Below are 57,671 nucleotides of genomic sequence, written 5' to 3' on the forward strand. Positions count from 1 at the left end.
ACAGGCGCCTCTGGAACGCAAGCAGTAATATCGACTTTTTTACTGCCTGCTTAAACTTCGTGCGAAACGCTGTTTTTTAACCCTGTTTAATGCGTGCTGGCAGCGCTTTCAGGCTATCCAGTACCCAATCCGCCGCCATCTCACCTTCAGGCGTCACCGGCTTACCGCTGCGAACCAGCACCTTTTTCCCTACTCCGGCGGCTAAAGCAGCCTGCATATCCTCAATTTTATCGCCAACCATATAAGAAGCGGCCATATCAATGTTCAGATCCTGTCGGGCCGTCAGCAGCATTCCCGGCTGGGGTTTGCGGCAGTCACAGGACTGTCGGAACGCTTCAACTATTGCATCCGGATGGTGCGGGCAAAAATAGATGCCATCCAGATCCACTTCGCGGTCAGCCAGTGACCAGTCCATCCACTCGGTGAGATGCATAAACTGATCTTCGGTGAACATGCCGCGCGCAATGCCGGACTGGTTAGTGACCAGTACCAGCGCGAAGCCCATTTCCTTCAGTTCACGCAGGGCATCAATCACGCCGTCGATAAACTCAAAGTTGTCACTTTCAAAAACGTAACCGTGATCCACATTAATAGTGCCATCACGATCGAGGAAAATTGCGGGGACTTTCTCAGTCACGTAGGAACTCCTGCTTCAAAATTTGCCGTAGTGTATCGCATCATTGCGTTAAAAGAGAGAATGCCCGTTTGAATGACTTCGATTGATTTAGACGTCTGGATGCCCTACCATCCATTCAGTCCCGGTAATCAGGGATACCGTTTTTATTGAACGCCACGGATAACTCCCATCACGATAATAAATAAATCAATGATTAAACTTTCAAATATCACCAAAGTATTCCAGCAAGGGTCACGCAGCATTACCGCCCTGTCCGATGTCAGTCTGCATGTGCCTGCCGGACAAATTTATGGCGTGATCGGCGCTTCCGGTGCGGGTAAAAGCACCCTGATCCGCTGCGTCAATTTACTGGAGCGCCCTACGTCCGGCAGCGTGCTGGTTGATAACCAGGATCTCACTACGCTGTCCGAAGGGCAGCTCACCCTGGCGCGCCGCCAGATTGGCATGATTTTCCAGCACTTTAATCTGCTGAACTCGCGCACCGTTGCCGGTAATGTGGCGCTCCCGTTGGAACTGGGTAACCTGTCGAAGGCCGAGATCAAACATCGCGTGACCGAGCTGCTGGATCTGGTCGGCCTGTCCGACAAGCATGATTCATGGCCTGCCAACCTTTCCGGCGGGCAGAAACAGCGTGTGGCAATCGCCCGTGCGCTGGCCAGCAACCCGAAAGTGCTGCTGTGCGATGAAGCCACCAGCGCGCTGGATCCAGCCACTACCCGCTCCATCCTGGAGCTGTTGAAGGATATTAACCGCCGTCTGGGGATCACCATTCTATTAATCACCCATGAGATGGATGTCGTAAAACGTATCTGTGACTGTGTGGCGGTTATCAGTAACGGTCAGTTGATCGAGCAGGATACGGTGAGCGAAGTCTTCTCTCATCCGAAGACGCCGCTGGCACAACAGTTTATCCAGTCAACACTGCATCTGGACATCCCTGAAGATTATCTCAAGCGTCTGACGCCGGAAGCCAGCGCCACAACCGTTCCTTTATTACGGCTGGAGTTTACCGGCCAGTCGGTCGATGCGCCGCTGTTGTCTGAGTCAGCCCGCCGCTTCAATGTGAATAACAATATTATCAGCGCGCAGATGGATTATGCCGGTGGCGTGAAGTTCGGCATTATGCTGGCTGAGATCCACGGTGACGCAGCCGACACCCAGGCTGCTATCGCGTTCCTGCAAGAGCAACATGTCAAGGTAGAGGTATTAGGTTATGTCTGAGGCGATGATGTGGTTAATGGGCCGCGGCATCTGGGAAACCCTGATGATGACCTTTGTCTCCGGCTTTTTTGGTTTTGTGCTTGGCCTGCCGGTCGGCGTTCTTCTTTATGTGACCCGACCGGGCCAGATCGTGGCGAACGCGAAGCTTTACCGCGTGCTGTCAGCGGCGGTCAACATCTTCCGTTCTATCCCGTTCATTATCCTGCTGGTCTGGATGATCCCCTTCACCCGTATTATTGTCGGCACCTCGATTGGCCTGCAGGCAGCGATTGTTCCGCTTACCGTTGGCGCCGCACCTTTTATTGCGCGTATGGTAGAGAACGCCCTGCTTGAACTGCCTACGGGTTTAATCGAGGCTTCACGCGCCATGGGGGCTACTCCGTTACAGATTATCCGCAAGGTTCTGTTACCGGAAGCACTCCCTGGTCTGGTGAATGCCGCTACTATTACTCTGATTACCCTGGTCGGCTATTCTGCAATGGGTGGTGCTGTCGGTGCAGGTGGTCTGGGTCAGATTGGCTATCAGTATGGCTATATCGGTTATAACGCGACGGTGATGAACACGGTATTAATCCTGCTGGTCGTTTTGGTGTATTTGATTCAGTTCTGCGGCGATCGCATCGTTCGTGCGGTCAGCCACAAGTAAACACAACAGTAATTTCTCTCTATTTAAGGAAGGGATATGTCTTTTAATGTTAAAACGCTTGCCGCTGTCGGCGCGCTTATCGGTACCCTGGCACTGGCTGGCTGTGACCAGAAAGAGAAAGATCCAAACCACATCAAAGTGGGCGTGATCGTCGGAAGCGAACAGCAGGTTGCCGAAGTGGCTGCGAAAGTCGCTAAAGATAAATATGGTCTGGACGTTGAGCTGGTGACCTTCAACGATTATGTGCTGCCTAACGAAGCGTTGAGCAAAGGCGACATTGATGCAAATGCCTTCCAGCACAAACCTTATCTCGATCAGCAGATCAAAGACCGTGGCTACAAGCTGGTGTCTGTCGGCAGCACGTTTGTCTACCCCATTGCCGGTTACTCTAAGAAGATCAAATCACTGGATGAACTGCAGAACGGCGCTCAGGTCGCAATCCCTAACGATCCGACCAACCTGGGCCGTTCTCTGCTGCTGCTGCAGAAAGTGGGCCTGATCAAGCTGAAAGACGGCGTTGGCCTGCTGCCAACCTCGCTGGATGTGGTTGAGAACCCGAAAAACCTGAAGTTGGTTGAGCTGGAAGCACCGCAACTGCCACGTTCCCTGGACGATCAGCAGATCGCGCTGGCGGTCATTAACACCACCTATGCCAGCCAGATTAACCTGACGCCGGCGAAAGACGGCATCTTCGTGGAAGATAAAGACTCCCCGTACGTGAACCTGATCGTCGCCCGTGAAGATAACAAAGACGCGGAAAACGTGAAGAAATTCGTCCAGGCTTATCAATCTGATGAAGTGAATGACGCCGCGAACAAAGTGTTCAACGGTGGTGCAGTGAAAGGCTGGTAAGCATCAACTGCGGGTGGCGCCTGCCACCCGCAACCTCATTTCTCATTATTATACGTGCTTTAGTGCGCGCTCCCCGCTTGTTATTTCTGCTCTGGCTTGGTTCAATAACGCCACTTTTACCGAACGTGAGGAATTTCACATGCGTGTTTTACCGCTCTGTCTGTTAGCACTGTCGCTGACAGGGTGTTCGTTGCTGCCGAAGCCCTATGAACCCGTTAAACCTTTTCCGCAGTCAACGCAAAACGACTCATCTCACTCTAAACCCGCAGCCCGCCCTGCTCCGGTAAAACTGTATACAAATGCGGCCGATTTGGTCAGCAAACCCTTCCGCGATCTGGGTGAGGTGTATGGTGATGACTGCCAGAGCAACGCACAGGATTCGCCACCTAATCTGGCGACCGCACGCAAACGTATGCAGATTCGAGCGTCCGGAATGAAAGCGAATGCGGTACTCGTTCATAAATGTGAAATTGTCAGTGGCGCTCAGGGTTGCCTGCGTCAGGCCGTGTGCCAGGGTTCTGCCCTGAAAGTCTCCAGCCAGTAATAACACTCTTTATCTGTACCGGGGGCAGTTCCTACCCCTGGTCCTGAATACGTCCCAACCTGTCATCGGTGAAAGACGTCCATCGCCTCAATCAATGAGACAATCCCTATATTTACGTGACTATTCAACCTGTTATTTGATAATAAAAACGATAGTGATAAACTCACGACTCAAATAACACGATACAAAGGAATTGTATAATGCGTAAATTGGCCTTTATTTTGGTATCATTAGCCCTCACTGGTTGTGCACACACCGCAGACCAAAATGCTCAAAAAAACACCCCATTAAAACCCGAGGCAAAAAGCACTATGTCGGTAGTGACCTCTCACTCCCCAGTTAAACTGCTGAGTCATCCTGATGAACTTTCGGGCAAATCTTTCCTGCCGTTAGGCCGGGTTACCGGTTCAGCCTGCCAGGTCAGAGCAGCAGATTTACCGACTGACATGAACATTGTGCGTCATCAGTTGCAGACCAATGCGGCTCCGCTTCACGCCAATGCTGTGCTGCTGAATAATTGCGAAATCACGGCCAGTATCCAGGGCTGCTATCGTCAGACCCTTTGCCAGGGCTCAGCCCTGAGAGTCGCCCAGTAATGACCACTTTTTCCTTCCAGCAAATAGGCCAGATTCATTCCCCGTGGAAGGAAAAGTTTGCTGTTCCCCGCCAGCCTGGCTTAATTCAGGATGGCGGCGGAGAGCTCCATTTCGATGCGCCTTATAATCACCCGGATGCGGTGCGCGGTCTGGAAGCATTCAGCCATCTGTGGCTGCTGTTTATTTTCCACCAGACGATGGAAGGCGGCTGGCGTCCGACGGTACGCCCCCCGCGTTTAGGCGGTAATGCGCGCATGGGTGTCTTTGCCACTCGTTCAACCTTCCGCCCTAATCCGGTCGGGATGTCTCTGGTGGAGCTGAAAGGAATTCGCTATGAGCGGCAGCAGGTCATCCTTGAATTAGGCAGCCTTGACCTGGTTGACGGAACTCCTGTCGTTGATATCAAACCCTATCTGCCGTTTGCCGAAGCATTACCTGACGCACGCGCCGGGTTTGCCCAGCAAGCCCCCGTTGCGGATATGCCGGTGAGCTTTACTCCCCAGGCACGGCTGCAGCTGATGCAGCATCAGCAGCGTTTTCCTCATCTTGAACGTTTTATTCATCAGGTTCTCGCCCAGGATCCGCGCCCTGCTTATCGCAAAGGCGAAGAACCCGATCGTGAATATGCGGCATGGCTGCTGGATTTCAACGTCCGCTGGCGTGTTATTCACTCAGGGACAGAAGTTATCGCCATCGACCCGCGTTAATTTCTCCCGGCACCTTTTGACTCTCCTGTCACACTGATACACTAGCGTCCACGTTTTTTTGGCTCTCTTTCCGTTCATATGGAATCGTAACTCATGCGTACTACTCAATATCTGCTCTCCACTCTGAAGGAGACACCTGCCGATGCCGAAGTGATCAGCCACCAGCTGATGCTGCGCGCTGGCATGATCCGTAAACTGGCATCCGGTCTTTATACCTGGCTGCCAACCGGTTTACGCGTGCTCAAAAAAGTTGAAAACATCGTGCGCGAAGAGATGAACAACGCCGGTGCGATTGAGATTTCCATGCCGGTTGTTCAGCCGGCAGATTTGTGGCAAGAGAGTGGCCGCTGGGAGCAGTACGGGCCGGAACTGCTGCGCTTCGTTGACCGTGGTGAGCGCCCTTTTGTTCTGGGTCCAACGCATGAAGAGGTGATCACTGACCTGATCCGTAACGAACTCAGCTCCTATAAGCAGCTGCCGATAAATCTGTTCCAGATCCAGACCAAATTCCGTGATGAAGTCCGTCCGCGTTTCGGCGTCATGCGCTCGCGTGAATTCATCATGAAAGATGCCTACTCGTTCCACACCACCCAGGAATCGCTGCAGGAAACCTATGAGGCGATGTATCGCGCCTACAGCCAGAGTTTCACCCGTATGGGCCTCGACTTCCGCGCTGTTGATGCGGATACCGGCTCTATCGGTGGCAGTGCCTCGCATGAGTTCCAGGTCCTGGCACAGAGTGGTGAAGATGATGTGGTGTTCTCTACCGAGTCTGACTACGCCGCTAATATTGAAAAAGCGGAAGCGGTCGCACCGGCCGGTGGGCGTGCTGCTGCCACACAACCTATGGAGCAGTTCGCAACACCTGATGCGAAAACCATTGCTGAACTGGTCGAACAGTATGGCCTGCCCATCGACAAAACCGTGAAAACCCTGATGGTCCACGCGACCAAAGAGAGCGGACATGCGCTGGTCGCCCTGCTGGTACGTGGCGATCACGAGCTGAACGAAATCAAAGCAGAGCATCTTGATATCGTTGCTTCGCCGCTCACTTTTGCGACCGAAGACGAGATCCGCACGCTGGTGAATGCCGGTCCTGGCTCTCTCGGCCCGGTCGGGCTGAATATGCCCGTCATCGCAGACCGCAGCGTTGCAGCGATGAATGACTTTAGCGCCGGTGCCAATATTGACGGGCAGCATCTTAAAGGCATTAACTGGGAGCGCGATCTGCCGCTGCCGCGCGTCGCGGATATCCGCAACGTGGTCGAAGGCGATGCCAGCCCGGATGGAAAAGGCACGCTGCTGATCAAGCGCGGTATTGAAGTGGGTCATATCTTCCAGCTCGGCACCAAATACTCTGAAGCGATGAAAGCGTCCGTACAGGGTGAAGATGGCCGTAATCAGATTATGACCATGGGCTGCTACGGCATTGGCATTACCCGTATCGTGGCGGCTGCGATTGAGCAGAACCATGACGAGCGCGGGATTATCTGGTCCCCTGCACTGGCTCCTTTCCAGGTAGCGATTCTGCCAATGAATATGCAGAAATCGTTCCGCGTGAAAGAACTGGCAGAAGAGCTGTATGCCACCCTGCGCGCCAGAGGCATTGACGTTATTCTCGACGATCGTAAAGAGCGCCCGGGTGTCATGTTTGCAGATATGGAACTGATTGGCGTGCCGCACAGCATCGTGATCGGCGACCGTAATCTGGACAGCGAAGAAGTGGAATACAAATCGCGTCGTACCGGTGAGAAACGGATGATCAAAACCAACGAAATCGTTGATTTCCTGGTGAGTGAACTGGCGATTTAACCTGTCGCAGGCCAGGAAGACGGCCTGACGTTACCGTTCCGATCAAAAAAAGCCACCGCATTTGCGGTGGCTTTTTTCATTTTAGGATTGAACGACGTTTGACTGCTCTTGCTCCTGCAGCGCCCGCACCGTCTGGTGCCGCTGCCAGTAGTAACCCAGGGTGTATTTAAACCCTTCAATGTCCTTATTCAGGCCCGGTAGCGGGATCTCACTGCGCTTTTTACCCTGTGCGTTGGGTTGAACATGTTGCAGATACAGCACTTCTTTCGTGAACCGCTTAATCACGTTGATATTCTTAATATTATCCCACGGCAGCAGTTCAGCCGTCTGCGGTTTAATAATACCCAGATAGGTCAGTTCTATCGCACTGCCATCTTTCAGCGTCCACGAAACCGGCGGGAAGTATTTCAGAACCAGCGCCGTCTCCTCTTCCCCTTCAGGCTGATAGCGCCATGCCAGGCTCTCTTCATGCGCTGAGGAAAAATCACGCTCGTATTTCTGCCACAGTTGCTGTTCTATTTCCGCTGCCACTGGCATCAGATCGACCCAGCTCTCTGCCGGTAACTCCGCTGCGATGGCTGCATAACCGGTTTCATCAACGGTATAGCCCACGTTATGCATACGATCGGCCAGCGGTGGATGTGAATCAAATGGGTGCGGCACGTTTGACTGACGCATCATGCCAATAAAGTCCGGCGAACTGACATGCTGCGGCAGGCCCTGGGCAATGGCTTTACTGATCCCCAGCTCATTTTCATGCAGGGTTTTATTATCAAACAACGTTTGCTCAACTTCGCTGCGATAGCTGGCATAAGCAGAAATTTTAATCAGTGACTCAACAATTGCTTCAGGAGTAATCAGGGTGGCAGCATTGCGGTCTGCAACGAACTCACGCTCACGACTGTTACGCTGCCATGCCAGTTCAAACAACATGCGATACAGGCAAAGAGGATAGTAAACCATCACTGTCGAGATATCTTTTCTCATCAAATGAATGTACTGGTCGAAGCGGTACAGTTTTGGCCCCAGTAAGGCGCCCGACGCGGTATCGCCTTCATGCAGGTGCGTTAACTCATGCACCATCACCCCATCAGCCTGGGAAGTGGTTAGCTGACGCAGCAAGGGGATACTGACGTAGAGCTTGCGGCCCTTCAGCAACTGCTGGTTGACGCTTAACGGTGCTTCGGTTACATAAAAGTTAGTATCGATACCCGCAATAATATGGTCGGGGGGTGCCGTCCCTACCCGGGAAGCCAGCGCATCAATACGCGACCACAGCGCGGGTGCCGCGTCACGGGTTACGACTTCACCTTCAACATCGTCTTCAGGCGGCAGCTTTTTGAAGATGCCTTTGATCATATAAAACATTGCGGCCAGTACCAGCAGCCCCATGGCCATGACCAGCTTCGGATAATAGGTTTGGGTAAAGAATGCCGTTCCCCAGAAAGAGAGCCAGACCAGCATTCCGCCCTGAACCAGCACTTCCAGCGCGCTCGTCAGCATCAGGAAAGGACGGGCCAGCTTCAGGCTTTGCAGCTGTCCCTGACGGTTTTTAAAGGCCAGCATGGTGAACAGGACGATCATCAGCAGAATGACAACGCCACCAGCCAGGGTCCAGAAAGCGACTTTGTCCATCATCCAGAACTGCCAGAGTTCTGACTTTTCTGCACAGACCGCATTCTGATAGTCGCGGAGATCGTCCGGCACCGCACCACAAACGCTGGAAGGCGGGTTCTGTTGCAGGAATTCCGTCAGTTTATTCACATCCTGACTCTGACTGCGCGCATCATCAATAAAGATTTGACTATATTCCTGATCGAGCTGACGCGTGCCGTATTCAGCAAATACCAGCGTAATAGCGGGGATCAGGAAAAGCGTCACTAAAACCCATAGGAATACTTTCGCATACCCTTTTTTCAATGCCATTAATTCGTTCAAAATAATTAACCCGCAAACTGTGTGTGAGAAGACAAAGCTGCTTATATCAGGCAATACCTAAAGGGGAATCTACCGACATTAATGGAAATGGCGTGAGATCCGTCTCTGGCGTGCGTCAGCTATAGAGTGTTAATAAGGTGGTAATACAGGCGTATAAGACGATATTTCAACAAAGTGAACAAGAGGTTAACGGCTTTTTAGGATTATTTACCTGGCTTATTCTCTTTTTTCCCGTTGCGGAGATAAATATATTCTGTAATAACCGGTTTAATTTGACTTAATTCCAAAAAAGCCCCTTAAAGGGGCTTTTTTATTATTTCAGCGTCTTGTTAAGTGCCCGTCTTATTTGCCGTCAGACGCCAGCCGTGCGCATTGCTCACCGCCATTCCGCGCCCGGCAATCGCTTCAAGACCATTATTAATCGGGCGAAATCGTAGTTTCTCGCCGTTCATGGCGACCAGGGTCAGCGTATCTGCGGTGCGGGCCCACTGGCCATACTGCGCGCTGCGCAGGGTATGCTCCCCTGTCGCACGCTGCTCCAGGACATAGCTACCATCGGTGGCCAAAAACAGCGAGGACTCACTGTCCTCACAGGCGGGTCCACACGGCAGCAGGCCGGTGTAACTCTGCTGCATCGGCTCCAGCGGTGGGGGTTGCTGCGCGTTCTGCCGGTTATGGCAGCCCAACAGCCCTCCCAAAGCCAGAGTGGCAAATAATGTGAGAACAACTGCTTTCATGGTCGCTCCTGCATAAAAAGATAACGATTCAGTCGCCGCGAACTTTTCCACGCAGCGATTTCGTTGAGGCTTTGCGGGCTTTGCCTTCCAGCCGGCGTTTTTTTGAAGCCATCGTCGGACGCGTAGCGCGGCGGGTTTTCTCCACAACAGTTAACTCCTGAATCAGGTTTTCCAACCGTTTCAGTGCCGCTTCTCGGTTCATCTCCTGGCTACGATACTCCTGCGCCTTGATAATCACGATACCTTCCGGGGTAATCAGATGATGGCTGACCGCCATCATTCGCTCCTGATAAAACACCGGCAGGCTGGACGCGCGAATATCAAAACGCAAATGGATTGCCGTCGAACTTTTATTCACGTTCTGGCCACCGTTACCCTGCGCTCTGATCGCGGTGATTTCGATTTCGGCATCTGGAATAGTGACGCTACGTGACAATACAATCATACCCTTTTTCCTGCCTCCAGCCATGAATCAAACTGAATTTCCAGATGACTGCTGTCATCAGACAGCCAGATGGTGCCGTCCTGAATGGTGGCCTGCAACGTCATGGATCGTGAAGCCAGCTTAATCAGGGCACTGAGCTGTTCATCATTCAGGTAACGTATCGTCAGGTTATCATGCTGAGACAGCTTGCTCTGATGTTGCTGCCACCATGGCTGTGCGGCTCGCCAGTTATAGGTATACAACCAGACGTGCTGAGAACGGCTACAGGCTTTCTTGATCCTGCGCTCATCCGGCAAACCGAGGTCAATCCACACGTCAATACCGCCGTGATCGTTCAGTTGCCAGATTTCAGGCTCATCTTCCGCACTCAGCCCCCGGGTAAAGGTCAGACGCTCATTTGCGTGAACCAGCCAGGCGAGCAGACGCAGCATCATCCGCTCTTCCGTTTCCGAAGGGTGACGGGCCAGCGTCAGCGTCTGGTCAATAAACACGTTGCGGTCCATGTCTGCGACGTTAACCGTGGCTTTATAAATTGTTGCTTTCAGTGCCATAAGGATCCTTATCTCAGTTGCCCGCTATTGTAACCTGATGATGCAGCAAATCACCTGCTCACAGGCTGATTTCCCGTAAATGGCTGTGCTATAGTCGCATTATCGCCAGAGAGAACTCTGAAGGGGGGTGCATGTGCAAAAGTATTGTGAATTAGTTCGCCGGAAATATGCTGAAATTGGCAGTGGCGATCTGGGATACGTGCCTGACGCACTCGCGTGCGTGTTGAAAGCACTTGATGAGGTAGCGGGCAATCCTGAGCTACACTCTTCCATCAGGGAAAAGGCAGCCTTTGCTGCCGCCAACTTATTGGTGAGCGACTATGTTGACGAAAGATGAAGCCTACAGACCGATCAACTGCGATGACTATGACAACCTGGAACTCGCCTGCCAGAATAACTGGATGCTGACACTGGCGTTAAAAGACGGTGAGCAGCTTAAGGCAAAAGCCAAAGATATGCTGTCGCGTAAGAACGTAGAGTACCTGAGCATTGAGATTGCCGGGGAAAATCGCCAACTGCGCCTTGACCATATCGCCAGCTTCAGCCACCCGGATCTCGGCACCGTGGTGGTCAGCGAGTCAGACTAGTCACTTCCTGCCAGGCGGATCGCCGATCCGCCTTCCCTCTCAGGGTTTCAGACCCGCATAGTATGCCGCCAGATCCTCGATGTCCTGATCGCTCAGCCCCGCCACAAAAGCTTTCATCACCTCTGCCTGCCCGCCGCTGCGCCCGCCGCTTTTGTACGCCTGTAGCGCCTGCGCCAGATAGGGTTCATGCTGCCCGGCAAGATTGGGGTAGACTGGGGCTGCGGCTTTTCCTTCCGCGCCGTGGCAGGCCAGACAGCGGGCAGATTTCTCCTGTCCGGCACTGCTGTTGCCCGCTGCCAGCGCAGGCGCACAGCCGATCAGCAGCAAAGCCGCTATTATTCTGACGTTGTTCATTGCACTCTCTCGTCTTCTTTTATCGACACCAGTCAACTGACCAGCCGCTATCGGGACGGTCCGGGACACCTTCACGGGTGACAAAAACCCCTGCGGCCGCCATCAGGCGCTCGCCATAAAATATCAGCGGCGTGCGCTCACGCTCCCAGGGGGGAACGGCCAGTTCATGCCACAATTTTTTTAACGGCCGGCTGCCTGCCCGGCCGACAATATGAAACGATCCCTGCGCTTTAAAGCGCACGCTGACTGGTTCGTCCGGCTGCGGCAGGCGCAGTGTTACCGCCTCGCTGTCCGGCCGCAGCTGCCCAAGGCCTTCCGGCAAAATCAGCGGGCGTGAGATATCTGTCCACATCAGCCGGACAGCGGCCAGCGACGGCCTCAGCGGCAGCCAGTACAGGCGGTGGCGATAGCGACGCACCTCATGCCCGCCCAGCCGGAGGCGCGGTTCGGCATCCTCACGGCTACAGGCCACTTCCTGCCACAGGCGGCGCAGGGCATCACGCGACGGCATACTGCCCTGATAGCAGGCGATCCAGCGCCGCAGCAGCGCGCTGCGCCGGGCTTCACTCATCTCAAACAACGGAGCAACTGGCAACGTACCGGCAGAATCCATCAGCGATGACAGTGACTCCGCCAGCAGTTCGTCCAGTAGCTGCTCCTGCTCACCGCACAGCGAGGCGCTGCGGGCAACGGCGTGGGAAAAATGTGGCCAGCGGGCATTCAGTAACGGCATGACTTGCAGGCGCAAAAAATTGCGGTCATAGCGCGGATCGGCGTTACTTTCATCCTCAATCCACGTCAGACAGTGTTCCTGTGCCCAGTCTTCCAGCTGCAGGCGACCGAACGCCAGCAGCGGCCGCAGGTGACGATGCTGGCCCATCTGGCGATGTGCTGGCATGGCGGCCAGACCCGCCGGGCCGCTACCCCGCTTCAGTGCCAGCAACAGGGTTTCACTCTGGTCATCCTGGTGCTGGGCAGTTAACAGCGTTTCCCCCGCCTGAAGCTGTTGACTGAAAACCTGATAGCGTGCGCCGCGTGCCGCGGCCTCAATCCCGCCGTGGCGTGCATCGACCGTAACATGGCAGACCACCAGCGGCACCTGCCACTGCAGGCACTGTTGCCGGCAGTGAGCCACCCAGTCATCCGCACGCGGGCTGAGTCCGTGATGGATATGCACTGCCCGCAGCTGCAAGGCAGGACGCTGGCGGCGTAACAGCACCAGCTGATGCAACAGCACGCTGGAGTCCAGCCCGCCACTGTAAGCCAGCAGCACGCTGTGCTCGTTAACCAGTTGGGCTTCAAGATGGGCAATCGATGACATGGTCATTCCAGAATACAGGGGACGCTATTATAACCCCATCAATCCTGATATATCTCCAGCGGCAGTCCATCCGGATCGTTAAAGAAGGTAAAAAGTTTGCCAGTGAGCGGATCGATACGCACCGCTTCACAACGCACGCCCTGGTCTTCCAGAGACTGCTTCGCGGCCTCAACATCATCGACACTGAAGGCAAGATGGCGTAAACCGCAGGCTTCCGGCTGGGTCGGACGCGCCGGTGGCAGGGGAAATGAGAACAGCTCAATCACATACTCACCGTTTAGCGTCAGATCGCCCTTCCAAGAATCACGCTCGGCACGATACACCTCCCCCATCAGGCCGAAGCCCAGAATATCGCAGTAAAACGCCTTACTCAGCGCATAGTCGCGGGCGATGATCGCTACGTGATGGATTTTTTTTAACTGTAATGCTGGCATATCGGCTCCTGATTAATCAATGCCTGACGACCCTACCCGTCAGGCACCAGAGCAGCAAGGTTAAAATTCTGGATCTCCGGCTACATTCCGACGTCGTTTTTCAGCACACGCACGCGATACTGGCCTTCGTCCGTCAGCGTGGTGCCGTGAATATCGGTTTCGAACCCAGGATAATGCTTACCAATAGCACACAACATCAGCAGAAAATCGAGCACCGCCCGGCTCTCTTCGGTGATCATCTCTCCGGGCATCACCACCGGCACACCGGGAGGGTACGGCAGGATCATATTGGCGGAGATGCGCCCGACCAGCGCAGAGATATCCACCGTTTCGATATTGCCTTTTACCTGCTGCTGGAACATCTGGTGCGGCGTCAGTTTCATCTCCGGTAGCGTGGAAAACGCCTTCAGCATCAGACGCGGCAGATCGTGCTGACGGATCAGCGTGTGGATCCCCTGGGCCAGATCCTGAATGCGCATATTGCGATAGAAGTCAGGATCTTCCGCATACAGATCCGGCAGCATGTTTTTGACCCGCAGATTAAGATCATAGGATCGTTTAAATTCGGTCAGACCGCGCAGTACGCTCATCGCTTTGGTTTTATCAATGCCGATGCTGAACAGGAACAGCAGGTTGTAGGGCCCGGTTTTCTCCACCACCACACCGCGCTCATCGAGGAATTTCGCCACCAGCGCCGCCGGGATCCCCTCTTCGGCCATGTCGCCCAGCTCACTCATCCCCGGCGTCAGGATGGTCACTTTGATCGGATCAAGATACATATGATCGGCATCCGCATCGCGGAAGCCGTGCCACTCCTCTTCACCGGGCTGGATCGGCCAGCATTCCGGCTCATCCACGCCTTCCGGCTGCCAGATGTCAAAGAACCAGCCCTCTGACTCTTCGCGCAGGCGCTGGACTTCGCGACGAAAATGCAGAGCCCGCTCGACCGAACGGTTAATCAGGCGCTTACCCGGATTACCGCGCAGCATCGCCGCCGCCGTTTCGATGGAAGCGACGATGGCATAGTTGGGCGACGTGGTGGTGTGCATCATATAGGCTTCATTAAAGGTCTGTTCGTCGTAATCCCCTTTAATATGGATCAGTGAGGCCTGGGAAAATGCCGCCAGCAGTTTATGGGTAGACTGGGTTTCATAGATGACCTTGCCCGGCGTTCGCTCCCCGCTCATGCCGCTCAGCCCCTGATAGATAGGGTGGAAGTTGGTATAGGGTACCCAGGCAGAGTCAAAGTGAATGGACGGCACGTCCAGTGTCTCTTTGATATAGCGGGTGTTGTACAGCAGCCCGTCATAGGTGGAATTAGTGATTACGGCATGAACAGGCCAGCTGGCACGCGGGGTTTGTGCCACCTTCAGCGCAATACTCTCTTTCGTAAATTCGCGCTTCGGGATGCCGCCGAGAATACCGAGTGCATTCCGCGTGGGTTTCAACCAGATGGGGATGATATCGCTCATCATCAGCAGATGAGTTAATGACTTATGGCAGTTGCGATCCACCAGCACCGTGCTGCCTGACGGGGCGGCATACATCCCGACGATCTTATTCGACGTGGAGGTGCCGTTGGTGACCATATAACTCTGCTCGGCACCAAAGGTGCGCGCCACATACTCTTCTGCTTCAAGATGCGGGCCGGTATGGTCCAGCAGCGACCCCAGTTCAGTGACAGATATCGAAATATCGGCCTTCAGGGTATTGGCACCAAAAAAATCATAAAACAGACTGCCCACCGGGCTTTTCTGGAAGGCGGTGCCCGCCATATGACCGGGCGTACAGAAGGTATACTTTCCCTCTTTGACATAGGTAAACAGCGCTTTCGTCAACGGGGGCGTGATGGTATCGATATATTCATCGGTATAATGACGGATGCGCTGGGCGATCTCTTCCGCTGCGTTCAGGGCGTATTCGAAGAACCAGATGGTCATGCGCATTTCATTAATGCTGACATCCATCGTTGAGTGGGTGTTGATAAAGGCATAAAGCGGAAGATATTCGTTTAACTGGTTAATTTCACAACACAGCTCCAGACTGTGTTCATCCCAGTCAAACACTACGCCGCAGATACGCGGATTGTGTTCAATCAGCTTCAGCAGGTCATTGGCGTCATGCGGGTAGATAGTCTGAAAGCCCTGGTTTTTTAAGGTAGTGTCCAGCTCACGGATGGGTTCATCTTTATAAAAGGCGTTATGCGGTCCCATGATCGCGATAATATTCAATGTTGTCTCCTGGTCTGTTTGCTCCAGTGTGTAAGCATAGTGGACGCAAAACAAAAAGGGCCAGACGATGTCTGACCCTTTGGGTAACGAATGGTGAACAATCAGGCGTAGCCGTAGCTCATCAGACGCTGATAGCGGCGATCGAGCAGCTCTTCTTTAGAAAGCGTATCCAGATCGGCCAGATCGGCCAGCAGCTGGGCTTTCATCGATACGCCGATTGCCAGCGGATTACGATGCGCGCCGCCCAGAGGTTCCGGGATGACGGTATCAATCAACTTAAGCTCTTTCAGACGCGGTGCAATAATGCCCATCGCTTCGGCGGCCAGCGGCGCTTTGTCGGCGCTTTTCCACAGAATTGACGCACAACCTTCTGGTGAGATCACCGAGTAGGTACTGTACTGCAGCATATTCACTTTATCGCCAACGCCGATAGCCAGTGCACCACCGGAGCCACCTTCACCAATCACGGTGCAGATAACCGGCACGGTCAGGCCAGACATCTCACGCAGGTTACGGGCGATAGCTTCAGACTGACCGCGCTCTTCCGCACCCACGCCAGGATAAGCTCCAGGGGTATCAATGAAGGTGATGATCGGCATATTAAAACGCTCGGCCATCTCCATCAGGCGCAGTGCTTTACGATAGCCTTCAGGCGCGGGCATACCGAAGTTACGACGGATTTTCTCTTTGGTTTCGCGCCCTTTCTGATGACCAATAATCATCACCGGACGACCATCCAGACGCGCGGTGCCACCGACAATGGCTTTATCGTCGGCATAGGCACGGTCGCCCGCCAACTCGTCAAAGTCCGTGAACACATTGCGAACATAGTCCAGCGTATACGGGCGCAGCGGATGACGCGCAAGCTGCGCAATCTGCCAGGCACCTAAATCTGAGAAGATTTTACGGGTCAGCTCAACGCTTTTATCGCGCAGACGCTGAATCTCTTCATCCAGATTAATATCCAGTTTTTCATCCTGACGGCCAACCGACTTAAGCGAATCAATCTTCGCTTCAAGTTCTGCGATTGGCTGTTCGAAATCCAGGTAATTAAGACTCATAATAATCCTGTTTTAGTCAAACTCCAGTTCCACCTGCTCCGATCCTATCAACGATCGCAGATCGTTCAGCAAACGATCGCTCGGCGACACGCGCCAGGTTGCACCAAAGCGCAACTTCGCCCGCGCATCCTCTCTCTGATAGTAGAGATGTACCGGAATTGTCCCCGAACGATGGGGTTCCAGGGATTGACGGAGACGGTTCAAAAGCTGGTCATCAATTTGCCTGTCCGTCAGCGAGATAGCAAGCCCGCGTGCATATTTTTCACGTGCTTCATCGATGTCCATCATATCGCGGGCCATCATTTTAAGCCCGCCGTTGAAGTCATCGAAGCTGACCTGCCCACTGACGATCAGGATACGGTCCTTCTCCAGCATATGCTGGAACTTATCTAACGCATCTGTAAACAACATCACTTCCAGACGACCAGAACGGTCATCCAGCGTGCAGATGCCAATACGGTTACCGCGTTTTGTTACCATCACACGGGCCGCCACCACCAGACCGGCAGCCGTGGTCATCTTACCACGCTCGGTCGGGTGCATGTCTTTCAGGCGCAGTCCACCGACATAGCGCTCAATTTCTTTCAGGTACTGGTTGATTGGGTGACCCGTTAAGTAAAGCCCTAACGTTTCCCTTTCGCCATCCAGCTGGATCTGTTCCGGCCAGGGAGTGACATCCGAGTAAGACTTCTCAACCTGTTCCGGGGCTTCGGCCAGCACGCCAAACATGTCGGCCTGGCCGATGGCTTCCGCTTTCGCATGCTGATCGGCCGCTTTCAGTGCATCCGGTAGCGCACTCATCAGTGCCGCGCGGTGCGGGCCGAGGCGATCAAAGGCACCGGACATAATCAGCTTTTCCAGCACCCGCTTATTCAGCTTCTTCGTATCAGTGCGGGCGCACAGGTCAAACAGTTCGCGGAAATAGCCACCTTCGTTACGGGCTTCAATGATCGCTTCGATCGGACCTTCACCCACACCTTTGATCGCGCCAATACCGTAAACGATTTCACCCGCATCGTTAACGTGGAACTGATACTGTCCGGAGTTAATATCCGGCGGCAGCACCTTCAGCCCCATCCGCCAGCACTCATCAACCAGGCCAACCACTTTCTCAGTATTATCCATATCAGCGGTCATGACCGCCGCCATAAATTCAGCCGGATAGTGCGCCTTCAGCCACAGCGTCTGGTAGGAAACCAGCGCATAGGCGGCGGAGTGAGACTTGTTAAACCCGTAGCCGGCGAATTTCTCCACCAGGTCAAAAATTTTAATCGCCAGCTCACCGTCGATGCCGCGCGATTTCGCACCGTCTTCAAAGCCGCCGCGTTGCTTGGCCATCTCGACCGGGTTCTTTTTACCCATTGCACGACGCAGCATATCGGCACCGCCGAGGCTGTATCCCGCCAGCACCTGGGCTATCTGCATCACCTGTTCCTGATAGAGGATGATGCCATAGGTCGGTTCCAGCACAGGCTTCAGGGACTCATGCTGCCACTGAATATCCGGATAGGAGATCTCTTCACGCCCGTGTTTACGGTCAATAAAGTTATCCACCATGCCGGACTGCAGCGGGCCGGGGCGGAACAGGGCGACCAGTGCAATCATATCCTCAAAGCAGTCTGGCTTCAGGCGTTTGATCAGGTCTTTCATGCCGCGTGATTCAAGCTGGAAGACCGCAGTAGTCTCCGAGCGTTGCAGCATATCGAAACTTTTTTTATCTTCAAGCGGAATTGCCGCGATATCGATCGGCGGCTCACCCTGCTTTTCGCGGCGGGCGTTAATCATCGCCAGCGCCCAGTCAATGATCGTCAGGGTGCGCAGGCCCAGGAAGTCAAACTTCACCAGGCCGGCATATTCCACGTCGTTCTTATCAAACTGCGTAACCGGATGGTTGCCATTCTCGTCGCAGTACAGCGGCGCGAAGTCGGTAATTTTGGTCGGCGCGATGACCACGCCCCCGGCGTGTTTACCGGCATTACGCGTCACCCCTTCCAGGATGCGCGCCATATCAATCAGTGCCTTAACTTCTTCATCTGCTTCATAAATTTCAGGCAGCTGAGGTTCGGCGGCAAAGGCCTTTTCCAGCGTCATCCCCGGGTCGGGCGGCACCAGTTTAGAGATGCGATCGACAAAACCATAAGGATGGCCAAGCACGCGCCCTACGTCGCGGATCACCGCTTTGGCGGCCATCGTACCGAAGGTAATGATCTGCGATACGGCCTGACGCCCGTACATTTCTGCCACGTGCTCAATCACCAGGTCGCGTTTTTCCATGCAGAAATCGACATCAAAGTCAGGCATTGAAACACGTTCAGGGTTGAGGAATCGTTCAAACAGCAGATCGAATTCCAGCGGGTCGAGGTCAGTGATTTTCAGCGCATAGGCCACCAGCGAGCCCGCACCCGATCCACGTCCCGGGCCCACCGGGACATCGTTATCCTTCGACCACTGGATGAATTCCATGACGATCAGGAAGTAACCAGGGAACCCCATCTGGTTAATCACCGTCAGTTCAATGTCCAGACGTTCGTCATATTCACCGCGGCGCTCGGCGCGAACCTTCTCATCCGGGAACAGGAACGCCAGACGTTCCTCAAGCCCTTCTTTTGATTTTGCCACCAGAAAATCTTCTGTGGTCATCTCACCGGTGGGGAACTGAGGCAGGAAATACTCACCCAGACGGATGGTGACGTTGCAACGACGGGCAATTTCCACGCTATTTTCCAGCGCTTCCGGAATGTCCAAGAACAGCTCGCACATCTCCTCTTCACTACGCATGTACTGCTGCGGGCTGTAGTTGCGGGGACGTTTAGGATCGTCGAGGGTAAAGCCGTCGTGAATGGCCACGCGAATTTCATGAGCATCAAATTCCGCTTCCGTCAGGAAACAGACTTCGTTAGTCGCCACCACCGGCACGCCCTGCGCGATCGCCAGCTCTACCGCCGCGTGGAGATACGTCTCTTCATCCTGACGGCCCGTACGGATCAGTTCCAGATAATAGCGGTCGGGAAAATGGTACTGATAAAAGGCCAGACACTCGGTCACCTGTGCCGTATTACCGCGCAGCAACATTTTGCCGACATCACCACGGCGCCCACCGGACAGCAGGATGATGCCCTGCTGATGTTCTACCAGCCAGTCACGATCGATTGTCGGGCCTGCGGGACCATAACCCCGTTGGTAAGCGCGGGAAATCAGCAGCGTCAGGTTCTGATAGCCTTCATTATCAGCCGCCAGTACGGTGATTTGAGACAGCTCGTCCCCCATGGCTTCGCTGCTGACGTTGAAATCGGCACCGATAATGGGCTTGATACCCTGGCTGTGAGCGGTACCGTAGAATTTCACCAGCCCGCACAGGTTCGTGAAGTCAGTGATGCCGATGGCCGGCATCCCCATTTTTGCCGCGTTTTTCACCAACGGGCCAGTTTTCGCTAGCCCATCGATCATGGAGTAGTCACTGTGAACGCGTAAATGAATAAAACGAGGTTCGGCCATCTGAGATTCCGTTAAAACCAGGGATAAAAATTACAGCGTACGGACAACCGTTGCGCTGACGTCGGCATCCAGCAGCGCGTTACGCACAGGAGCAAAACTGCGGCGGTGCAGTGGCGTCGCGCCAAACCGCGCCAGTTTTTCCATATGCAGAGCGGTCGGGTAACCTTTGTGCTGGGCAAAGCCATATTCAGGGTAAAGCCGGTCCAGCTCGGTCATTTCACGGTCGCGCGTCACTTTCGCAACGATCGACGCGGCGCTGATCTCGCGCACCAGGCTATCGCCTTTAACCACGGCCTGACTGGGCATGGTCAGGACCGGGCAGCGGTTGCCATCTATCAGCACAAAGTCCGGCGTCAGATGCAGTCCTGCCACGGCACGCTGCATCGCCAGCATGGTGGCATGAAGGATATTAAGCTGGTCGATTTCTTCCGGTTCAGCGCGTCCCAGGCTCCAGCTTAACGCTTTCTCGGTGATCTCATCAAACAATGCCAGACGGCGTTTTTCCGACAGCTTTTTAGAGTCGGCAAGGCCGGCAATCGGCCGGGCCGGATCGAGGATCACCGCTGCTGTAACCACCGCGCCCACCAGGGGGCCACGCCCCACTTCATCAACACCGGCAATCAGCGTGGCGTTGGGATAGATAAATTCATTCATGGGCACAGCTCCAGTACAGCCGCAGCAGCCTGCTCATCGGCGTTCCAGCGGATCTGATGATGCAGTTCAGCAAAGGTCGCCAGCAGCGTATCGCGGGTTTCACCTGCAGCCAGCAACGGCTCCAGCGCGGCGGCAAGCCGCTCAGGCTGACACTCATCCTGCAGCAGCTCTTTCACCAGCTCACGTCCCGCCAGCAGGTTAGGCAGCGAGACATACTCCGTTTTCACCAGGCGCTTCGCCAGCCAGAAGGTGAACGGCTTCATTCGGTAGCCAACCACCATAGGACATTTTGCCAGCATACACTCCAGCGCGGCGGTGCCGGACGCCAGCAGTGCCGCATCGCTGGCCACCATGGCGGCCCGCCCTTTTCCATCCAGCAGGTGCATAATTAAATCAGGAGCCACTTCGGCTTTGATTTTCTCAAACTGTTCGCGACGACGCGGGTTTACCAGCGGCACGACAATTTCCAGTGCCGGGTATTTAGCCCGCAGTAGTACCGCTGTTCGCAGGAAATCGGCACTCAGCATTTCCACTTCGGCCCCGCGACTGCCGGGCAGCAGCGCCAGACACAGCGCATCCGGGGCAATACCGAGCTCACGCCGGGCGGCCTGTTTATCCGGTTCAATCGGCATGGCATCGGCCATCGTATGACCAATAAAGCGGCACGGCACGTTGAAACGATCGTAAAACGCTTTTTCAAACGGCAGGAAGGCCAGCACCAGGTCTGTCGAGCGGCCAATCTTAAACACGCGGTTCTGCCGCCAGGCCCAGACAGAGGGGCTGACGTAGTGGATCGTGCGGATGCCCTGCTGTTTCAGCTTACCTTCAAGGGTGATATTAAAATCTGGCGCATCAATACCGACAAAGACATCGGGCCTGAGCGTAGTAAAGCGGCGGGTGAGGTCACGGCGGATATGCAACAGGCGACGCAAACGGCCCAGCACCTCAACAATGCCCATCACCGCCAGTTCTTCCATCTCATACCAGGCTTCACAGCCTTCGGCCTGCATCAGCGGTCCCGCCACGCCGACAAAACGGGCGTCAGGATGCTTTTCTTTCAGCGCACGGATAAGACCGGCACCAAGAATATCGCCGGAGGTTTCTCCGGCGACAAGGGCAATCGTTAAGGGATGCTTTGGCATGAGTTAACGAATCAGACCCCTTGTAGAGCGGGAAAAGAAGTCGTAAAACGGCTGCACTTCCGGATGCGCCTGGGCGATCTCAGCGATCTCCGGCTTCACTTCATCCAGCGTTTTTCCACTGCGGTACAACAGCTTGTACGCAGCGGTAATCGCATGCAGCGCATCTTTGCTGAAACCACGACGCTTCAGCCCCACCAGGTTAATCCCAAACGGTGTCGCATGGTTACCCTGAGCAATCACGTAAGGAGGAACATCCTGCGCAACACCGGAGCATCCGCCCACCATGACATGAGCACCGATAATACAGAACTGATGCACCGCCGTCATACCACCAATTATGGCATGGTCGTCAACCGTCACGTGGCCGGCCAGAGTGGCGTTATTCGCGAGAATGCAGTGACTTCCCACAACACAGTCGTGCGCAACATGGGCGTTGACCATCAGAAGATTGTCATCACCCACTTTCGTCAAGCCACCGGACTGCGCCGTACCACGATGGATAGTGACGCTTTCACGGATACGGTTACGGTCGCCGATCTCAACTCGTGTCGGTTCACCCGCGTATTTCAGATCCTGGTTCGCTTCACCAATCGAAGCGAACTGGTAGATAGTATTGTCTTTACCAATAACGGTATGACCATTGACCACTACGTGAGACTTCAGAACCGTGCCTTCGCCAATCGAAACGTTCGCACCGACCGTGCAAAACGGGCCAATCTGGACACCAGCGCCAATCACGGCGCCTTCTTCTACGATCGAGCTGGGGTGAATTACGGCGGTGCTATCAATCACGAATTAAGCCTCCCGGCTGCGAGCACACATCATCGTTGCTTCGCAGACAATTTTACCGTCTACGGTGGCCACACCTTTAAAGCGCGTCACACCACGGCGGGTTTTCTCGAAAGTGACTTCCATGATCATTTGGTCGCCAGGCACAACGGGGCGCTTGAAGCGCGCGTCGTCGATGCCGGCAAAGTAGTACAGTTCGCCCGGCTCAAGTTTCCCAACGCTTTTAAACGCCAGAATACCCGTAGCCTGTGCCATTGCTTCCAGAATCAGCACACCGGGGAAAATCGGTTTACCAGGGAAGTGGCCCTGGAAAAACGGTTCGTTAACCGAGACGTTTTTTACCGCACGCAGAAACTTGTTTTCTTCAAACTCAATCACGCGGTCAACCAGCAAGAACGGGTAACGGTGCGGTAAAAGTTCAATAATCTCTTCAATCTTCAGAGTATGAGTTTCAGTAGTCAAAATACTCTTCCTGTCCTAAAAATTCTGATGGCATCAATGACACGGCCCGCAACGATCATCCAATCGTCTGCAGGCCGCAAATTATATCTGTACGCTTACGCTTTCGCCTATTCTATTTATGAAAGCGGCGCAGCTTGGTGTTAACGTGCTTAGTCGTCTTTACCGACCTTGCGTTCGATGGCTTTTAAGCGTTTGCTTATTTCATCGATGTTCATCACCAGGGCTGCCGTTTTGCGCCAGGTTTTATTGGGCTGTAGCGGAATCCCGGAGGAGTATACTCCAGGTTCAGTGATTGGCCTCATCACCATTCCCATCCCTGTGACGGTAACTTTGTCACAAATTTCCATATGACCATTAATCACGCTGGCGCCACCAATCATACAGTAGCGACCAATTTTCAGACTACCAGCCATGATAACACCACCAGCCACTGCGGTATTGTCGCCAATCACCACATTGTGTGCAATCTGGCATTGGTTATCTATGATAACACCATTCCCTATTTGGGTGTTATCGAGAGCACCGCGATCAATGGTGGTACAAGCACCAATCTCTACACGATCGCCAATAATCACCGTGCCCAACTGCGGGATTTTCACCCAGTTGCCGCGATCATTAGCGTAACCGAAGCCATCAGAACCAATTACCGTACCGGACTGAATCAGACAGTCAGAACCGATTTCGACTTCGTGATAGACAGAAACATTGGCCCAAAGACGTGTCCCGGCACCAATTTTGGTTTTTTTACCGATGAAACATCCCGCGCCGATGACCACATTATCACCGAGGATCACGTCAGATTCGATCACTGCATTCGCACCGATCGAAACGTGTTGACCTAGCTGTGCGCTGGGATCAATTACCGCGCCGGGAGCAATATGGTTAGCCGGTTGCGGTGTGGTATCCAGCAACTGGGCCATACGGGCGTAGGTCAGATACGGGTTTTTAACCACCAGCGCAGCGCCAGGGAAAAATTCCAGATCCGCTTCAGTGAGCACCACGGCTGAAGCCTGACAGGCTGCGAGCTGCTCGCGGTAACGGCTGTTTGATAGAAACGTGATCTGACCATGTTGGGCGGATTGCATAGAAGCAATGCCGGAGATGGCGATATCGCCATCTCCGTGCAATTCTGCATCCAACTGCTGGGCTAAATCAGCCAGTCGAATTGAAGACATGACTTATTTAACCTGTTTCAGAACATCAGCGGTGATGTCTTTAGATTTAGCAGCGTAGGCAACCGCATTCTGGTCGATAACGACGTCGTAACCTTCGCTATCTGCCACTTTCTGCACGGCATCCTGAATGCGGCTCAGGATTTTGTTACGCTCTTCCATCTGACGACGGCGATTGTCCTGCTCGAAAGCCTGCGCTTTGGTTGAAAACGCTTCACGCTGCGCCATCACGTCTTTTTCCATGCGGCTACGTTCAGACGCCTTCATGGTAGAGCCGTCACGCTGCAGACGCTGCATTTTAGTTTGCAGATCGCGTTCCATACCCTGCAACTCAGTTGCACGGCCTTTGAACTCGTTCTCCAGTTGTTTCGCAACGGTCGCACGCGCTGGTAACTGTTGGAAAATGCTGGAAACGTTCACCACTGCAATTTTATCAGCAGCCTGAGCACCAGCGGAAACCGCCAGAGCAATACCCAGACCTGCGGCACACAACAACTTTTTCACTATAAAACTCCTTACCATCAACGTTTGTGTCACGGACACATAGGTTGCGCTTACATTGGTGTCTCAGACATCGCAGTAAGCGCGATACTCTCTTGCTGTGCTTCCATGCAGGTCCGAATTACCAGGTTTTACCAATGTTAAATTGGAACTGTTCGGCCTTATCTCCATCATACTTTTTGAACGGCTGGGCGTAGGAGAACACCAGCGGCCCCAGAGGTGACATCCACTGCAGTGCCAGACCGGCTGACATGCGGATGTTGCTTGGATCGCTATAGTCTGGAATACCTGCCGCACGCGTTGCTGCCGTATTTTCCCACTTGGTATCCCACACCGTACCTGCATCCACAAACAGCGACGTACGTACTGAGTTCGCATACTTCTCACTCAGGAACGGCGTCGGGGTGATCAGCTCTGCACTGGCAACAGCCATGGCGTTACCACCGATAGCATCATCAGAATTACAGACACGATTCACATCACTTCCTGAACAATCAGAAGAACCGTTGTTCAGGTAGGCGGCTTTAGGACCAATGTTATTGGAACGGAAACCACGAACGGTACTGGAGCCACCGGCATAGAAGTTCTCATAGAACGGCATCTCTTTGCCGCTCAGCCCATCACCATAGCCTACGCGTCCACGACCCAGGAGTACCCAGGTGCGATCCTGATTCAGCGGCAGATACTGCTGCGTATCCAGCGTCGCTTTATAGAAGGCGTTATCAGAACCCGGGATGGTCACCTTACCGTTCAGGTTGGTACGGTTACCCGAGGTTGGGAAGAACCCACGGTCAAGGGTGTTGTACGTCCAGCCATAGTTAAAGGTGAAATCATCTGCAGAGTAATCTTCGTCACCGGAAAGGCTCGGATTCTGCCCGACAGATCGCAGGTAACGCCACATGGCGATCTGCGGCTGCATGTTAGACAGGCTGTTATGTACATAGCCCAGTCCCACGCGCAGCGTGTTGTTCTCATTCACCGGGAAGCCCAGCGTGCCGTCTACACCATAACTTTTGTTGGTGTAGTCAGACAGGTCGGCATCATCCGCTTTAAAGTCGTTGTAGAAAACGCGCCCGCCCAGGCTGACACCGTCGACCGTGAAGTACGGATCGGTCAGTGAGAACTCAGCATAGGTCTGGTAGTCATTCTTGGTGCCGCTGATGCCAACGGTGTTACCGGTACCCAGCCAGTTATCCTGAGTCACCCCCACCTGGAAGCTGACCCCACTTTCGGTGCCGTAACCGACGCCAAAGTTCAGCGTACCGGTGTTACGTTCTTTCACCTTATAGACGACGTCAACCTGGTCCGGTGAGCCCGGAACACGCTGAGTTTCTGTATCGACGGTTTCAAAATAACCCAGACGGTTCAGACGCTCTTTGCCCTGCTCAACCAAATCGCTGCCCAGCCATGCCCCTTCCATCTGACGCATTTCGCGGCGCAGAACGGAATCTTTCGAGGTGTCATTCCCTTCGAAACGGACTTTGCGCACGTAGAAACGGTTACCCGCATCAACGTTAATACGCAGTTTAACGGTTTTGTTAGCGTCATCGATTTCAGGCTGCGTCTGCACGCGTGGGTACGCATAGCCATAACGGCCCAGCAGCTTCTTGATATCATCTTCAATGCGGGTCACTTTGGAACCGTTATACAGTTCGCCCGGCGTGACTTTGCTCAGGGTTTCAATTTCCGCTGAGTGTCCAGCAAGATTTCCGCTGACCGCCACACCAGAAAGCTTGTATTGATCGCCTTCGTTAATGTTAACGGTGATGTAGATACCTTTTTTATCCGGCGTCAGGCTGACCTGAGTCGAATCGATATTGAATCTTGCATAACCGCGGTCCAGATAGAAGCTGCGCAGGGTTTCAAGGTCACCGGCCAGTTTCTGTTTCTGGTATTTACGGTCGCCCACCACGTTCCACCATGGCACTTCATCACGCAACTGGAAGCGCGAGATCAGTTCATCGGAGCTGTACGCTTTGTTACCCACGATGTTGATCTGCTGGATCTTAGCGGACACGCCCTCGGTGAAGACCAGCTTCAGGTCAACACGGTTACGTGGCAGTGGCGTGACCACCGCTTTCACACTGGCGCTGTATTTACCGACGCTGTAGTAAAAGTCTTCCAGCCCTTTCTCAATCGAGGAGATGGTGGTGCGATCCAGTGCTTCGCCTACGCGCACGCCAGAGGCTTCCAGGTTCTGCTTCAGCATATCCTCTTTCACCGCTTTGTTACCGGAGAAAGTGATGCTGGCAATCGTCGGACGTTCTTTCACCTGGACGATCAGCGTATTGCCGTCGCGCAGGACCTGAACATCTTCGAAATTCCCGGTCGCAAACAGTGCACGAATGGTGTTACTGAGATCTTCATCAGAGACAGTGTCTCCAACGCGAACAGGCATACTGAGCAATGCCGCACCGACGGCGACTCGCTGCAGGCCTTCGAAATGAATATCATTCACTACGAATCCGTCTGCACCGTATACGGTTACGCTGCTAAACAGCAGCGACGCTATGAGCAACTTTTTCATCGCCATCGTTTTTATGCATTCTTCCTAACTGGTTCTCACGAACAGCTTGCCGACTGGCAAACTATAGCCTTGAGAAATCATTGAATAGCGCAAGCCCCATTAACAGCACCAGCACAATCGAGCCGATACGATAACTGAAGTCCTGAACTCGCTCGGAAACCTGCCCTCCTTTGATCTTCTCAATCAACAGGAACAGCAGATGACCACCATCTAACACCGGCAGTGGGAACAGGTTGATTATCCCAAGGTTCACGCTAATCAGAGCGAGGAACATCAGGTAGTAGATCAAACCATATTCCGCTGACATCCCAGCACCCTGGGCGATAGAAATCGGCCCGCTGAGATTGTTCAACTTCACATCACCGACAATCAGTTTGCCTAACATACTTACCGTCAGCTTCATCAGTTGCCAGGTTTTCGCACTGGCCTCGCCGATTGCCGCAAACGGGCCATACTGGCGCACCGTTCTGTACTCTTCAGGTAGCGGAATAATGCGCGGTATGATGCCCGCAAACCCTTCCGCCTTGTTGTGTGGATTAACGTCTGGCGTCAGCGTCAAATCGACCGTGCTGCCCTGCCTTTCCACCTCAATTGCTATTTGGTTGCCTGGGTTTTCACGAACAGTCGCCACAAAATTTTGCCACTGTTCCAAAGGCTGGCCATCGACTTTAACGATCCTGTCGCCTGCTTGCAAACCCGCTCGACTTGCTGCGGAGTCTTTTTGCACCTGCGCCAGTACCGATTCGATCTGAGGACCCCGGGGCTGAATGCCCAATGATGTGACCGGATCCTGCTTATCGGGCTCAAACTGCCAGCCCTGTAAATTCACCGTCTTATCACTGGTTTTTTCACTGCCAAAGGGCGCCACCGTGAAGATGGTGTTTTTATCGCCAATCTTCGCTACCAGTGCCATTCGCACAGCATCCCAATCAGGCGTTTCGATACCGTCAACGGCTTTAAGTTCCGTACCTGGGGTAATTTGAGCTTCAGCGGCGGGTGAACCGCTCACTATTTCGCCAACAACGGGGCGAACACCGGGAACGCCGATGATAAAGACCAGCCAGTAAGCAAAAATAGCGAAGATGAAATTCGCGACAGGGCCGGCACTGACAATCGCGGCACGTTGCAGAACCGTTTTGTTGTTAAAGGACTGATGACGAAGTTCAGGCGGTACGCTTTCGACGCGTTCGTCGAGCATCTTGACGTAACCGCCCAGCGGGATGAGCGCGATAACATACTCTGTGCCCTGCTTGTCACGGCGTCGCCACAGTGCTTTACCAAAACCAATAGAGAAGCGCTCGACTTTCACACCGCAGCGGCGGGCGACCCAAAAATGGCCGAATTCATGCACGGTGATTAAAATCCCCAGCGCAACGATAAAGGCAGCAAAACTCCAGAGTATGCTCAACATAATGTTTCCCTACAGCGTCCCAAAGACCAGCAATAACAGGCAGGCAAACACCGGAACGGCGGCCGTGAGGCTGTCAATACGGTCAAGAATACCGCCGTGACCAGGGATTAAGCTGCCGCTGTCTTTAATGCCGGCTTCGCGTTTGAACATGCTTTCGGTTAAATCCCCCAGCACCGACGCCAGAGCAGCGATAATGGAGCAAATCAGCAGTGTCGATAGCGGTACCTGCAGCGGAGCAATCACGCTGAACAGCCAGGAAATTAACGCCGAGGTGACCAACCCACCAAAGAAACCTTCCCAGGTCTTGCCCGGTGAAACCTTCGGCGCCAGCTTATGCTTGCCAAACAGTTTACCGAACATATAAGCCCCGGAATCGGCTCCCCAGACGAGGAACATCACGTACAGCAGCCACCAGGCACCGGCATAGTGGTCAACGTCATAGTGATACTGACGCAGGGCCAGCATTCCCCAGAAGAACGGGACAATGGTCAGCAAACCAAAGATCAGACGTAGTACGCGTGAATGGCGCCAGAATGTGGCAGAACCGGGATAGGAAAGAACCAGAAGCAGTGCCACCATCCACCACCCCAGCGATACCCAAAGGGCACCGCCAATCTGAGGCAGATGCACAGAATGCTGGTAAGCCGGGAGCGTAAACAGCATAAAGGCCAGCAGCAGGCCGCAGAGCAAAGCCAGCCAGACGCGCTGTGAGCGCGCAGCAAAGCCAGCAAACTGGCCCCATTCCCATGCGGCCAGCATGCAGATCGCTAAAATAGTGATGGCAAACCCTAGCGGCGGCAGCAAAAAGAGGGCTGCAATGACGATAGGTATCAATATAAACGCGGTAATCAGGCGAGACTTCAGCAAAGATTACCCCCAGTGCGCTCAGGCGCCGCCGGGTGCTGCGCCGCCAAACCGACGCTCTCGTTGTGCAAACGCATTCAGTGCACCTTCAAAAACTTGTTCATCAAAATCAGGCCAAAGAGTATCGGTAAACCAAAACTCTGCATAGGCAACTTGCCAAAGCAGGAAGTTACTAATCCGATGCTCTCCCCCGGTCCTTATTACGAGATCCACAGGTGCCAGTTCATTCAGGCAGAGATAAGGATGAAGCGTCTCTTCTTCGATCTGGTCCGGACGAAGAAGCCCCTCTTGTACCTGTTCTGCTATTTTTCTGACTCCATGGATAATATCCCAACGTCCGCCATAATTCGCAGCAATGTTGAGTGTTAGTCCATTATTTTGTTGAGTAAGTTCCTCAGCACGGCGAATACGCTCCTGGAGACGGGAGTTAAATCGACTGATATCACCGATAATTTTCAACCGGACATTATGCTTGTGCAGACTTTTTACTTCACTGTCGAGTGCCCAGACGAACAATTCCATCAGCGCCAGAACTTCCTGATGAGGACGATTCCAGTTTTCACTACTAAAGGCATAAAGCGTGAGCGCATCAAGTTTATTACTGACCGCGAAACTTACGGCGCGCCGTACGGATTTCACTCCCGCTTTATGACCAGAAATACGCAGCTTGCCCTGGTTTTTAGCCCAGCGGCCGTTGCCATCCATAATGATGGCCACATGGCGGGGGCCTGTCCCCTGCTGGTCATCGGTTTGTAATTTATTTTCGGACGACATAATGCGTAACTATTTCCTTATTCAGAAATATACCCTTCATATTTGAAGCTGCTACCGCAGCGGCTGCCGCATTCACCCCGGCCACTTAACTGCTTAAGCATCCGAACGTTCCTGCACCTGCCGCCTGACTTCAGCACCAACGACTTTGGGTATGCAACGGCTTCTGAAATATCTCACCTGCCCGGCGTATATAGCGTGCGATTGCGCAAGTTTAACCGCTAAATCACCCCGTGATACCGGAACGGTGGGGCAAGACTATACCACCTCCGCCCAGCGCTCACAAATGGCGACGCGTTAAATCGCGCTGACCCGACCCGCGGCAAAACGGGGCAGTAAAGCGCGTGCAGCGGCACGGGCTTCATGGTCAACAGCAATAACCTCGTCAACGCTCTGAGGCTCCTGACAAGATAACGTCTCCAGTACTGCAACATTTAATGCCGCAATATCGGTGAAGCGGATCGCTGAACCGAGGAACGCCTCGACGGCGATTTCATTTGCCGCATTCAGCGTCGTGGTCGCCGCCTGCCCCGCAATACTGGCATCAATGGCCAGCTTCAGGCAGGGGTAGCGCGCAAAGTCAGGTTCAGCAAAGGTCAGGGCCGACATGCGCGTGAAATCAAGCGGTTGAGCACCTGAGGTCACTCGCTGCGGCCACGCCATTGCATGCGCGATGGGGGTCCGCATATCCGGCGAACCCAGTTGAGCAATCACGCTGCCATCCCGATAGCGCACCATCGAATGGATCACAGACTGAGGATGCAGAACCACTTCCATCTGCGCATCGGTCGCATTAAACAGCCAGCGGGCTTCGATATATTCCAGGCCTTTATTCATCATGGTGGCCGAGTCGACAGAGATTTTTCTCCCCATCGACCAGTTCGGATGTGCACACGCCTGATCCGGCGTCATAAGACTTAATTCTGCCAGTGGTGTGTCACGGAACGGGCCACCCGACCCCGTAAGGATAATGCTGTCAATGCCATTATCTTCGAGAGAAGCGTACCCTAACTGCTGCTGGAGGGAAGCAGGCAAACTCTGAAAAATGGCGTTGTGCTCGCTGTCGATAGGTAACAGCTGCGCTTTCGAGGCGCTGACGGCCTCCAGGAAAAGGCGGCCGCAAGTGACAAGCGACTCTTTATTCGCCAGTAAGACCTGTTTTCCTGCGCGAATTGCGGCCAGGGTAGGTAATAATCCTGCCGCACCCACAATCGCCGCCATGACCTGATCCACATCGTCCAGAGCAGCAAGGTCACAAGCCGCCTGATCTCCGCTGAGTACCTCGGTGTCCACCTGCAGATCTTTCAGACGAAGACGCAGCGCGTCGGCCGCCTGAGGGTCGGACATGGCGGCATAGGCTGGGCGGAATTCCAGACACTGCTCAACCATCAGTTCGACGTTACGCCCGGCAACCAGGGCTTTAATGGCGAACAGATGGGGATTAGCACGCACCACGCCCAGCGTGCTGGTGCCGATGGATCCGGTCGATCCGAGGATGGTCAATTGCTTCATGAGATTGCTCTGCGTAAACCCGCTCAGAAGAAAAACAGCGACTGCCGGGAAAGTTAACAAACGCAAAACGCCGCCAGATCAGCCCTTCATTTGAACGGCTGATCTGTGCGGCGTTTACCAGGATGAAGATGGATCAGAAATCCATCAGCTCCGCTTCTTTCTCAGCCAGCGCGCTATCAATTTTCTTGATAAACACGTCGGTCATTTTCTGCACGTCTTCCTGAGAGCGACGATCGTCGTCTTCGCTGATCTCTTTGTCTTTCAGCAGCGCTTTTACCTTGTCGTTAGCGTCACGACGAACGTTACGCACAGACACACGGCCCTGCTCGGCTTCACCGCGCACGATTTTGATCAGGTCTTTACGACGCTCTTCAGTCAGTGCGGGGAGCGGAACGCGAATATCAGTGCCCGCTGACATAGGGTTCAGACCCAGGTCAGAAGACATAATCGCTTTCTCAACGGCTGCGCTGATTGAACGGTCAAAAACGTTGATTTTCAGCGTACGGGAATCTTCCACCGTCACGCTGGCCAACTGACGCAGCGGGGTCGCTGAACCGTAATAATCCACCATGATGCCGTCGAGAATGCTCGGCGACGCACGGCCAGTGCGGATTTTGCTGATATGGTTTTTGAATGCCTCGACGCATTTATCCATGCGCGTTTCTGCATCTTTCTTGATGTCGTTAATCACGTGGGAACCCTTGGAATCTGTTTGATCCACCAGCCTCTGGCATCGCCAGAAGCCGTTCAAATACATGTAAAGATAATCCTGACAGACAGAATATACCTTATTTTAACCCTTTTAACCGCAGACTGATATTAATGCGTAATCAGCGTGCCTTCTTTTTCGCCCATCACTACGCGGCGCAGTGCGCCCGGCTTGTTCATATTGAACACACGGATAGGCAGTGAATGGTCACGCGCCAGGGTAAAGGCGGCCAGGTCCATCACTTTCAGTTCTTTATCCAGCACTTCAGTATAGGTCAGCTGATCGTGCAGGACAGCATCCGGATTCTTCACCGGATCGGAAGAGTACACACCGTCCACTTTGGTGGCTTTCAGCACCACGTCGGCTTCGATTTCGATGCCGCGCAGGCAGGCTGCGGAGTCAGTGGTAAAGAACGGGTTACCGGTACCGGCAGAGAAAATCACCACGCGGTTGTTACGCAGCAGACTAATGGCCTCTGCCCAGCTGTAATTATCACACACGCCATTCAGTGGAATAGCTGACATCAGACGGGCGTTGACATAAGCACGATGCAGCGCATCACGCATCGCCAGGCCATTCATCACGGTCGCCAGCATCCCCATATGGTCGCCAACAACGCGATTCATCCCGGCCTGAGCCAGGCCCGCACCACGGAACAAATTCCCCCCGCCGATGACCACACCTACCTGAATGCCCAGCTCTACCAGTTCTTTCACTTCCTGAGCCATACGATCCAGCACGCTGGCATCGATACCGAAGCCTTCAGCACCTTGCAGTGCTTCGCCACTCAGTTTAAGCAGGATACGTTGATATACGGGTTTTGCATTGGTCGCCATGGTATTTTTCCTGGAAGATATCGTCGAAAAGGGGTGTTAACTGTGTGCGGTATCATCCTAAAAGCATCAGAGAAATACTATTGGGATGAGACTGAAAATGCGCTGTCGAAAGACAGGCAAAAAAGAACCGCCATCAGGCGGTTCTTCTTAAGCAATTAAGACTGCTTGGACATCGCTGCAACTTCTGCCGCGAAATCTGTCTCAGCTTTCTCAATGCCTTCGCCCACTTCAAAGCGGATGAAGTTGGTCACGTCTGCATTTTTTTCTTTCAGCAGCTGGCCCACAGTTTTGCTTGGGTCAATAACGAAAGGCTGACCAGTCAGAGAAACTTCACCGGTGAATTTCTTCATACGGCCTTCAACCATTTTCTCTGCGATTTCTTTCGGCTTGCCAGACTGCATGGCGATGTCCAGCTGAACCTGGTACTCTTTCTCTACCACTTCAGCAGACACATCTTCAGGCTTAACAAATTCTGGCTTGCTGGCAGCAACGTGCATTGCCAGCTGCTTAACCAGCTCTTCGTCAGCGCTTTTAGCCGCGATCAGAACACCGATACGCGCACCGTGCAGGTATGAACCCAGCACGTCGCCTTCCAGAGAAGACACACGACGGATGTTGATGTTTTCACCGATTTTAGCAACCAGTGCAACGCGCTCTTCTTCGAACTGTGCTTTCAGCACATCAACGTCAGTGATTTTGCCGGCAACAGCCGCGTCCAGCACTTTGTCAGCGAAGGCCTGGAAACCAGAGTCTTTAGCAACGAAGTCAGTCTGGCAGTTTACTTCCAGAATCACACCGTAGTTGCCGTCGATTTTGGTTTTGATCACGCCATCAGCAGCAACGTTGCCTGCTTTTTTAGCGGCTTTGATCGCGCCAGATTTACGCATGTTCTCGATCGCCAGCTCGATGTCGCCATTGGCTTCGGTCAGTGCTTTTTTACAATCCATCATGCCAGCGCCAGTGCGCTCGCGCAGTTCTTTTACCAGAGCAGCGGTAATATCAGCCATTCTCTAATCCTCGGTTAGCGTGCATCTGTCAGTGGGCCAGTAATGGCGTTCGCTACAGATGCCAGGTCTCGGGAGAAACATTCTGCCCCGCTGAATTTTCCTTCATCTTCCAGGCCGCAGATACGCTGGCTGTCTTCGGTCCCGCCAGTCACTAACGGATGTCAGCGTCTGAACGGCCCTCAGTGGCCCTCTTTCCTGCAACGTGAAAGCTAGCGGATAAATATGACATTCAGCAAAGCGAAGTCGAAAAAATAAAGGGGCCAATCAAGGCCCCTTCCTTACAGATTCACATCTGATGTACAAGGGCTCTCTAAAGAGCAAACCTTATTACTCAGCTTCAGCGAAGGTTTCTTCTGCCTGCTGAGCCAGGTCCTGCGAGCGACCTTCACGTACAGTGGTAGCCACTGCAGTCAGGTACAGGCTAACAGCACGGATTGCATCGTCATTACCTGGGATAATGAAGTCTACGCCGTCTGGATCAGAGTTGGTATCAACGATAGAAAACACTGGGATACCCAGGTTGTTTGCTTCTTTGATAGCGATGTGTTCGTGATCTGCATCAACAACAAACAGTGCGTCTGGCAGGCCGCCCATGTCTTTGATACCACCCAGGCTGTTTTCCAGCTTGGCCAGTTCACGAGCGCGCATCAGTGCTTCTTTCTTGGTCAGTTTGTCGAAAGTGCCGTCCTGAGACTGGATTTCCAGGTCTTTCAGACGTTTGATTGACTGACGAACAGTTTTCCAGTTAGTCAGCATACCACCCAACCAGCGGTGATTAACGAAGAACTGGTCGCAGCTCAGAGCGTGCTCTTTTACCGCTTCGCTTGCAGCGCGCTTGGTACCAACGAACAGGATCTTACCTTTACGGGAAGAGATCTTGCTCAACTCAGCCAGGGCTTCGTTGAACATTGGTACAGTTTTCTCAAGGTTGATGATGTGAACTTTGTTACGTGCGCCGAAGATGAATGGCTTCATTTTCGGGTTCCAGTAACGGGTCTGGTGACCGAAGTGTACACCGGCCTTGAGCATGTCGCGCATGGAAACAGTTGCCATGATTACCTCTATAGATATAGTTTGGGGTTAAGCCTCCACGTATCCCGTACAACCGACCCATCGACTCTTTCGAACCAGCAAGGCACCCCGGCGTAGGTGTCGATACGTGTGTGTTATTTACACATAGTGAGATTTATGCGTTTCTGAGCCTGGCGATGAAACTCACCGAACAGAGAATCGTCGGCGCGCTTTATACCATAAACCAGCCAGGGTAGCCAATATTTGTTACCTTTTTAGTGCGAACAGGAAAGCGGCTCCCCCCTCCCCGGTCGGGTGACGCCACAAACTGCATTGGCAGCATCCGGGCAGGCTGATACCATTACAGCACTTTCTTTATTATTGTCGAACATGACGACAAATTCGGACCTGATGAATGGCTATTTCAATTAAAACCCCTGAAGAAATCGAAAAAATGCGTGTGGCTGGCCGTCTGGCTGCTGAAGTGCTTGAGATGATCGAAGAACACGTTAAGCCCGGCATCAGTACGGGTGAGCTGGATCGCCTGTGCCACGACCATATCGTGAATAAGCAGCACGCCGTCTCCGCCAGCCTGGGCTATCACGGTTTCCCTAAGTCGGTATGTATCTCCGTTAACGAAGTGGTGTGTCACGGTATCCCGAGCGATGACAAAATCCTTAAAGACGGCGATATCGTCAATATTGACGTTACCGTGATCAAAGATGAGTATCACGGCGACACGTCCACCATGTTTATGGTCGGTAAGCCGACCATTCAGGGTGAGCGTCTGTGCCGCGTCACGCAGGAGAGCCTCTATCTGGCCCTGCGTATGGTGAAGCCAGGCATTCGTCTGCGCACCCTCGGTCGTGAGATCCAGAAATTTGTTGAGGCGCAGGACTTCTCCGTGGTTCGTGAATACTGCGGCCACGGCATCGGCAAAGGCTTCCATGAAGAGCCGCAGGTGCTGCATTACGATGCCGATGATGGCGGCGTAGTGTTACAGGCGGGGATGGCTTTCACCATCGAGCCGATGGTCAATGCCGGTGATTACCGCATCCGCAGCATGAAAGATGGCTGGACGGTAAAAACCAAAGACCGCAGCTTGTCCGCACAGTACGAACACACTATTGTGGTAACCGAAAACGGCTGCGAAATTATGACGCTGCGTAAAGATGACACCATTCCGGCGATTCTGGTCGCAGAATAATGTGCAGGGAGTGACCTGTTTCATTCGGTCCTCCCGCAATCAGCATATCAAGCCGGCAAATGCCGGCTTTTTTTATGGGCACACGAGCAGATCCCTGGTGGAGCGGTGAAATGAACAAAGACGTGACGGAAGCCAGTATCCTGAAAAAACTCACCAAAGCACCACGCCGCTGGGAAGATGCGGAACTTAACCGCGACACGCTCAGGCATCATCTGGATGTGTTCCAACAGCATCTCGCCACGGCCTTTGACGCCGGGCAGGATGCGGAAACCCTGATTGATGCGCGTACGCTGTTTATTGACCGCCTGCTCAGGCGCCTCTGGCGCTTCTTTGGCTTCCCGGAAAAAGAGGGGATCGCCCTGGTAGCCGTTGGGGGCTACGGCCGGGGTGAGCTGCATCCTCTTTCAGACATCGATGTTCTTATCCTCAGCCGCCAACCGCTGTCAGAGGATGATGCCCGCCGTACCAGCGAATTACTGACCCTGATGTGGGATTTGAAACTGGAAGTTGGCCACAGCGTGCGTACCCTGGAAGAGTGTCTGCTGGAAGGGCTTTCAGACCTGACGGTGTCCACTAACCTGATTGAATCACGGATGCTGACCGGCGACCTGGCGCTGTTCCTTGAGCTGCAAAAAAACGTCTTCAGTGACGGCTTCTGGCCTTCCGATCGTTTCTTCGCGGCTAAAATTGAAGAGCAGCAGGAGCGCCACCAGCGCTACCACGGCACCAGCTACAACCTTGAGCCGGATATTAAAAGCAGCCCCGGTGGCCTGCGCGATATTCATACTCTGCTGTGGGTGGCCCGCCGCCACTTCGGTGCCACCTCACTGGACGAAATGGTGGGTTTTGGTTTTCTGACCGAGGCTGAGCGAAATGAACTTAACGAATGCCAAAGTATGCTGTGGCGCATTCGCTTCGCCCTGCACCTTACCCTCCCCCGCTACGACAACCGCCTGCTGTTCGATCGTCAGTTGAATGTCGCACAACGCCTGAACTATCAGGGTGAAGGCAACGAGCCCGTCGAACGAATGATGAAGGATTTTTTCCGCGTCACCCGCCGCGTCAGCGAGCTGAATCAGATGCTGTTACAGCTGTTCGATGAGGCAATTCTGGCGTTGCCGACGGACGAGAAACCCCGACCGCTGGATGATGAGTTTCAGCTGCGCGGTACGCTGATCGATCTGCGCGATGAAACGCTGTTTGCGCGGCAGCCGGAATCGATTATGCGCATGTTTTATACCATGGTGCGCACGCCAAAAATTACCGGCATCTATTCCACCACCCTGCGCCACCTGCGCCATGCCCGCCGTCACCTGAAACAGCCACTGTGTACCATTCCTGAGGCGCGGACGCTGTTCCTGTCGATTCTGCGTCATCCGGGTGCCGTCAGCCGGGCTTTGGTGCCGATGCATCGTCACAGCGTACTGTGGGCCTATATGCCACAGTGGAGCAATATCGTCGGCCAGATGCAGTTCGACCTGTTCCACGCCTATACGGTAGATGAGCATACGATCCGCGTATTGCAGAAGCTGGAAAGTTTTGCCGACGAGCGCACCCGCCCCCGCCATCCGCTGTGCGTTGAGCTCTGGCCCCGCCTGCCACAGCTGGAATTGCTGCTGATGGCGGCCCTGTTTCACGATATCGCTAAAGGTCGCGGCGGCGATCACTCCATCCTTGGGGCGCAGGATGCGCTGGAGTTTGCCGAGATGCACGGCCTCAACTCGCGTGAAACGCAACTGGTGGCCTGGCTGGTGCGTCATCATCTGCTGATGTCGGTGACCGCCCAGCGACGCGATATTCAGGACCCCACCGAAATTCAGCAGTTTGCCGAAGTGATGCAGAATGAGAATCGTCTGCGTTATCTGGTCTGCCTTACCGTGGCCGACATCTGCGCCACCAATGAAACGCTGTGGAACAGCTGGAAACAGAGTCTGTTACGTGAACTGTTCTTCGCCACCGAAAAGCAGCTGCGCCGCGGCATGGAAAACAGTCCGGATCTGCGCGAACGCGTGCGTCATCATCGTCTGCAGGCCCTCGCCCTGCTGCGCATGGATAACATCGATGAGGAAGCATTGCACAGCATCTGGGGCCGCTGTCGCGCCGACTATTTCCTGCGCCACACGCCAAACCAGCTGGCGTGGCACGCCCGTCATCTGATGAATCATGACCTGACACAGCCGCTAATCCTGGTCAGCCCGCAGGCGACGCGCGGCGGCACGGAAATCTTTATCTGGAGCCCGGATCGCCCGTATCTGTTTGCGGCCGTGGCGGGAGAGCTGGACCGGCGAAACCTGAGCGTGCATGACGCGCAGATCTTTACCAGCCGTGACGGCATGGCCATGGACACCTTTATCGTGCTGGAACCGGACGGCAGCCCGCTGGCAACCGATCGTCATGAGATGACCCGCCAGGCGCTGGAACAGGCGATCTGTCAGACCAGCTGGCATCCGCCACGCACCCGACGCCAGTCCGCCCGCCTGAAGCATTTCAATGTGGATACGGCGGTAAACTTTTTACCCACACACACTGACAGACGAACGTATCTGGAATTAGTGGCGCTCGATCAGCCCGGTTTGCTGGCGCGGGTGGGAGAAGTCTTTGCAGATTTAAACGTGTCGCTGCACGGTGCGCGCATCAGCACCATTGGTGAACGCGTGGAGGATTTATTTATTCTGGCCAACAACGATCGGCGCGCATTAGATGCCGATTTGCGCGAACGGCTGCAACAACGGTTGACAGAGGCCCTTAATCCAAACGATAAAGTGTGACCCAGATTGACTTTTTAACCGTGCCGGCGCGGGATCCTGCTGCAGCGGAATCGTTTTCGTTCTAAAGCGCACGGCAAAACCAGGAAGAGATGATTTATGCAACAGTTACAGAGTGTTATTGAGGCCGCCTTTGAGCGCCGTGCAGACATTACCCCGGCGAACGCCGACAGCGCAACGCGTGATGCCGTCAATCAGACCATCGCCCTGCTGGATAGCGGTGCTCTGCGTGTGGCCGAGAAGATTAATGGCGAGTGGGTCACTCACCAGTGGCTGAAAAAGGCGGTACTGCTGTCATTCCGTATCAACGATAATCAGGTCATGGAAGGCGCAGAAAGCCGCTATTACGACAAAGTTCCGATGAAATTTGCCGATTATGATGACGCGCGCTTCAAAAAAGAAGGCTTCCGCGTGGTGCCACCGGCAGCCGTTCGTCAGGGCGCGTTCATCGCGCGTAATACCGTGCTGATGCCCTCGTATGTCAACATTGGTGCCTACGTTGATGAAGGTTCAATGGTGGATACCTGGGCCACCGTCGGCTCCTGTGCGCAGATTGGTAAAAATGTGCACCTGTCGGGCGGCGTGGGTATCGGTGGCGTGCTGGAGCCTCTTCAGGCTAACCCAACCATCATCGAAGACAACTGCTTTATTGGTGCACGTTCAGAAATCGTAGAAGGCGTGATCGTCGAAGAGGGTTCGGTGATCTCAATGGGTGTCTACATTGGCCAGAGCACCAAAATCTTCGACCGTGAAACCGGTGAAGTGCATTACGGCCGCGTTCCTGCGGGATCCGTCGTGGTATCAGGAAACCTGCCGTCAAAAGACGGGACTTACAGCCTGTACTGTGCGGTCATCGTGAAAAAAGTGGATGCTAAAACCCTGGGTAAAACCGGTATCAACGAACTGCTGCGTACCATCGACTAATCGTCGCACGGGCCATGCCAGTGGCCCGTAAAGCTATCTTTCCACTTCCACCGACGACTACCTCTTTCACCTTACGAAACAAGTGATGCTATTGTGCGCAATCCAGGCGTATAATCCGCGCCAGAAAATCATTGTTCTTAAATTAACCGATCCTTTGCCGTTTGACGGATAGCGACGACTCTGATCGCATCTGGATCGATAGTCTCCCAAAAGGAAAATGCTATGTACGACAATCTTAAAGGGTTGGGTATCTCTTCACCTGAAGATATCGACCGTTACAGCCTGCGTCAGGAAGCTAATAATGACATCCTGAAAATCTACTTCCGTAAAGACAAAGGCGAGTTTTTTGCCAAAAGCGTGAAATTCAAATATCCGCGTCAGCGTAAAACCGTGGTCGCCGATAATGCCAGCCAGGGCTACAAAGAAGTCCAGGAAATCAGCCCGAATCTGCGCTATGTGATTGATGAGCTTGACCAGATTTGCCAGCGTGACCAGGTCGAAGTCGATTTGAAACGTAAAATCCTTGATGATCTGCGTCATCTGGAAAGCGTTGTTTCTCACAAAATCGCTGAAATTGAATCGGATCTGGATAAACTGACCCGTAACGGTCGTTAATTTCCACCGTGATATAAAAAAGGGTGGCCCGAATACGGGCCACCCTTTTTTTATTGTGGCGGGTCTTTTCTGACCGACACGCCGGGGAGACCGTTTTTCAGATCCCCCCTTTTTTAGTCATTACTGCATCAACAGATAAATACTGGCATCCCCACGCTGAATATTCAGCGCCAGCACCGAGGGTTTGGTGTCGAGGATTTTACGCAACTCACCCAGATTCGCGATCGGCTGCTGATTCACACCCAGGATCACATCATCTTTCTTCAGGCCAATCCGCGCAGCCGCAGAGCCAGGTTTCACATTGTCGACTTTCACGCCCTTATTGCCTTTCACATCGTAGTTGCTGAGGTCTGCCCCTTCGATACCGTTATAGATGGTACCGGAATCGACTTTATCCGCACTACTCTGCTGCAGTGCCACATTGACGCTCATTGGCTTACCGTCACGGATCAGGCCAAGTTCCATTTTCGTGCCGACCGGCAATGAACCAACCTCTGCGCGAAGGGCTGCAAAACTGGAGATCGGTTTATTATTGATAGAGACAATGACATCGCCGGCTTTAATCCCGGCCTGAGCCGCTGAGGACTTCGGCAATACCTGGCTGACGAAAGCACCGCGCTGGGCATCGACTTTCATCGCTTTCGCCAGTTCAGAGTTCAGTTCGGTCCCCATAATACCCAATTCACCGCGTTTCACCTGGCCATACTCGACCATCTGCGAAGTCAGGTTTTTCACCATATTACTCGGGATGGCAAAGCCAATGCCGATGTTGCCGCCGTCCGGTGCCAGAATGGCGGTGTTAATCCCGATCAGTTCACCCTTGAGATTGACCAGCGCGCCCCCGGAGTTACCCCGGTTGATAGCGGCATCAGTCTGGATAAAGTTTTCGTAATTTTCCACATTCAGACCGCTGCGGCCGAGTGCAGACACAATACCTGAGGTCACGGTTTCACCCAGGCCATACGGGTTGCCGATCGCTACCGTATAGTCACCGACGCGCAGATTATCGGAGTCAGCAATCTTAATCGCCGTCAGATTTTTCGCATCCTTCAACTGGATGAGCGCAATATCTGACCGCGGATCTTTACCAATCACTTTCGCATCATAATGACGACCATCGCTTAACTGCACCTGAATTTTGGTGGCGTTATCGACTACGTGGTTGTTGGTGACCACATAGCCTTTCGCGGCATCGATAACCACACCTGAACCCAACGCGCGGAAGGTTTGCTGCTGGTCAGCGCCCCCATTTCCGTTGCCTTCAGGCCCGCCACCCTGGCACATTGGGGAACCCAGGAAGGGAGACCCCTCCTGGCAGAAAGGCGAGTTGCCGCCAAAGAATTGCTGGAACTGCTGAGACATACGCGGCGTGCGTACCGTGGTGCTCCCTTCAACATTGATGCTGACGACTGACGGCATCACCGTTTCCAGCATGGGGGCCAGACTCGGCAATGGCTGAGTGGAAGAGGAAGAGGCCGTTTCCGCAGCACTGGCAGCTAACGGGTTCAATGCCAGGCCCAGGCTCAGAGCCAGCGCGCTCAAAACTAACGTTGTTTTTTTCATTGGTCGGATTCTCAAGATAATTCAGTGAAGTAACCATTGCTGTGGTTGTCGTTGTGATATTGAGATTAATTTTTTAACGCTAAGTTCATGTTTAAACATAAAGTAATAGTAAAAAAGTATTGTACGTCTTTACAATTCTTAGCGCTTATCACCGCTATTCCACCGCCATCAGGCGTCGGTACTCATCCCATGCATATTGATCGGTCATGCCACTGATGTAATCCTGTAACAGCCGTACGCGATAATAGTATTCCCAGATCGCGCTCTCTTGCGGATGGTTATCCAGTGACGCAACCGCCTCCGTATAGGCAAGACGAAAACGTGTCGACAGTTTATGAAAAAGACGGGTTTCAATAGGGTAGCCTTTTAAATAATCCTTCGCCGTCAGTTCACTAAATTCGGCCTGTGAAAGCAGCAACAGCGGCCGGTAAATTTCCAGCAGTCCGCTGATCACCCGATAGCCTTGCAGCTCCAACTGTTCGACCTCAGGATGGTTAAATACATGACGGAACGCGACTTTTTTAAACACTTCCAGTAGCTGACTGTGTGGGCTACCGTCTTCCAGTAGTGCCTCGTTAAATTCACCGTGATACACGTCCGTCAGATGATCGATAAAGCGGCTGGCCGCATGAGGAACCAGCTCAGCCACCGTGTTGACGCGTAAATACATGAAAAACTGATCTTCGCTGCACAGCGCGGTGCGCGGATTACGCGACTTTTCCAGCGCGCGGGTGACCACGGTAGCAAAAAGATCGTCTTCCTGATGACCAGGCCAGAGCTGAAATAAGTGCTGATATAACTGTTCAACACTAAAAATATTTTTTTCGACTGCATCTTCCAGGTCCGCCACGCAATAGGAAATATCGTCAGCGGCTTCCATAATATAAGTCAGAGGAAAGCGGCAGTGCGGCTCAAGGTGTAATTGCTCTCGCAGCCGGGCGATATATTCCTCTTCCGCCAGATAATAGCCCGGTTTTTTCATTAAATAACTGTGGCTGGCGGGAACGGGCCCGTTATGCCAGGCCGGTCGGGTATATTTTAAAATGCAGCCCACCTGTGCCCAGGTGAGATTCATCTTCATCAGGGTATGCACCATGCGGATCGCCTGGGCATTCCCTTCAAAATGAGAGAGATCCTGACGCACTTTCCGGCGTAATTCGTTAAGCCCGTCATCGCGCTGATGCAGCACCGAAGGCACACAGCGGTCATCCCGTCCACCATCCGGTACCCAGTCGGCATCCAGCTGCTGACGGAACCAGTCATTAATCGCCGATTCGCCAAAGTGACCAAACGGCGGATTACCAATGTCGTGCATCAGGCAGGCCATCTCAACAATGCTTTCAAAGGGGGCGGTCAGCTCCTTCAGCCCCAGCGGTTCAAGCTGCCCCATCTCCTGCAGACGCGTCAGGACCTCCTTGGCGATATAACGCCCCACCTGCTGCACCTCCAGCGAATGGGTTAGCCGGGTACGCACCGCAGCGTTCCGCTCCAGCGGGAAGACCTGGGTTTTTTGCTGCAAGCGGCGGATAGCCGCCGAATTAATGATACGCCCGCGATCGCTTTCAAAAATACGCAGGATTTCATGTTCATTCTTCGGCCCCTGATAAGGGCGAAACAGACGCTGCCAGTTAATCTTTTTGCGGAAGTCGATCCCGGTCATACCTTATTCCCTCTGGTTTACGACGCCGTGATTATCGCAGTACCGATTAGCGGATTATTTCTCTTGAGCTGCCATGATAGACTATGCGCTGAAATGAATGGCAAATTCCACTAATTCAGAGAGTATCCCTATGAAAGCAGGCATTATTGGCGCAATGGAACAGGAAGTGACGCTCCTGCGTGACAAAATTGAAAACCGTCAGACCCTGACGCTGGCAGGCTGTGAAATTTACACGGGTACGCTGAACGGTGTCGAAATCGCCCTGCTGAAATCCGGCATCGGTAAAGTCTCAGCCGCGCTGGGCACCACCCTACTGCTGGAGCTGTGCAAACCGGATTTTGTGATCAATACCGGTTCTGCTGGCGGTCTTGCCCCGACGTTGACGGTGGGCGATATCGTGGTTTCCGATGAAGTGCGCTATCACGATGCCGATGTGACCGCCTTCGGCTATGAGCCGGGTCAGATGGCAGGCTGCCCGGCCGCCTTCAAGGCAGATGAAAAATTGATTGCGGCGGCTGAACAGTGTATCGGTGAACTCAACCTGAACGCTGTGCGTGGCCTGGTCGTCAGCGGCGATGCCTTTATCAACGGCGCTGCGCCGCTGGCGCGCATTCGCACCACCTTCCCGCAGGCGATCGCAGTGGAGATGGAAGCGACGGCAATCGGCCATGTTTGCCATCAGTTTGGCACCCCGTTTGTCGTCGTTCGTGCGATCTCCGACGTGGCGGATCAGGCGTCCCATCTGAGCTTCGACGAGTTCCTCGTGGTGGCTGCCCGGCAGTCCTCCCTGATGGTCGAAACCTTACTGACTCACCTTGCCCGTGGCTAAACACCTCCGGTGTCTGGTTCTGCTGTGGCTGGCCTGTGCCGCCACAGTTCAGGCCGCCCCCCGGGTGGTTACCCTGGCTCCCAACATCACTGAACTGGCCTTTGCTGCCGGGATCATCCCCGTTGGTGTCAGCGCTTACTCTGATTTTCCGCCGGCCGCACAGCATATCGAACAGGTGGCTAACTGGCAGGGGATCAATATCGAAAAACTGCTCAGGCTGAAGCCTGACGTGGTCATTGCGTGGCAGGGGGGGACACCGCAGCGCCAGGCCGATCAGCTCCAGGCACTGGGCATCCGCGTGGTCTGGCTGGCACCGGACTCGATTGCGCAATTAACAGACAGTCTGCGGCAGCTGGCCGCGTACAGTCCGCGCCCGTTACAGGCCGAACAGGCCGCAGCGGCGCTCCAGGCGCAGTTTGATACGCTACGGCAGCGTTACCGGTCACAGCCGGTGAAGCGCGTATTTTTACAGTTTGGCCTCAGTCCCCTCTTTACCGCATCGGGCCATACCCTGCAGGATGAGGTCTTGCGCCTGTGCAAGGGGGAAAATATTTTTGCCACGGCGTCAGCGCCCTGGCCACAGGTCAGCCGTGAGCAGGTATTATTACGCCAGCCCGCCGCCGTGGTGACGCCCGGCGACAGCGCTCATGCCCGTCAGATTGCGCAGTTCTGGCAACCCCAACTCACCGTGCCGATCGTGGCCATTAATGATGACTGGATAAGTCGTGCAGGACCACGTATGATTCTCGCCGCACAAAAATTGTGCAGCGAATTAGCCACAGTCCCTCTTCCATCACGCTCATAATCACCGCAAAAGGTGAGTAAAGATCCGGCGCTGGCTGCCGTTAACTAAGTGTAACGGCGATTTTTCGTTCGTTTTTTATCAGGGTATTTTGCCCTGTTTTATACCAGGAAATAGCACCATGAAAACCCTTTATCTGGCCCTCGGGCTAATGATGACGGGTCACGTCTTTGCTGCCTCAACCACCGGCAGCATTGGGGTGAAATTAACTATCTACTCACAGTGCAGTGTAGACGGGAGCACCCTTTCTGCTTCCCGCCTGCCCGGCATTGCGTGTGGATCGCAGCCTGATGCACAGCCTAAAATCACGCAAAGTGTTATTACGCGCGATGGGGTGAATCGTCAGGAGGCAAGGTTAGTTACCGTCGAATGGTAATTTACCCATCCAACGACAGGTTACAAATGCGTCAGTCGCACGAGAGAACCTGCATTATTTTGGGTAAAAAAAATGCTTCCCGGTAACGGGAAGCATTTTTATTTTGCAGGCCGGTTAAATGCTAAATGAAGAACCACATCCACAGGTGGTCTTGGCATTCGGGTTGGTCACGATAAAGCGCGATCCTTCCAGGCCTTCGGTATAATCGACTGCGCCACCCACCAGGTATTGCAGACTCATCGGATCCACGACCAGCGCAACGCCCGATTTCTCAATGGTCATATCCCCATCGTTAATCTTATCGTCGAAGGTAAAACCGTACTGGAACCCGCTACAACCACCGCCGGTGATATAAACGCGCAGTTTCAGATCCGGGTTATCCTCATCCGAAATCAGGTTTTTGACTTTACTCGCCGCGGCTTCAGTAAATTGCAGGGGCAGGACTACTTCGTCGCTCATAGGTCACTCCAGTATACGTACAGGCCGGTGCCTGACAGGTCACAATTCGACCATAATTAATGTCATTATCTAACACACTGCCATCGCAATCAAGTTCAGGCTGTACCACCCTGTGCGGTAACGGCTTCGTTTTCACGCTGCTGCTGCTTCGCTAAGGTGCGGGCAAGCAGAGAAGAATACAAGGGTTGCCCACCGAGAAACTGGGCCAGCAGCGTCGCCCCCAGGCAGGTAATGATCATCGGCAGGATCAACTGATAGTTGTCCGTCATCTCCAGCACCAGAACGATGCCGGTAAGCGGGGCACGGACGGAAGCGGCAAACAGCGCGCCCATACCGGCGATGGCAAACGTCGCAGCCTGCAGATGATAGTCCGGCAGCCAGGCGGCCGCACAGAGACCAAATGCCGTGCCCAGCAGCGTGCCCAGCGCCAGCATCGGGGCAAAAATACCGCCGGGCGCGCCAGAACAAAAACAGAGTAGCGTGGTGGCCAGCCGGACAATAAACAGAAACAGCAGCATCCCAATGGAGAAATTGCCCGCCGCCGCCAGCGGGATCAGGCTGGAACCGCCCCCGGCAGCCGCCGGTAACAGCAGGCCCAGCACTCCGCATCCGCCCCCCAGTAAGGCCCCCACCAGCAGTACCTTGCTTAAACGACCACCATGCAGACGCTGAAACAGATCCTGGATACGGAAAATAAACTGATTAAACGCCACGCCCACGACGCCAAATATCATCCCGAGCAGCAGATAGAGCCACAGCGTATTCACCGGCGCATCGGCGAGGCGGCCAATTTCAATCACCGCGTGTTCCCCGTTAAAAATACGGAACACGATGCTCGACATAATCACACCAACGAACACCGCCTTAATGGAAATCAGGCTGTAGCGGAACTGCAAACGCATCTCTTCAATAATAAACAGTATCCCGGCCAGCGGCGCGTTAAAGGCCGCCGACAGACCCGCCGCCGCACCGGTCGCCAGCAGCGAATGGCGGGCCTCGGTACTTTTCATGCGGAAGATATCCAGCAGCATCCGGCCGATATTCCCCCCCAGCTGCACCGTCGGCCCCTCGCGCCCGAGTACCATTCCGGCCCCCAGCGTGCCCATGCCGCCGATAAATTTCACCGGGATCACCCGCCACCAGCGCACCGGACGCAGCTCCTCCAGCGCACCTTCAATTTCAGGGATACCCGACCCCGCCGCTTCGGGCGCAAAACGCCGTACCAGGTAATAGCCGCCTGCGGCCAGCAGGGCTGAGGCGAAAAAGGCCAGCACGATCATGACCAGCGGCTGGCCTTCGAAGGCGAGCACTCCGCTGGTTCGCAGGAAAATGATTCGATTTACTGCCTTTTCAAACGCCACCCCAACCAGGCCGGTCAGCGTGCCAACCATACCCGCCATGACCAGAATGGTCAGTGGGGTTTTATCACGCCGCAGCAGCAGACGCAGAAAATCACCGCGACGCACAGGCACCACGTTGAGCTCATCGGTAGAAGTCGATTGCTGTTTCATCGTTCGTTCATTTCAGGGTAAAGATGGGTCAATATACTAACCGTTCCCGCCATGAACACCCGCGCTTTAATTCTCTCTAATCGTGTCATAACCAGCATCAGCCTTTGGCTGCTCCGCCAAGTTCCCTTAGAATAGACGGGTTTTTCCATGAATGATCAGGAGTGGTTCCATGAGTAAGTCTGAAAACCTGTACGCTCAGGCGCAGCAGTTAATTCCCGGTGGCGTAAACTCACCGGTGCGAGCCTTTAACGGCGTTGGCGGCGTGCCACTGTTTATCGAACGTGCTGACGGTGCCCTGCTGTACGATGTGGATGGCAAAGCCTACATCGACTATGTCGGCTCGTGGGGCCCGATGGTGCTGGGCCATAATCATCCCGCCATCCGTCACGCGGTGATTGAAGCGGCCGAGCGCGGCCTGAGCTTCGGTGCACCGACGGAGATGGAAGTCAAAATGGCGGCGCTGGTGACCGAACTGGTCCCCACCATGGATACCGTTCGTATGGTCAACTCCGGCACCGAAGCCACCATGAGCGCGATTCGCCTGGCGAGAGGTTTCACCCATCGCGACAAAATTATTAAGTTTGAAGGCTGCTACCACGGCCACGCTGACTGCCTGCTGGTCAAGGCAGGGTCAGGCGCACTGACGCTGGGCCAGCCAAACTCCCCGGGCGTTCCGGCCGATTTTGCTAAACACACCCTCACCTGCACCTACAACGATCTCACGACGGTACGCGCCGCCTTTGAGCAGTACCCGGAAGAGATCGCCTGTATCATCGTGGAGCCGGTTGCGGGCAACATGAACTGCATCCCACCGCTGCCATCGTTCCTGCCTGGCCTGCGTGCACTGTGCGACGAGTTTGGCGCCCTGCTGATTATCGATGAAGTCATGACCGGCTTCCGCGTGGCGCTCGCTGGCGCTCAGGCTCACTATGGCGTTAAGCCCGATCTGACCTGCCTCGGTAAAATCATCGGCGGCGGGATGCCGGTCGGTGCCTTTGGTGGCCGCCGCGAAGTGATGGACGCGCTCTCCCCTACCGGGCCGGTCTATCAGGCCGGTACGCTGTCCGGCAATCCGATTGCGATGGCGGCCGGCTTTGCCTGTCTGACCGAAGTGGCCCGCCCGGGCACGCATGAGGCGCTGACGCGTCTGACCACGCAGCTGGCCGACGGCCTGCTGGCAGCGGCAAAAGCGGAAAAAATTCCCTTCGTGGTTAACCATGTTGGCGGCATGTTCGGGCTGTTCTTTACCGATGCGGAAAGCGTCACCTGCTATGCAGATGTGACGAAGTGCGACGTGGAGCGCTTCAAGCGTTTCTTCCATCTGATGCTGGAAGAGGGCGTCTATCTGGCACCCTCGGCCTTTGAAGCGGGCTTTATGTCACTGGCACACAGCCCGGAAGATATTCAGCGCACGATTGATGCCGCACGCCGCAGCTTTGCAAAGCTGTAAAGCGGAATAACGGGCCGGGCAAAAACGTTGCCCGGCCCGGCCTTGCCTTGCCGTAAATCACCCGCAGGGTCGGCCTTTTCCGGTCGGCCCTTTTTTACACCTTGCGCAGCAGATAGACAAAGTACGGCGCGCCGATAAAGGTCGCCAGCAGCCCAGCCGGGATCTGATCCGGGAAAGCCAGCATCCTTCCACACCAGTCAGCCGCCACCATCACTCCGCCTCCCAGCAGCGCGGCCATCACCTGCTGCGGTAAGGCCCGGCGGAAACCGAGCATCCGTGCAATATGCGGCGCCATCAGCCCGACAAAGCTCAGTGGGCCGATAGTCAGCGTCGCCGCAGCGGTCAGCACGGCGGCCAGCAGCAGCAGCGCCAGCCGCGAGGGCGTCAGCGCGATCCCGACCGCCCGGGCGGTCGCGCCACCCAGCGGCAGTATGGTCAGCCAGCGGCGACACAGCGGCACCAGCGCCAGCAGAACCCCCATGATGATCAGCGTGCGCTTCGCCTGCAGGACGTCAATGTTATAGGTTGACCCGGAAATCCACGTCAGCAGATTCGCCATACGCGGATCGCCGCTGGCCAGCAGCAGCATCATCAGCGTGGTAAAGGCGGTACTCAGAGCCATCCCTGCCAGCAGCATCCGCTCTGGGGAGAAACCGCCACGCCCGGCGGCCACCGAGATCACCAGCAGGGTCAGCGCGGCGCCCAGGCTGCCCGCAGGCAGCAGCCAGCCAAAGGCATCGCCCGGCACGATAAACAGCATCACCACCACGCCAAAGGCCGCACCGGAGCTGATCCCCAGCACTTCAGGGCTGGCCATCGGATTACCGGTCAGCCGCTGTACAACACAGCCCGCGACGCCCAGCATCATTCCGGTCGCCATCGCTGCCACCATCCGCGGCCAGCGCCACGGTAACAGCTGCTGCCACAGTTCACCGCTGGCCCACACCCAGCCATGCGCATCGCGGCCAAAGCTTAACGCCACCGCCATCAGCAGCAGCAGGACGCCGCCACCGATCGCCGCCCACCACAGCAGGTTCTGCCGCTCGGAAGGCACCCGATCTCCCTGATCCATCGCCGGTGGAACAGAGCCGGTTCGCAGGCGTGGCAGCAGCCACAACAGCAGCGGCGCACCGATGACGGCGGTCACCGTCCCGGTGGAGATCTCACCCATATGGGGAGTCAGCCACAGCACCGTCTGATCCGCCAGCCACAACAGCAGTGCGCCGATGATCGGGGCCAGCATCAGACGGCTGATCAAACGACGGAAGCCCAGCATCTTCGCCAGCAGCGGCGAAAACAGCCCGACAAAACCGATAATACCCACCGCATTGACCAGCGAGGCGCTGATTAAAATCGCCAGTGCCAGCACGCCGATGCGCGCCAGCGAAAGGGCCAGGCCCAGATTCTTTGCCACACCATCGTCCAGGCCCATCAGGGTCATCGGACGCAGCAGCAGCAGGGTCAGCAACAGTCCACCCAGCAGACGCGGCCAGAGGAACGCCACGTTACTCCAGTCCATCTGATTCAGCGAACCGCTGCTCCACAGAAACATATTCTGCAGCTGATCGTGATTGAAGATGGCGAAGATCTGGTTCACCGCACCGCAGTACAGCGACACCACCAGCCCTGCCAGTATCAGCGTGACCGGCGACATGCGTTTACCCCAGGCGACGCCAAAGACGACGATCCCTACCAGCACCGCTCCCGTCATGGCTGCCAGTTGCTGCGTAACCATGCCACCCGCGACGCCCCACAGCGTAACCACGGTCAACCCCAGTTGGGCCCCGCTGGCCACGCCCAGAGTCGCCGGTTCGGCCAGCGGATTGCGCAGCACCTGTTGAAACAGCAGACCGACCAGCCCCAGCCCCGCCCCTGCCAGCAGTGACAGCGTCAGGCGCGGCATCAGGCTGTAGTGAAACACCATCTGTTCAATACGATTGTTATCCGGGGTCAGGAGCGCCGTCAGCCAGAGTTGATGCGGCAGGCGCTGCTGCAGATTGACCAGTGTCAGGGCCAGTGCCGCAGCAAACAGCACGACAGGCAGCAGGAGCGGCAAACGAGAATGACGCATCATTTCACCTCCAGTGCATGGTCAAGGCTGTCAATCAGCTGCATGGCTGACAGTGTGGCCCCATAGAACCATACCCGGGGCATGGCTTTAAAACGGCCGCTACGGACAAACGGCAGCGATTGCCAGAGCGCCGTCGAGGTGACCTCGTCAACAATCGCCTGATTATCGTGCTCAAAGCCGATTGCATCGACATCGCCCAAATCGGCCAGTCTTTCAATGCCCACAATCACGCTCCCCCAGAAAGTACTTTCTGCTTTCCAGGCGTTTTCCAGCCCCAGATTATCCAGCACTTCCTGGAACAGTCCGTTGGCGGTGAAAACGATCACATGGCGCGGGTCAACAATGGACAGCAACAGCAGTGGGCGCGGCGGACGATGGGCCAGTTTATTTTTCAGTCGTGCCATCTGACTATCCAGATCGGCCAGGTGCGCCACCGCCTGGGGAACCCGGCCAATGTGTTTCGCCAGTACCATCAGCGAGCGACGCGCGCTGGTCAGCGGCTTGCCCGTTCCCCCCTCGTTAAAGGTGAAACCCAGCCCCGGTGCTATACGCATAAAGCGTGACGGATCCGGACCGTACCCCTGGGAATAGAGGATCAGCGTCGGTTTCATCTGGGTAATCAGTTCAAGATTGGGTTCGGTACGCAGCCCGACATCCACCACCGATGCGGGCAGAACAGGCTCACCCACCCACTGCCGATAACCATTCAGTTCGGCAGCCCCTGCAGGGATCACGCCAAGGGCCATCAGCAGCTCCAGCGGTAACCATTCCAGCGCAATAATGCGCTGCTCACCCGAGGCATGGGCCATAAGGGGAAACTGTGCCAGCAGGGGGGAAAAGGCCAGTGCCGTCAGCAGACGGCGACGCAAAATATCCGGCATCACAACATCCCATATTTAATAAACAAAACTCACCGGCGCTCCACCTTGCGGATGCGGCAAAATCCCCATCGGAATACCATAAATCTGTTCCAGCACGCTCCCGGTCATGATCGCCTCCGGCCCGCCCTGGGCAATCATTTCCCCGCCGCGCAGCGCGACCAGATGGTCGCAGTAACGCGCCGCCATATTGATATCGTGCAGCACCGCAATCACCGTCAGGCCGCGTTCACGGCTGAGACGCTGGATCAGCGCCAGCACGTCTACCTGATGGGCGATATCCAGCGCAGAGGTGGGTTCATCCAGCAGCAGGCAGCGGCTGTTTTGCGCCACCAGCATGGCGATCCACGCACGCTGACGTTCTCCCCCGGACAGGCTATCCACCAGCCGCTGGGCAAAAGGTTTCAGCCCGACCAGGGCGATCGCCTCTTCGACCCGCTCCCGATCGTCCACGCCGAAACGGCCCAGCGCGCCGTGCCAGGGGTAGCGCCCCACCGCCACCAGCTCACGTACCGTCATACCTTCCGCCGCAGGCAGTTGCTGTGGCAGATAGGCGACTTCGCGCGCAAATGCCTTGCTCTGCCAGCTGGCCACAGGCCGATCGTTAAGCAGTACCTGCCCTGACGATGCCGCGTGATGGCGCCCCAGCATTTTCAGCAGGGTCGATTTTCCGGAACCATTATGGCCGATCAGGCCACAGACTTTCCCGGCGGGAAAGGCCAGCGACAGCGGCTGTAACAGGGTGCGGCCTGGCACGCTAAAGCTGACACGGTCCAGGCTGAAGGTCGTTTCGGTGGAGTGCTGTTGCATGGTGATCTTCTGATTGGCGGGTGCGGTGAACCGCACCCGGTTAGACATTTAGAAACGGAAGGTGGCCGTGCCGACAATCTGGCGCTCCGCGCCCCAGTAGCAGGCGTGCTCACGGTAGCAGCTGGCAACATAATTACGGTCAAACAGGTTATTAACATTGATGCCAATGGAAGAACCTGGCAGGCCGAACCGCCCCAGATCATATTTCACCGCGGCATCAACCAGCGTATAGCCTGCGACGTCGAAGTTTTGGTCCTGCTTATCGCCGTTGCTGTCCTGATGGCGATACAGCCCCTTGCTTTCACCCACATAGCGCAGCCCGGTTCCCAGCGTCAGGCCGGAGAGTGCCGTCTCATTGAAGGTGTAATCGCCCCACAGGGACGCCATATGCTTAGGCACCTGCACCGGCGTTTTGCCACGCAGATAGTTGTCTTCAGTGTATTCCGCATCGGTATAACTGTAGGACGCCGTCACATTGATGTTGGCATTCACCGCAGCTTTAGCTTCAAACTCGAAACCACGTGAGCGAATTTCCCCGCCCTGTACGCTGAACAGCGGTGCCGCCGGGTCACCCATCAGGTTATTGTTTTTGGTCAACTGGTAAATCGCCCCGGTCAGCACGATCGGGCGATCTTTCGGCACATATTTCACGCCGGCTTCATACTGTTTGGCGCGTGAGGGCGTAAAGGTTTCTCCACCCAGAGTGGTGCCGCTGTTAGGAATAAACGACTCACTGTAGCTGAAATAAGGGGCGATGCCGTTATCGAAGACATAGTTCACCCCACCGCGCCAGGTAAAGGCCTGATCGTGGGTTTTGTTTTCACTGGCGTTGCGATCGAATGCTGACATGGTGAGATAGTCATAGCGCCCGCCCAGGGTTAACACCCAGCGGTCCCACTCCATCTGATCCTGCGCGTAAAGACCGGTCTGTTCCTGCTTGTTCAGGTACTGATACGGGTTATACAACAGGGTTGGCTGATCGTTGCCGTACACCGGATTCAATGCATCCAGCGGGGCAGCTGCGCCAAAAATAGCATCGATATCGTTGCGTGAACGCTGATAATCCACGCCCATCAGCAGCGTGTGATCCACCTGACCCGTAGCAAATTTAGCCTGCGCCTGGGTGTCGACGGCAAACTGATTCAGCTTCTCCTGAGAGTGCGCGTAACCTCGATCGATGGTGTTATTGACGGTATTCAGGCCGTTGCCATAAATGCTCAGGTAATGGGTGCGCATCTGGGCGTAACGCAGGTTCTGGCGCACGGTCCAGGTATCATTAAAGGCATGGTCAAAACTGTAGCCGACCATTTTGGTGTTTCGCGAAATCTTGTTGCTGTCTTCGCCTTCATCAAAGTCCCTTGGCAGCTTGTGCTGATTGCCGTTGGCGTCGGTAATCGGGACGACCGTGCCTTCACGCGGCAACCATCCGTAATAGCCGGTTTCCGGTTCATTCTGGAAGTAGCTGAGGAAAGTAAAGTTGGTGTTCTCATCGGGCTGCCAGCTGAAAGAAGGAGCAACGGTATAACGCTTCTCTTTATTCATCTGCTGCTGCGCATCAGCACTGCGTGCCAGGCCTGTCAGGCGATAAGAGAATTCGCCGTTATTATCCAGTGCACCGCCAAAGTCAAAACCTGTTGAAAACAGGTTATCAGTGCCCATCTGGAACTGAACCTCACGTAAAGATTCGGTGGTCGGACGCTTACTCACCATGGATACGATGCCGCCGGGATTACTTTTCCCATACAGCACGGATGTCGGGCCGCGCATCAGCTCAACGCGCTCCAGGAAATAGGGATCAACCGCAAACTCTGAGTAATTGTCACCCTGTAGTTTCAGCCCATTGAGATACTGATTGGTATTTGTCTCACTAAAACCGCGGATGGATAAGGCATCAATCACGTTCGACGCACCGCGGTTACCCACCATCACCCCGGTGGTATAGCCCAGCGCTTCTTTCACTGATAAAGGCTGGTGTGTCTGCATTTCCTGGCTGGTAATGATCGACACTGACTGCGGGTTTTTCTCAATAGGCGTGTCGGTCTTGGTGCCGGTGGCGCTGTGTTTTGCCGCAATCGTCGGAGCCGGACCCCAGGCACTTTCCTGCGGTTCGCTGCCGGCGGTGGCTGTGACGTTAATGGTCTGTTCGGCGGCAAAGGCGGTTCCGCTGGTAAGAGACAGAGCGACAAGCACCGCCAGCTGCCGTTTTGCTGTTTTCGCGTGGTTAAAATCAGTGGATAAATCGCGCAGATTGGCCATTTAGCATTTCTCTGAAAAAAGATTGTTGAATGTGAAACGAAACGATAATTATTATTATAACGGCCGGATAATATGCGAAACAAAGCCTGCTCTGCAAGGAAAAATGCCCCGCACAACTGGCCACACAACCCGCACGGGCATTGGCCTGATCGCTTAAAAATGCATGATTTTCGACTGCCGGGAAAGGTCATTTCCCGGCAAAAAAAGAGGATGGGTTTTGGCCTGGCAGAAAGAATTAGCGATTAAGCTCCTGTTTTACTTCTTTTAATGCCGTCATAAAGGCGGGCAGGGTTTGCAGGCGGGCAAACTCTACGGCCCCGACGTAGCGTCCCGCATTGACGTCACTCTGCCAGTGCGCACCGCAGATGACCCGGCTCTGGCCAAACTCCCAGGCTCGCCTGGCCAGTTCCTGTGCACGTTCCGGCTTCGCCTCTGCCAGCACCAGCCCGAGCAGGGTTCCATAGGTGGTGTGGCCGGAGGGGTATGAACCATTTTTACGCAGCGCCGCCTCGTCACCGGGCTGGCAGGTATGGTGACCAAAAACGACAAAAGGACGCGTGCGCATATAATATTCTTTCGCACCGTCAGGCGCGTAGGTTCCCCCCATCAACAGCAGGTTCTTTAACATTGCCCAGGTCGCGGGTGTCTGGGCCTCACTCAGTGTCATGCCCAGCGCGGGAGAAAAGGTTTTGGCGATACTGGCCGCGTCCAGTCGCGCATCCTCCGTGGCCTGCTGCCAGCGCGGCGTACCTTTCATTGCGTATCCCGCCTGATAGGCTGCTTTATCAAGCGCAAAGGCGGGATCATTTTTGGCCGGCGGAGGCGGCAGATAATACTGGCTGTTTACCGCACCGGCGGCAGAATGAAACGGCGTAAATCCCTCGCCGGTTTTGGCCTGAGCCGGGATGTTAGCGAGCAGTACGCCCCCCAACAGAAGGCTGGAAAACAGAATGGTGTGTTTCATTTTTAAGATCCTTTTAAATTAATCAGCGCCCTTATCCTTGCTGAGCATTACCGTCAAAAAAGAGATCCGGATCTTATTTTATGGTGCTATCTGGAAATTTAGGGAAATTTAGCATGTAAAATCAAAAGCTTTAACGCCGAAGCTTTAAACGTAATAGTTAATAAATCCCCCTGATTCAGGCGAAAAAAAAGCCGGTTTCCCGGCTTTTTCATTCAGCACTGACCTTACTGGCCGAACATATCCTTGATCCAGCCAGCCACACCGTCAGCATCCTTTTGCTCATTTTGCTGGCCGGGCTGTCCCTGCTGAGTCTGCGGATTTTGCTGATTCTGCTGCTGCAACATCTGTTGTTGCTGCTGAACCTGCTGTTGCTGCTGCTGGCACAACGCATTCGCATCAGTGGTCCACACCGGCAGACTACGCCAGCTGCTGCTGGCGCTGCCGCACACAAAGTTACCGGCGGAGTCCACGTTCATCGGCGAGATATCTTCCGGTGGCGTGAGCATCAGCGGCATCGGGGCCTGATTCTCCAGATAGCGGCGATAGAGCTGCATCGCACCGCTGGCACCGTACAGCTTGGTAGGCTGGTTGTTATCACGACCAATCCAGGTGATCGCCACCTCTTTGCCATCAATACCGGCAAACCAGCTGTCCACCAGGTTGTTAGTGGTCCCGGTTTTACCCGCCAGGTGCGCTTTCGGGAACTTCGCGCCCAGGGCACGTGCGGTGCCGTGATCGGCGACCTGCTGCATGGTATACAGCGTCAGATAAGCCGCCTGCGCCGGAACCGCACGCTCGGCCTGTGGGAAGCTCTGATACAGCACGCTGCCATCTTCGGCAATCACGGAACGCAGTGCCGACAGTGGCGCACGGCTGCCGCCGCTGGCAATGGTCTGGAACGCCTGAGCCACTTCCACCGGGGTCAGGTTCAGCGCACCCAGCAGCATGGCCGGTACCGGGTGAAGCTGATCTTTCGGCACGCCCAGCTTAGTCC

53 protein-coding genes (1 of these 53 running past the window's edge) are annotated in these 57,671 nt (G+C 54.6%); 17 read left to right on the forward strand and 36 right to left on the reverse strand.

What is annotated here, in order from left to right; genetic code table 11:
* Nucleotides 1-76 precede the first annotated feature (76 nt).
* Nucleotides 77-637 (reverse strand): D-glycero-beta-D-manno-heptose 1,7-bisphosphate 7-phosphatase, encoded by a 561-nt coding sequence (gene gmhB / locus EPE01S_RS15970; RefSeq protein ID WP_062747042.1) that lies wholly within the window; start codon nucleotides 635-637, stop codon nucleotides 77-79.
* Between the two features lie 189 nt (nucleotides 638-826).
* Here gmhB and metN point away from each other — a divergent pair, with 189 nt between their 5' ends.
* The 7 genes from metN (at nucleotide 827) to proS (ending at nucleotide 7,015) form a co-directional block, all read left to right on the forward strand.
* A complete protein-coding gene (metN, locus tag EPE01S_RS15975) occupies nucleotides 827-1,858 on the forward strand; it encodes a methionine ABC transporter ATP-binding protein MetN (RefSeq protein ID WP_062747044.1) in 1,032 nt (343 codons plus the stop codon).
* Nucleotides 1,851-2,504 carry a methionine ABC transporter permease MetI gene (locus EPE01S_RS15980; protein WP_062747046.1) on the forward strand — a complete coding sequence of 218 codons (654 nt, stop codon included), beginning with the start codon at nucleotides 1,851-1,853 and terminating at the stop codon, nucleotides 2,502-2,504. Before metN ends, EPE01S_RS15980 begins: the two co-directional genes overlap by 8 nt.
* Before the next feature lie 36 nt (nucleotides 2,505-2,540).
* On the forward strand, nucleotides 2,541-3,356 hold the full coding sequence (locus EPE01S_RS15985; RefSeq protein ID WP_062747048.1) for a MetQ/NlpA family lipoprotein: 816 nt from the start codon (nucleotides 2,541-2,543) through the stop codon (nucleotides 3,354-3,356).
* Between the two features lie 139 nt (nucleotides 3,357-3,495).
* Nucleotides 3,496-3,900, forward strand: coding sequence for an envelope stress sensor lipoprotein RcsF (gene rcsF, locus EPE01S_RS15990; protein ID WP_062747050.1), 405 nt, complete (start codon nucleotides 3,496-3,498; stop codon nucleotides 3,898-3,900).
* A 200-nt stretch (nucleotides 3,901-4,100) separates the two neighbouring features.
* The gene (gene rcsF, locus EPE01S_RS15995; RefSeq protein ID WP_062747052.1) at nucleotides 4,101-4,496 is read left to right on the forward strand and encodes an Rcs stress response system protein RcsF; all 396 of its coding nucleotides are present in this window, start codon (nucleotides 4,101-4,103) and stop codon (nucleotides 4,494-4,496) included.
* Nucleotides 4,496-5,203, forward strand: a complete 708-nt coding sequence (tsaA, locus tag EPE01S_RS16000; RefSeq protein WP_062747054.1) for a tRNA (N6-threonylcarbamoyladenosine(37)-N6)-methyltransferase TrmO — start codon at nucleotides 4,496-4,498, stop codon at nucleotides 5,201-5,203. The genes rcsF (EPE01S_RS15995) and tsaA overlap by 1 nt, the downstream gene beginning before the upstream one ends.
* 93 nt (nucleotides 5,204-5,296) lie before the next feature.
* Nucleotides 5,297-7,015 carry a proline--tRNA ligase gene (gene proS / locus EPE01S_RS16005; protein WP_062747056.1) on the forward strand — a complete coding sequence of 573 codons (1,719 nt, stop codon included), beginning with the start codon at nucleotides 5,297-5,299 and terminating at the stop codon, nucleotides 7,013-7,015.
* Nucleotides 7,016-7,096: 81 nt separating this feature from the next.
* Here the strand turns inward: proS and EPE01S_RS16010 are convergent, their stop codons facing one another.
* The 4 genes from EPE01S_RS16010 to EPE01S_RS16025 all read right to left on the reverse strand — a co-directional run bounded on the left by EPE01S_RS16010 (nucleotide 7,097) and on the right by EPE01S_RS16025 (nucleotide 10,686).
* A complete protein-coding gene (locus EPE01S_RS16010) occupies nucleotides 7,097-8,941 on the reverse strand; it encodes a M48 family metallopeptidase (protein ID WP_062747058.1) in 1,845 nt (614 codons plus the stop codon).
* Nucleotides 8,942-9,282: 341 nt separating this feature from the next.
* The gene (locus EPE01S_RS16015; protein ID WP_062747060.1) at nucleotides 9,283-9,690 is read right to left on the reverse strand and encodes a copper resistance protein NlpE N-terminal domain-containing protein; all 408 of its coding nucleotides are present in this window, start codon (nucleotides 9,688-9,690) and stop codon (nucleotides 9,283-9,285) included.
* Nucleotides 9,691-9,718: 28 nt separating this feature from the next.
* On the reverse strand, nucleotides 9,719-10,135 hold the full coding sequence (gene arfB, locus EPE01S_RS16020) for an alternative ribosome rescue aminoacyl-tRNA hydrolase ArfB (protein ID WP_062747062.1): 417 nt from the start codon (nucleotides 10,133-10,135) through the stop codon (nucleotides 9,719-9,721).
* Complete coding sequence (locus EPE01S_RS16025) at nucleotides 10,132-10,686, reverse strand: YaeQ family protein (RefSeq protein ID WP_062747064.1); 555 nt, start codon at nucleotides 10,684-10,686, stop codon at nucleotides 10,132-10,134. Before EPE01S_RS16025 ends, arfB begins: the two co-directional genes overlap by 4 nt.
* Before the next feature lie 133 nt (nucleotides 10,687-10,819).
* Between EPE01S_RS16025 and EPE01S_RS16030 the strand changes: the two genes are divergently transcribed.
* Nucleotides 10,820-11,023 carry a YaeP family protein gene (locus tag EPE01S_RS16030; RefSeq protein ID WP_062747067.1) on the forward strand — a complete coding sequence of 68 codons (204 nt, stop codon included), beginning with the start codon at nucleotides 10,820-10,822 and terminating at the stop codon, nucleotides 11,021-11,023.
* Nucleotides 11,007-11,273, forward strand: a complete 267-nt coding sequence (rof, locus tag EPE01S_RS16035) for a Rho-binding antiterminator (protein ID WP_062747070.1) — start codon at nucleotides 11,007-11,009, stop codon at nucleotides 11,271-11,273. Before EPE01S_RS16030 ends, rof begins: the two co-directional genes overlap by 17 nt.
* A gap of 39 nt (nucleotides 11,274-11,312) precedes the next feature.
* Here rof and EPE01S_RS16040 read toward each other — a convergent pair whose 3' ends face one another.
* The 21 genes from EPE01S_RS16040 to rpsB form a co-directional block, all read right to left on the reverse strand.
* Nucleotides 11,313-11,627, reverse strand: a complete 315-nt coding sequence (locus tag EPE01S_RS16040) for a c-type cytochrome (protein WP_062747072.1) — start codon at nucleotides 11,625-11,627, stop codon at nucleotides 11,313-11,315.
* A 19-nt stretch (nucleotides 11,628-11,646) separates the two neighbouring features.
* On the reverse strand, nucleotides 11,647-12,948 hold the full coding sequence (gene tilS, locus EPE01S_RS16045; protein ID WP_062747074.1) for a tRNA lysidine(34) synthetase TilS: 1,302 nt from the start codon (nucleotides 12,946-12,948) through the stop codon (nucleotides 11,647-11,649).
* A 38-nt stretch (nucleotides 12,949-12,986) separates the two neighbouring features.
* The gene (locus tag EPE01S_RS16050) at nucleotides 12,987-13,382 is read right to left on the reverse strand and encodes a VOC family protein (RefSeq protein ID WP_062747076.1); all 396 of its coding nucleotides are present in this window, start codon (nucleotides 13,380-13,382) and stop codon (nucleotides 12,987-12,989) included.
* An 80-nt stretch (nucleotides 13,383-13,462) separates the two neighbouring features.
* Entirely contained in the window at nucleotides 13,463-15,613 is a 2,151-nt protein-coding gene (locus EPE01S_RS16055; RefSeq protein WP_062747078.1) for a lysine decarboxylase LdcC, read from the reverse strand.
* Between the two features lie 101 nt (nucleotides 15,614-15,714).
* Complete coding sequence (gene accA, locus EPE01S_RS16060) at nucleotides 15,715-16,674, reverse strand: acetyl-CoA carboxylase carboxyl transferase subunit alpha (protein WP_062747080.1); 960 nt, start codon at nucleotides 16,672-16,674, stop codon at nucleotides 15,715-15,717.
* Between the two features lie 12 nt (nucleotides 16,675-16,686).
* Nucleotides 16,687-20,169: a DNA polymerase III subunit alpha gene (dnaE, locus tag EPE01S_RS16065; RefSeq protein ID WP_062747082.1), complete on the reverse strand. Its 3,483-nt coding sequence runs from the start codon at nucleotides 20,167-20,169 to the stop codon at nucleotides 16,687-16,689.
* A gap of 30 nt (nucleotides 20,170-20,199) precedes the next feature.
* Nucleotides 20,200-20,823 (reverse strand): ribonuclease HII, encoded by a 624-nt coding sequence (gene rnhB, locus EPE01S_RS16070; RefSeq protein WP_062747084.1) that lies wholly within the window; start codon nucleotides 20,821-20,823, stop codon nucleotides 20,200-20,202.
* Nucleotides 20,820-21,965, reverse strand: a complete 1,146-nt coding sequence (gene lpxB, locus EPE01S_RS16075) for a lipid-A-disaccharide synthase (protein WP_062747087.1) — start codon at nucleotides 21,963-21,965, stop codon at nucleotides 20,820-20,822. The genes rnhB and lpxB overlap by 4 nt, the downstream gene beginning before the upstream one ends.
* A 3-nt stretch (nucleotides 21,966-21,968) precedes the next feature.
* Entirely contained in the window at nucleotides 21,969-22,757 is a 789-nt protein-coding gene (lpxA, locus tag EPE01S_RS16080) for an acyl-ACP--UDP-N-acetylglucosamine O-acyltransferase (RefSeq protein WP_062747089.1), read from the reverse strand.
* A 3-nt stretch (nucleotides 22,758-22,760) separates the two neighbouring features.
* Nucleotides 22,761-23,216 carry a 3-hydroxyacyl-ACP dehydratase FabZ gene (gene fabZ / locus EPE01S_RS16085; RefSeq protein WP_062747091.1) on the reverse strand — a complete coding sequence of 152 codons (456 nt, stop codon included), beginning with the start codon at nucleotides 23,214-23,216 and terminating at the stop codon, nucleotides 22,761-22,763.
* Between the two features lie 149 nt (nucleotides 23,217-23,365).
* Nucleotides 23,366-24,391 carry a UDP-3-O-(3-hydroxymyristoyl)glucosamine N-acyltransferase gene (gene lpxD, locus EPE01S_RS16090; protein WP_062747093.1) on the reverse strand — a complete coding sequence of 342 codons (1,026 nt, stop codon included), beginning with the start codon at nucleotides 24,389-24,391 and terminating at the stop codon, nucleotides 23,366-23,368.
* 3 nt (nucleotides 24,392-24,394) lie between these two features.
* Entirely contained in the window at nucleotides 24,395-24,892 is a 498-nt protein-coding gene (gene skp / locus EPE01S_RS16095; protein ID WP_062747096.1) for a molecular chaperone Skp, read from the reverse strand.
* Between the two features lie 118 nt (nucleotides 24,893-25,010).
* On the reverse strand, nucleotides 25,011-27,422 hold the full coding sequence (bamA, locus tag EPE01S_RS16100) for an outer membrane protein assembly factor BamA (RefSeq protein WP_062747098.1): 2,412 nt from the start codon (nucleotides 27,420-27,422) through the stop codon (nucleotides 25,011-25,013).
* Between the two features lie 55 nt (nucleotides 27,423-27,477).
* A complete protein-coding gene (rseP, locus tag EPE01S_RS16105; protein WP_062747101.1) occupies nucleotides 27,478-28,827 on the reverse strand; it encodes a sigma E protease regulator RseP in 1,350 nt (449 codons plus the stop codon).
* Between the two features lie 9 nt (nucleotides 28,828-28,836).
* Complete coding sequence (gene cdsA, locus EPE01S_RS16110) at nucleotides 28,837-29,694, reverse strand: phosphatidate cytidylyltransferase (RefSeq protein WP_062747104.1); 858 nt, start codon at nucleotides 29,692-29,694, stop codon at nucleotides 28,837-28,839.
* Between the two features lie 18 nt (nucleotides 29,695-29,712).
* On the reverse strand, nucleotides 29,713-30,465 hold the full coding sequence (gene ispU, locus EPE01S_RS16115; protein WP_062747107.1) for a (2E,6E)-farnesyl-diphosphate-specific ditrans,polycis-undecaprenyl-diphosphate synthase: 753 nt from the start codon (nucleotides 30,463-30,465) through the stop codon (nucleotides 29,713-29,715).
* Between the two features lie 294 nt (nucleotides 30,466-30,759).
* The gene (gene ispC / locus EPE01S_RS16120) at nucleotides 30,760-31,974 is read right to left on the reverse strand and encodes a 1-deoxy-D-xylulose-5-phosphate reductoisomerase (protein ID WP_062747109.1); all 1,215 of its coding nucleotides are present in this window, start codon (nucleotides 31,972-31,974) and stop codon (nucleotides 30,760-30,762) included.
* A gap of 133 nt (nucleotides 31,975-32,107) precedes the next feature.
* Nucleotides 32,108-32,665 (reverse strand): ribosome recycling factor, encoded by a 558-nt coding sequence (gene frr, locus EPE01S_RS16125; RefSeq protein WP_062747304.1) that lies wholly within the window; start codon nucleotides 32,663-32,665, stop codon nucleotides 32,108-32,110.
* A gap of 128 nt (nucleotides 32,666-32,793) precedes the next feature.
* Nucleotides 32,794-33,519, reverse strand: a complete 726-nt coding sequence (gene pyrH / locus EPE01S_RS16130; protein WP_062747112.1) for a UMP kinase — start codon at nucleotides 33,517-33,519, stop codon at nucleotides 32,794-32,796.
* Nucleotides 33,520-33,674: 155 nt separating this feature from the next.
* Nucleotides 33,675-34,526 carry a translation elongation factor Ts gene (gene tsf / locus EPE01S_RS16135; protein WP_062747115.1) on the reverse strand — a complete coding sequence of 284 codons (852 nt, stop codon included), beginning with the start codon at nucleotides 34,524-34,526 and terminating at the stop codon, nucleotides 33,675-33,677.
* A 327-nt stretch (nucleotides 34,527-34,853) separates the two neighbouring features.
* Entirely contained in the window at nucleotides 34,854-35,579 is a 726-nt protein-coding gene (gene rpsB, locus EPE01S_RS16140; protein WP_062747118.1) for a 30S ribosomal protein S2, read from the reverse strand.
* 373 nt (nucleotides 35,580-35,952) lie between these two features.
* On the opposite strand from rpsB, the gene map reads away from it, so the two are divergent.
* From map to EPE01S_RS16160, 4 genes are all read left to right on the forward strand, one after another.
* The gene (map, locus tag EPE01S_RS16145) at nucleotides 35,953-36,744 is read left to right on the forward strand and encodes a type I methionyl aminopeptidase (protein ID WP_062747120.1); all 792 of its coding nucleotides are present in this window, start codon (nucleotides 35,953-35,955) and stop codon (nucleotides 36,742-36,744) included.
* Between the two features lie 110 nt (nucleotides 36,745-36,854).
* Nucleotides 36,855-39,512, forward strand: coding sequence for a bifunctional uridylyltransferase/uridylyl-removing protein GlnD (gene glnD / locus EPE01S_RS16150; RefSeq protein WP_062747123.1), 2,658 nt, complete (start codon nucleotides 36,855-36,857; stop codon nucleotides 39,510-39,512).
* 96 nt (nucleotides 39,513-39,608) lie between these two features.
* The gene (dapD, locus tag EPE01S_RS16155) at nucleotides 39,609-40,433 is read left to right on the forward strand and encodes a 2,3,4,5-tetrahydropyridine-2,6-dicarboxylate N-succinyltransferase (protein WP_062747124.1); all 825 of its coding nucleotides are present in this window, start codon (nucleotides 39,609-39,611) and stop codon (nucleotides 40,431-40,433) included.
* 222 nt (nucleotides 40,434-40,655) lie between these two features.
* The gene (locus EPE01S_RS16160; RefSeq protein WP_062747126.1) at nucleotides 40,656-41,048 is read left to right on the forward strand and encodes a DUF3461 family protein; all 393 of its coding nucleotides are present in this window, start codon (nucleotides 40,656-40,658) and stop codon (nucleotides 41,046-41,048) included.
* A 120-nt stretch (nucleotides 41,049-41,168) separates the two neighbouring features.
* Here EPE01S_RS16160 and degP read toward each other — a convergent pair whose 3' ends face one another.
* Both degP and dgt read right to left on the reverse strand, forming a co-directional pair.
* Nucleotides 41,169-42,611, reverse strand: coding sequence for a serine endoprotease DegP (gene degP / locus EPE01S_RS16165; RefSeq protein WP_062747128.1), 1,443 nt, complete (start codon nucleotides 42,609-42,611; stop codon nucleotides 41,169-41,171).
* Between the two features lie 154 nt (nucleotides 42,612-42,765).
* A complete protein-coding gene (gene dgt, locus EPE01S_RS16170) occupies nucleotides 42,766-44,271 on the reverse strand; it encodes a dGTPase (RefSeq protein ID WP_062747131.1) in 1,506 nt (501 codons plus the stop codon).
* A 130-nt stretch (nucleotides 44,272-44,401) separates the two neighbouring features.
* Here dgt and mtnN point away from each other — a divergent pair, with 130 nt between their 5' ends.
* From mtnN to EPE01S_RS16185, 3 genes are all read left to right on the forward strand, one after another.
* Nucleotides 44,402-45,100 carry a 5'-methylthioadenosine/S-adenosylhomocysteine nucleosidase gene (gene mtnN, locus EPE01S_RS16175; protein ID WP_062747133.1) on the forward strand — a complete coding sequence of 233 codons (699 nt, stop codon included), beginning with the start codon at nucleotides 44,402-44,404 and terminating at the stop codon, nucleotides 45,098-45,100.
* A complete protein-coding gene (gene btuF / locus EPE01S_RS16180; RefSeq protein WP_062747135.1) occupies nucleotides 45,093-45,905 on the forward strand; it encodes a vitamin B12 ABC transporter substrate-binding protein BtuF in 813 nt (270 codons plus the stop codon). The genes mtnN and btuF overlap by 8 nt, the downstream gene beginning before the upstream one ends.
* A 118-nt stretch (nucleotides 45,906-46,023) precedes the next feature.
* The gene (locus tag EPE01S_RS16185) at nucleotides 46,024-46,278 is read left to right on the forward strand and encodes a hypothetical protein (protein ID WP_062747138.1); all 255 of its coding nucleotides are present in this window, start codon (nucleotides 46,024-46,026) and stop codon (nucleotides 46,276-46,278) included.
* 114 nt (nucleotides 46,279-46,392) lie between these two features.
* Here EPE01S_RS16185 and erpA read toward each other — a convergent pair whose 3' ends face one another.
* Nucleotides 46,393-46,737 (reverse strand): iron-sulfur cluster insertion protein ErpA, encoded by a 345-nt coding sequence (erpA, locus tag EPE01S_RS16190; RefSeq protein WP_062747140.1) that lies wholly within the window; start codon nucleotides 46,735-46,737, stop codon nucleotides 46,393-46,395.
* 95 nt (nucleotides 46,738-46,832) lie between these two features.
* Nucleotides 46,833-48,248, reverse strand: coding sequence for a H(+)/Cl(-) exchange transporter ClcA (gene clcA, locus EPE01S_RS16195; protein WP_062747142.1), 1,416 nt, complete (start codon nucleotides 48,246-48,248; stop codon nucleotides 46,833-46,835).
* 169 nt (nucleotides 48,249-48,417) lie between these two features.
* On the opposite strand from clcA, the gene hemL reads away from it, so the two are divergent.
* Nucleotides 48,418-49,698, forward strand: a complete 1,281-nt coding sequence (gene hemL / locus EPE01S_RS16200) for a glutamate-1-semialdehyde 2,1-aminomutase (RefSeq protein ID WP_062747144.1) — start codon at nucleotides 48,418-48,420, stop codon at nucleotides 49,696-49,698.
* A 94-nt stretch (nucleotides 49,699-49,792) separates the two neighbouring features.
* Here hemL and fhuB read toward each other — a convergent pair whose 3' ends face one another.
* From fhuB to mrcB, 6 genes are all read right to left on the reverse strand, one after another.
* On the reverse strand, nucleotides 49,793-51,769 hold the full coding sequence (gene fhuB, locus EPE01S_RS16205) for a Fe(3+)-hydroxamate ABC transporter permease FhuB (protein ID WP_062747306.1): 1,977 nt from the start codon (nucleotides 51,767-51,769) through the stop codon (nucleotides 49,793-49,795).
* The gene (gene fhuD / locus EPE01S_RS16210; protein WP_062747146.1) at nucleotides 51,769-52,650 is read right to left on the reverse strand and encodes a Fe(3+)-hydroxamate ABC transporter substrate-binding protein FhuD; all 882 of its coding nucleotides are present in this window, start codon (nucleotides 52,648-52,650) and stop codon (nucleotides 51,769-51,771) included. The genes fhuB and fhuD overlap by 1 nt, the downstream gene beginning before the upstream one ends.
* A 15-nt stretch (nucleotides 52,651-52,665) precedes the next feature.
* Nucleotides 52,666-53,457, reverse strand: coding sequence for a Fe3+-hydroxamate ABC transporter ATP-binding protein FhuC (gene fhuC / locus EPE01S_RS16215; protein ID WP_062747148.1), 792 nt, complete (start codon nucleotides 53,455-53,457; stop codon nucleotides 52,666-52,668).
* Between the two features lie 48 nt (nucleotides 53,458-53,505).
* Entirely contained in the window at nucleotides 53,506-55,713 is a 2,208-nt protein-coding gene (gene fhuA / locus EPE01S_RS16220) for a ferrichrome porin FhuA (RefSeq protein WP_062747151.1), read from the reverse strand.
* A gap of 235 nt (nucleotides 55,714-55,948) precedes the next feature.
* A complete protein-coding gene (locus tag EPE01S_RS16225; protein WP_084344212.1) occupies nucleotides 55,949-56,677 on the reverse strand; it encodes an acid phosphatase in 729 nt (242 codons plus the stop codon).
* A gap of 224 nt (nucleotides 56,678-56,901) precedes the next feature.
* Nucleotides 56,902-57,671, reverse strand: the final stretch of a protein-coding gene (gene mrcB, locus EPE01S_RS16230; protein ID WP_062747153.1) for a bifunctional glycosyl transferase/transpeptidase. It continues 1,759 nt past the right edge of the window; only the last 770 of its 2,529 coding nucleotides appear in the window; its start codon lies off the right edge, out of view; its stop codon occupies nucleotides 56,902-56,904.

The sequence above is a fragment of the Erwinia persicina NBRC 102418 genome (assembly GCF_001571305.1).
GTDB lineage: Bacteria > Pseudomonadota > Gammaproteobacteria > Enterobacterales > Enterobacteriaceae > Erwinia > Erwinia persicina.

Excerpts from the sequence above, each read along its gene's own strand:
- rcsF (WP_062747052.1), top strand. The coding sequence starts at position 4,101 with ATGCGTAAATTGGCCTTTATTTTGGTATCATTAGCCCTCACTGGTTGT.
- EPE01S_RS16225 (WP_084344212.1), bottom strand. The coding sequence starts at position 56,677 with ATGAAACACACCATTCTGTTTTCCAGCCTTCTGTTGGGGGGCGTACTG.
- proS (WP_062747056.1), top strand. The coding sequence starts at position 5,297 with ATGCGTACTACTCAATATCTGCTCTCCACTCTGAAGGAGACACCTGCC.
- accA (WP_062747080.1), bottom strand. The coding sequence starts at position 16,674 with ATGAGTCTTAATTACCTGGATTTCGAACAGCCAATCGCAGAACTTGAA.
- EPE01S_RS16010 (WP_062747058.1), bottom strand. The coding sequence starts at position 8,941 with ATGGCATTGAAAAAAGGGTATGCGAAAGTATTCCTATGGGTTTTAGTG.
- clcA (WP_062747142.1), bottom strand. The coding sequence starts at position 48,248 with ATGAAACAGCAATCGACTTCTACCGATGAGCTCAACGTGGTGCCTGTG.
- EPE01S_RS16025 (WP_062747064.1), bottom strand. The coding sequence starts at position 10,686 with ATGGCACTGAAAGCAACAATTTATAAAGCCACGGTTAACGTCGCAGAC.
- EPE01S_RS16050 (WP_062747076.1), bottom strand. The coding sequence starts at position 13,382 with ATGCCAGCATTACAGTTAAAAAAAATCCATCACGTAGCGATCATCGCC.
- rof (WP_062747070.1), top strand. The coding sequence starts at position 11,007 with ATGTTGACGAAAGATGAAGCCTACAGACCGATCAACTGCGATGACTAT.
- tilS (WP_062747074.1), bottom strand. The coding sequence starts at position 12,948 with ATGTCATCGATTGCCCATCTTGAAGCCCAACTGGTTAACGAGCACAGC.
- EPE01S_RS16040 (WP_062747072.1), bottom strand. The coding sequence starts at position 11,627 with ATGAACAACGTCAGAATAATAGCGGCTTTGCTGCTGATCGGCTGTGCG.
- ispU (WP_062747107.1), bottom strand. The coding sequence starts at position 30,465 with ATGTCGTCCGAAAATAAATTACAAACCGATGACCAGCAGGGGACAGGC.
- fhuD (WP_062747146.1), bottom strand. The coding sequence starts at position 52,650 with ATGCCGGATATTTTGCGTCGCCGTCTGCTGACGGCACTGGCCTTTTCC.
- EPE01S_RS16185 (WP_062747138.1), top strand. The coding sequence starts at position 46,024 with ATGAAAACCCTTTATCTGGCCCTCGGGCTAATGATGACGGGTCACGTC.
- tsf (WP_062747115.1), bottom strand. The coding sequence starts at position 34,526 with ATGGCTGATATTACCGCTGCTCTGGTAAAAGAACTGCGCGAGCGCACT.
- pyrH (WP_062747112.1), bottom strand. The coding sequence starts at position 33,519 with ATGGCGACCAATGCAAAACCCGTATATCAACGTATCCTGCTTAAACTG.
- erpA (WP_062747140.1), bottom strand. The coding sequence starts at position 46,737 with ATGAGCGACGAAGTAGTCCTGCCCCTGCAATTTACTGAAGCCGCGGCG.
- dnaE (WP_062747082.1), bottom strand. The coding sequence starts at position 20,169 with ATGGCCGAACCTCGTTTTATTCATTTACGCGTTCACAGTGACTACTCC.
- metN (WP_062747044.1), top strand. The coding sequence starts at position 827 with ATGATTAAACTTTCAAATATCACCAAAGTATTCCAGCAAGGGTCACGC.
- rcsF (WP_062747050.1), top strand. The coding sequence starts at position 3,496 with ATGCGTGTTTTACCGCTCTGTCTGTTAGCACTGTCGCTGACAGGGTGT.
- fhuC (WP_062747148.1), bottom strand. The coding sequence starts at position 53,457 with ATGCAACAGCACTCCACCGAAACGACCTTCAGCCTGGACCGTGTCAGC.
- rnhB (WP_062747084.1), bottom strand. The coding sequence starts at position 20,823 with ATGAATGAATTTATCTATCCCAACGCCACGCTGATTGCCGGTGTTGAT.
- bamA (WP_062747098.1), bottom strand. The coding sequence starts at position 27,422 with ATGGCGATGAAAAAGTTGCTCATAGCGTCGCTGCTGTTTAGCAGCGTA.
- glnD (WP_062747123.1), top strand. The coding sequence starts at position 36,855 with ATGAACAAAGACGTGACGGAAGCCAGTATCCTGAAAAAACTCACCAAA.
- hemL (WP_062747144.1), top strand. The coding sequence starts at position 48,418 with ATGAGTAAGTCTGAAAACCTGTACGCTCAGGCGCAGCAGTTAATTCCC.
- ispC (WP_062747109.1), bottom strand. The coding sequence starts at position 31,974 with ATGAAGCAATTGACCATCCTCGGATCGACCGGATCCATCGGCACCAGC.
- EPE01S_RS15980 (WP_062747046.1), top strand. The coding sequence starts at position 1,851 with ATGTCTGAGGCGATGATGTGGTTAATGGGCCGCGGCATCTGGGAAACC.
- map (WP_062747120.1), top strand. The coding sequence starts at position 35,953 with ATGGCTATTTCAATTAAAACCCCTGAAGAAATCGAAAAAATGCGTGTG.
- fhuB (WP_062747306.1), bottom strand. The coding sequence starts at position 51,769 with ATGCGTCATTCTCGTTTGCCGCTCCTGCTGCCTGTCGTGCTGTTTGCT.
- tsaA (WP_062747054.1), top strand. The coding sequence starts at position 4,496 with ATGACCACTTTTTCCTTCCAGCAAATAGGCCAGATTCATTCCCCGTGG.
- lpxB (WP_062747087.1), bottom strand. The coding sequence starts at position 21,965 with ATGCCAAAGCATCCCTTAACGATTGCCCTTGTCGCCGGAGAAACCTCC.
- rseP (WP_062747101.1), bottom strand. The coding sequence starts at position 28,827 with ATGTTGAGCATACTCTGGAGTTTTGCTGCCTTTATCGTTGCGCTGGGG.
- dapD (WP_062747124.1), top strand. The coding sequence starts at position 39,609 with ATGCAACAGTTACAGAGTGTTATTGAGGCCGCCTTTGAGCGCCGTGCA.
- EPE01S_RS15985 (WP_062747048.1), top strand. The coding sequence starts at position 2,541 with ATGTCTTTTAATGTTAAAACGCTTGCCGCTGTCGGCGCGCTTATCGGT.
- degP (WP_062747128.1), bottom strand. The coding sequence starts at position 42,611 with ATGAAAAAAACAACGTTAGTTTTGAGCGCGCTGGCTCTGAGCCTGGGC.
- rpsB (WP_062747118.1), bottom strand. The coding sequence starts at position 35,579 with ATGGCAACTGTTTCCATGCGCGACATGCTCAAGGCCGGTGTACACTTC.
- EPE01S_RS16160 (WP_062747126.1), top strand. The coding sequence starts at position 40,656 with ATGTACGACAATCTTAAAGGGTTGGGTATCTCTTCACCTGAAGATATC.
- arfB (WP_062747062.1), bottom strand. The coding sequence starts at position 10,135 with ATGATTGTATTGTCACGTAGCGTCACTATTCCAGATGCCGAAATCGAA.
- mtnN (WP_062747133.1), top strand. The coding sequence starts at position 44,402 with ATGAAAGCAGGCATTATTGGCGCAATGGAACAGGAAGTGACGCTCCTG.
- EPE01S_RS16015 (WP_062747060.1), bottom strand. The coding sequence starts at position 9,690 with ATGAAAGCAGTTGTTCTCACATTATTTGCCACTCTGGCTTTGGGAGGG.
- dgt (WP_062747131.1), bottom strand. The coding sequence starts at position 44,271 with ATGACCGGGATCGACTTCCGCAAAAAGATTAACTGGCAGCGTCTGTTT.
- lpxD (WP_062747093.1), bottom strand. The coding sequence starts at position 24,391 with ATGTCTTCAATTCGACTGGCTGATTTAGCCCAGCAGTTGGATGCAGAA.
- fhuA (WP_062747151.1), bottom strand. The coding sequence starts at position 55,713 with ATGGCCAATCTGCGCGATTTATCCACTGATTTTAACCACGCGAAAACA.